This is a genomic window from Lutibacter sp. (assembly GCF_016342705.1).
Classification (GTDB): domain Bacteria; phylum Bacteroidota; class Bacteroidia; order Flavobacteriales; family Flavobacteriaceae; genus Lutibacter.
The window spans coordinates 346029-403699 of the sequence record NZ_JAEINV010000001.1 but is presented as its reverse complement, the minus strand read 5'-3'; the positions used below and the strand labels follow the sequence as shown (position 1 = coordinate 403699).

The window sequence follows — 57671 nt, the reverse complement described above, 5'->3', positions numbered from 1 at the left end:
TGTAAAGAAGAACCATCCGTGAGATTTTCCTCTTCCTGGATGTGATAAATCATAATTAAATCCTGGCATCATAATTTGAAACTTAATATCCATTGTTCCATCTTTTGGATCAACAGAAATAAAAGTTAAAGCTCCTTTAAAATTCCCCTTATACTCTTTAATTGGCATATCTCTTTGTGGATAAGGCACAGAAAAACGAGTACCAGCAACAACATATTCTGTATTTTCAGTTACGAAAGATGAACTGTGGTTACCTGCTGAATTCGGGATTTCAATAATCTCGGTAGTTTCAAAAGTTGTTAAATCAATTTTTGCAATTCGCGGTGTATTATTTCCGTTAATAAATACCCAACGACCATCTAATTCACCTGCTGTTTGCGAAATGTCTGGATGGTGAGAATCATCCCAAGGAATAAATCCGTGAGAAGTGTTTAGCATTGGTTTTGTTTCTTCATTAAATCCATACGCTTTTTCAGCATCTACTGAAAAAACTGGAATTACTTTAAATAAACGACCAGAAGGTAATCCGTAAACAGCTAACTGCCCACTAAATCCACCAGAAACAAATGCATAAAATTCATCGTGTTCACCTGGAGCAACATATACTTTTTCTGCAGCAGAGCCTGATAAAGCTCCTTGCTTACCTTTGTCGCCCCCGTTACCACAACTACTTAGTATTGTAGATACTATTGTTAATGCTAATAAAGATTTAAAAATTGTTTTCATACTATTATTTGTTTGTTTGTTGTTTTCTTTTTTACTTATGAAGGTTTATTCTGCAACCTTTAAAGTTCTGAAGTATTCTAATACGAACCTTGCTTCTTGCTCAGTTAAACTTTGATTTGCCATTGGAGATAAATATTCTGCCAATAATTGTTTTGCAATTGGATTTTCAGCAACCATTACTTCAGGATTTAAAATCATATTCATAATCCATTCAGGAGTACGTCTTTCTGTTACACCTGCTAAAGCAGGCCCAACAAAACGTTTATCTTCTTTATGACATGCTGAACACTTTGCTTTAAACAATTCATGACCTTGATCTGCCATTGCTTGATCAATTTCTCCTAAAGTTATACTTTTAACTGGTCCAATTCCTTTATCTTTCATTGGGTCAACTTCAACTGCTTCTTTAACTTCCTCTTGTGGTTGCGCAGATTTATCATCCTTTTTTCCATCACTTCCACAGCTTGCAACTAATGCCACCATACCAGCTAATACAAATACTTTTAATTTCATGTTACTCTTATTATTTAATTTTTGATTTATTTAATTATTCTGTCGGAAGTAATAAATTATCAATTACATGTATCCAACCATTACTTACTTGAACAGTTTTTAATATTTTTGTTCCACCTACATAAATACCATCTTCTTTCTCTTCAACTACTAAATAATTGCCAGAAGCCATATACAATTTTCTTCCTTTTTTTGCTTCTTTAGATAATTGAGTGTCAGGATAATTTGCTGGTGCAACGTGATTTTTTAAAATCATTGCTAATTTCGATTTATTTTCAGGCTTTAATAAATCTTCCACTGTTCCTGCTGGTAATTTATCAAATGCAGCATTTACTGGTGCAAAAACTGTTAATGGCCCTGTATTAACTAGCGCATCTTCTACACCTGCTGCTTTAACTGCAACAACCAATGTTTTAAAATCATCTAAAGATTGTGCAACTTGTAATACGTTTGCTGCTGAAACTGTATCTTTTACAGCCGATTGTCCAAGTCCTGTTTTAACAACTTCTGTTGCTGTAGTTTCACTTGTTTGTTTTTTTTCTCCCCCATTGCAAGAAACAATGAAAAGTGCTGATACTGCTAAAAGCGCAAAGGTTAAATTGATTTTTTTCATAAAATATATTATTAACGTTAATGATAATTCAACAAATGTAAGATTCTAAAATCACAACAAATATGATAAAAATCATAATTTAAAGAATAAAAGATGTTTTTATCTTTTTATTGGTAATTCAAGTAACATAACTACACTGAAAATACTGTAAATTTGCCCAACTAAATTAACTATCTACATTAAATTGTAAGCTTTAAATGAAAAGTCGACAAATTATTGAGTTAAAAATAATAAAAAAATATGAATAACGCACTAATAGAGAGCAGTTTATTAAAAGGATTAACCTACAAACAATATAGAGATACAATTAAAAATTTACTACAACAGGGTTTATCAACTGGTGAGGAACAATCGGAAGCTTTGTTAGATTATAGCTTGTTAAACGATAAACGTATGGATAGGCTAGATAAAACTTTAAAGATTTCTGAAGAAACTTTAAATTCATTAAAACAACTTCATAAAAAATTTACTTTTTTGGTTATTGCTGAAGGTTGGTGTGGTGATGCCGCTCAAATTGTACCTATTTTAAATTTAATTGCTGAGAATTCAGATCTAATTGATTTAAAAATTGTGCTACGTGATGAAAATGAAGAATTAATGAATCAATTTTTAACAAATGGAAGCAAATCAATTCCAAAAACAATAATTATTGATGAAAATAATAACGTTATTAACACTTGGGGGCCAAGACCATTAATTGCTACTAAAATGGTACAAGATTATAAAGCAAAAAATGGTGTAATTGATGCCGAGTTTAAAAAGGATTTACAAATTTGGTACAATAAGGATAAAGGAAACAGCACTCAGAACGATCTATTGAAACTATTAAAGGCTTCATAAGGTTAACCTACTGTTATTTTCAATATCTTTACCCAAAATTATAATTAATGATCGTAGGTTTTAGTACTATTCCAGAGGAATCAAAAATTTGGGTTTTCCCTTCTAATAGAAAATTTTATCCACAAGAAACTGAAGAGATAACTACCAAATTAGAAACTTTTTTATCAAGTTGGAAATCCGATAGAAATGAAATTGAATGCTCTTATTTAATTAAGCACGATAGATTTATTCTTGTTACCGCAAATGACACAGAAAACTCTGTTAGCCTTGAAGCGCACGATGCTTTAACCTCATTTATTATAGAGCTAGAGAAAAAATTTGAAATTGTATTATTAGATAAAATAAATGTTTGTTATAAGCAAGGAGAATTTGTGCAATACAAAGATATTATTGAGTTTAAAAAAATGATAAAATCCAAAGGTGTTTCTGAAAAAACTATTGTTTTTAATAATATGATAACTATTAAGGAGGAGTTACGTTATAACTGGGAAATTAATATTATGGAGAGCTGGCTAGGAAGATTGGTAAAAAAGTAGTTTAGCTTAAATGTTTTTCAATATACTCTAAAGGTTCTAACCCATTTTCAACGTTAAATTCACCTATTTTGGTTCTTCTTAATTTTGATAAATAAGCACCAGAATTTAACGCTTTGCCATAATCAAAAGCTAATGAACGAATATATGTTCCTTTGCTACAAACAACTCTGAATTCAACTTTTGGCAATTCAATTTTAGTGAGCTCAAATTCTGAAATAGTGATTTTTCTAGAAGGAATTTCGATGGATTTTCCTTCGCGAGCCATATCATATAATCTAACTCCATCTCTTTTTAATGCTGAAAACATAGGTGGTTTTTGATCTATTTCACCAATAAACTGCTGAACTGTTTTATGAACTATAGCATCCGTAATATGCTCCGTTTTAAAGGTTTCATTTACTTCGGTTTCCATATCATAACTTGGCGTAGTTGCTCCTAAAGTTATTTCACCTGTATATTCTTTAATTTGCCCTTGATATTCATCAATTTTTTTTGTGAAATTTCCAGTGCAAATAATTAACAAACCGCTTGCTAAAGGATCTAAAGTACCAGCATGTCCAACTTTTATTTTCTTTAAATTGAACTTTTGACGAATATGCCAACGTACTTTATTAACTACCTGAAAGGAAGTCCATTCCAAAGGTTTATCTATTAATAAAACTAGTCCATTTTTAAAATCTTCAACAGTTAACATTAAATAATAGATAATGGATAAATAAAATAATGAATAAATAATAAAGTAACTCCTAAAACAATTCTATAATATCCAAATACCTTAAAACCTTTTTTACTTAAGTAATCAATAAAGGATTTAATAGCTATTAAAGCCACAATAAAGGCTATAATATTTCCGATAATTAAATAGTTAATTTGCGCATCATTTAACACTAAACCTGCACCAAAATAATCGTGTAATTTTTTACCTGTAGCACCAAACATAGTTGGCACTGCTAAAAAAAATGAAAACTCAGCAGCCGTTTTTCTATTTAATTTTTGAGACATTCCTCCAACTATTGTCGCTCCACTTCTTGAAGTTCCAGGAATCATGGCCAAACATTGAAAAAAGCCAATTTTAAGAGCCGTCACATAACTTATATTTGAATGTGCCGTTGGATTTTTAATATCAATTTCTTCGTTAGATTTAAACCAATCATCAACTTTTAGCAATAAAATTCCTCCCAAAATTAATGAAGTTGCAACTACTAATGGACTCTCTAATAACTTATCAATTACATCATTCAACAATAAACCCAAAACTACAGCAGGAATAAATGCAACCAATAACTTAATATAAAAATCTAAACTTTGAAAAAAGCGTTTCCAATACAACACTAAAACCGCTAAAATAGCACCTAACTGAATAACAATAGTAAATAGTTTGGTAAAATCATCGTTTGCAATTTTCATAAAAGAGGATGCAATAATTAAATGTCCTGTTGAAGAAACAGGTAAATATTCTGTAAACCCTTCAATAATAGCTAAAATAATTGCTTCAATATAATTCATGCTTACTTTTTAGACTTCGCCATAATGGCATAAATTTCAATTGCTAAACCAATTAAAACTAGTGTTGGTGCTAAACGGATTCTTCTAAAATTATATATTTCTTCATTAAAAACATTGGGGTCATCACTTCCGCCTCCTGCCATTAAAATAAAACCTACTGCTATAACTACTATACCAATTAGCATTATTATATAATTCCTTTTTCCAAACAAAAACTCGTTTTGGTTATTTTGATTCTTTTCTTTCATTTTTAATAATATAATTCATCGGTTCTTAAATTTAAAAACCTTTGAGTTGCAAAAAATGTACTAATCCAAGTTATTAAAATTCCAAGTGCAATAATTGCTGAAAATAAAATTCCTAAAATTTCATAATCAGATAAAAGTTCAATTTCAGGAACCATTTTATTCACATACATAATAAAAACTAACAGCCCGGTTATAGAAACTAAGGCTCCAAGAACTCCTAGTTTTATACTTTGAATAATAAATGGCACTCTAATAAATCCTTTAGTTGCACCCACCATTTGCATAGTTTTTATAGTAAAACGCTTAGAATAAACTGATAATCTGATAGAACTATTAATTAAAACTACCGCAATAAGTGTAAATAAACCACTAAATAATAGCATCCAAAAACTTAAACGCGTTATGTTTTTAGTTAAAAGTTCAATTAAAGGTTTATCATAAGAAACTTCAGCAACAATACTTCTAATTTTTAGCTGATTTTCTATTTCCATCATTTTTTCTGGAGTCACAAAATCAGATTTTAATGAAACATCTATGGCGTCTTTCAACGGATTCTCTCCCAAAAAGTCTAAAAAGTTTTCACCTATTTCTTCACTATATTTTTTTGCAGCAACGGATTTTGAAATAAAAGTAACAGATTTTGTGTACTCCGCCTTTTTTAATTCAGCTTGTAAAATTTTGATATCATCATTATTAGCATCGTCTTTTAAAAAAACCGTGATAGCCACTTTTTCTTTAAAATGTTTTGTTATACTATTGGTTTTTAAAACAATAAGTCCCAAAATTCCTACCAAAAAAAGCACCAAAGCAATGCTTATGATAACCGAAAAGTATGAAGATCTTAATCGTCTTTTTTGATATTTTTCAAATGATTTATCCAAAAGTAATATGTATTAAATAGGCTGCAATATACAAATTTGTTGTTAGTTGTAGCAAGTGAAACAAACGATTAATTTAAGAACGAAGAAATTTGTTTTCTATTTTAATTTTCGGTTAATATTTATTTTTTTAATACTGAATGTAAACCGTAAACAATAACAAATAGTATGGGTAAAATAACTATTGTGTAAGTATAATTCCAAAAATAAGTAGCTGCTTTCACTCCTCCTCTAAATACTGATTTACTTGAAAAATTAAAAGCCCAATTATCTGCTAAATAGTAACCCACAATACCCCATAAAAATGCTAGTATTATTAGTATTTTTAAAACTGTTTGATAGTTTTTTGAAAATCTAGTTTTCGGATTATTAATATGCTTACAAGCAAAATAAATTGAAAAAGGAAATGTTATAATGCCAATCCATGAAATTAATGTTCCAAAAGGCATTCCTATAGCATTTATTAAAGGTCTACTAAGAATTTCTGCTCCAGAAAACACTAAATATACTGTTAATAAAAATATACTTAATATTATAAAAAATACTGTTTTTCGTGGCATTTTTAAATGGTGTATGTTCAAAAAAAAAAATTAAAGTATAATATCCACATTCATTAGATACTCAAATTTAAGAAATATAAGACTTTAAAAAAACGTTACTCATAAAAACTTTTAAAACTCGCAGTAATTAGTTATGAATAAAAATAAAATAGAAATTATGTATATTTAACTATTATCTTTGCATTATGGAAACAAACAGACAAAAAAAAATAGCAGGTGTTTTACAAAAAGATTTAGCAGAAGTTCTACAACACGCCGCTCAAGATGGAATGAAGGGCGTAATTATATCTGTTACCAAAGTAAATGTTACTTCTGATTTATCTCAAGCTAAAGTATATTTAAGCGTTTTTCCACAATTAAAACGTGAAATTATTTTAAAAGGAGTTCAGGAAAACACTTCAACTATTAGATATGAAATGGCTCGAAGAACACGAGATCAACTTAGAAGAATGCCTGAATTAGCTTTTTATATTGATGATAGTTTAGATTATATTGAGAATATTGACAATGCTTTGCGTGGCAAAAACGAAAATCCAATTACAAATCCTGATATTTTAGACAAACGTCAAAAACGATAAATTGAATTTTCCTTTTTACATAGCCAAAAGATATTTATTTTCTAAAAGCAGCAACAATACTATAAATATTATCACATTTATTGCTGCAATTGGTGTTGTTATTGGAACACTCGCTTTATTTATTGTTCTTTCTGGTTTTTCTGGACTTAGAGAATTTAGCATTGGGTTTTTAAACACTTCTGATCCGGATATTAAAATAACTTCTGAAAAAGGAAAATCTTTTCTTTTTGATAAAACATTTCAATCAAAAATTGAACAACAAAAAGGAATTGCATCATTTTCAAAAGTAATTGAAGAACGTGCTTTTTTTGAATTTCACCAAAAAACACATATTGCCTATATTAAAGGAGTTGATGTTAATTACACCAATGTAAATAGTATTGATACTACTGTTTATATTGGAAGTTGGTTAAATACTGAAGTTCCCTATGGATCAGTAGTTGGAAACGGAATTTCAGCTATTTTATCTGTTGGTGTTTTTGATTATTTAGAACCACTAAAAATATATGTTCCAAAGCCAGGTTCTGGCTATATTACAAATCCAAATAACGCTTTTACAGAAATTCACACACAACCAATTGGCATATTCGCCTTAACCGATGAAATTGATAAAAAATACACATTTACATCTCTAGAAGTTGCACAAGAACTACTGAATTATAAACCTGAACAAATTTCAGCAATAGAATTAAAAGTCACCAATATTAAAGAGCGCGCAAAAATAATTGATGATTTAAATATAACTTTAGGAACTGAATTTAAAATTGAAACCAGAGAACAGCTAAATGCTGTTTTTTATAAAATGCTAAATACAGAGAATTTAGCTTCCTATTTAATATTTACGCTTATTTTAATAATAGCATTATTTAATGTAATTGGCGCTATTATTATGATGATATTAGATAAAAGAGACAATCTAAAAACCTTATATAATATTGGCGCAACCATAAAAGATATAAAACGTGTTTTTATTTTACAAGGCTTTTTACTATCTGTAGTTGGACTTTTTATAGGCCTAACCATAGGAATACTGCTCGTATTACTTCAAAAAAAGTATAGCTTATTTATGATTACACCTAATCTAGCCTATCCTGTTGAGTTTAATTATGCCAATGTTTTTACCGTAATGGCAACCATTTTGATTTTAGGCTTTTTAGCATCAATAATTGCTAGTAGTCGTATTTCTAAAAAGCTGGTTGAATAATAGTTAGTTGATTTCTGCTTAAAATAAAATTTTTCTATTAAATTTACTAGACTGTTATTCAAAACAATAATAGTCGTTCACTTCACCCCAAACTTTAAATATTTATTTAAGTATAAGAAATAACTATTGTTAATTTTTATTGATAATAATAATTTATACTTACTTTATTGTAACTTAAAAAATAAAAATCATGAGTAGTTCAAAAGATGGTAAATGTCCTATTGACCATGGCCAATTTCCTAAAAAAGAAGAAACAAATGAAGCAGTAAAATGTCCTGTAATGCACGGAGGAAACACATCATCAGACAAATCCGTAATGGATTGGTGGCCTAAAGCACTAAATTTAGATATTTTACACCAGCACGATACAAAAACAAATCCTTTAAAACCCAATTTTAATTATCGCGAAGAATTAAAAAAATTAGATGTTGAGGCTTTAAAAAAAGATGTGAATAATTTAATGACTGATAGCCAGGAGTGGTGGCCAGCAGATTGGGGCCATTATGGTGGATTAATGATTCGTATGGCTTGGCATTCAGCAGGCACCTATAGAACTGCTGATGGACGTGGCGGAGGAGGAACAGGAAACCAACGATTTGCTCCTCTTAACTCTTGGCCAGACAATGTGAATTTAGATAAAGCAAGACGCTTACTTTGGCCAATTAAGAAAAAATATGGAAATAAAATAAGTTGGGCCGATTTAATTATTTTGGCAGGAACCATTGCTTATGAAAATATGGGATTAAAAACATTTGGTTTTGCTTTTGGACGTGAAGACATCTGGCATCCTGAACAAGATATTTATTGGGGTGCAGAAAAAGAATGGTTAGCTCCTAGCGATAGTCGTTATGAAAATTTAGAAAATCCAGCGACCATGGAAAACCCTTTAGCCGCTGTACAAATGGGATTAATTTATGTAAATCCTGAAGGAGTAAATGGAATACCTGACCCATTAAAAACTGCACAACAAGTTCGTGAAACATTTAAAAGAATGGCCATGAACGATGAAGAAACCGTTGCCTTAACAGCTGGTGGACATACCGTTGGAAAAACTCACGGAAATGGAGATGCAAGTTTATTAGGGCCTGACCCTGAAAGTGCTGGTGTTGAAGAACAAGGCTTAGGTTGGAAAAACCCAAACAAAACGGGTAAAGGTCGTTATACGGTTACAAGCGGTTTAGAGGGCGCCTGGACTACCAACCCAACAAAATGGGATAACGGTTTCTTTGAAATGCTTATTAACCACGATTGGGAATTGCAAAAAAGTCCTGCAGGAGCTTGGCAATGGGAACCTAAATCTATAAGAGTAGAAGATAAACCTGTAGATGTTGAAGACTTTTCTATTCGTCATAATCCTATGATGACGGATGCAGATATGGCTATGAAAATGGATCCCATTTATAAAGAAATTTCATTGAAATTCATGCATGATTTTGATGCTTTTTCCGATGCATTTGCACGCGCTTGGTTTAAATTAACTCACAGAGATATGGGACCAAAATCTTGCTATTTTGGACCTGATGTTCCTAAAGAAGATTTAATTTGGCAAGATCCAATTTCTAAAGGAAAAACAGCCTACGATATTGCTGCTATTAAAGAAAAAATTGCAACTTCTGGATTGAGTATTTCTGAAATGGTTTCAACAGCTTGGGACAGCGCTAGAACATTTAGAGGTTCCGACAAACGAGGTGGCGCAAATGGCGCAAGAATTAGATTAAGTCCTCAAAAAGATTGGGAGGGAAACGAACCAAAAAAATTAGCAAAAGTACTTTCAGTTTTAGAGCCAATTGCTGCTAAATTTGGAATAAGCATTGCAGATACCATTGTATTAACAGGAAATGTTGGTGTTGAAAAAGCAGCGAAAAATGCAGGAATAGCTATTTCAGTTCCATTTGCTCCTGGCCGAGGAGATGCAACTGCTGAAATGACAGATATTGAATCGTTTGAACCATTAGAACCAGTAGCAGATGGTTTTAGAAACTGGTTGAAAAAAGATTATATAGTAAGTCCGGAAGAATTATTGCTAGATAGAACTCAATTAATGGGATTAACCGCACCTGAAATGACAGTTTTATTAGGTGGTATGCGTGTTATGGGAACAAATTTTGGAGATACAAAACACGGTGTATTTACAGATGCTGTTGGAGCTTTATCTAACGACTTTTTTGTAAACCTAACCGATATGAGTTACGCTTGGGAGCCTTCAGAAAATGGATTGTATAATATTCGCTCTAAAAAAACAGGACAAGTAAAATTTACTGCTACACGAGTTGATTTAGTGTTTGGTTCAAACTCTATTTTACGATCTTATGCTGAATTTTACGCACAAGATGATAATAAAGAACGATTTGTAAATGATTTTGTGAGTGCTTGGGTAAAAGTGATGAATGCAGATAGGTTCGATTTAAAATAAATTAAATATCTAACCATAAAAAAGCAGTTTGAAAATTTCAAACTGCTTTTTTATTTAATTACTTGAACAATCAATTAGGCTTTTTAAAAACATATAATTTATTCTGAGAATCACTCACAATATAAATTTGTTTTTGAACAACTACAATACCTTCGGCCTTTTTAACTGGAATTTTATAACTTTTAAGTAGCTCTCCCTTTTTTGTAGTTTTAAATATTTTTTGTGATTCATCACTCAATAACCATAGATTCTCTTTAGCAGTGTCTTCACAAATACCCGATAAATCTTTGGCAAAATCTATATTTATTTCTGAAAGTATTTTTCCTTTTTTTGAAATATTTAAGAGCTGTTTTGGTGATTTTTCATTTACTGCATAAAAACTATCATTGTCCAAACTAAAACAAAGTCCTTCTAAACCACTATTATTGTGCTTTTGGTTTCCTTTTACCTTATTTTTTTTAATGATTTCACCATTACTATTAATTTGAAACAAAGCCCTTTTAGACTCACTCACAACAAAGAAATCTCCATTATCATTAACAGTAATACCTTCTAAATCTTTAGTTTTAATTTTAATTTCATCAACAATTTTCCCTTTCAAATCAACTTTATAAACCACGCCATTAAAATCACTTACAATAAACAAATAATTGTTGAAATACGTAATTCCTGAAGGTTCTTTTATATTTAACTTATAAGAATTAACTATTTTTAATTCAGCACTTGAATTTCCATTAAAAATACAAGACGAAAAAAATGAAATAAATACAATTAAAATTACTCGTATATAATTCATTAAGCGAATTTCTGTAACACTTCATCAAAAGCATCATAAACGCCTTGCGCTGTATCTGACTTCACCATTTTTAAACGATATTCTTTAAAATCTGGAATTCCTTTAAAGTAATTGGTATAATGACGACGCGTTTCCATAACTCCAACAATCTCAACACCTTTCCAATCAATTTCCATCTGCAAATGCCTACGAGCCATTTCAACACGCTCAGCAATAGAAATTTCGGGTAAATGTTCACCTGTTTCAAAAAAATGCTTTACTTGTTTAAAAAACCAAGGATTTCCAATACTTGCACGGCCAATCATAGCGCCATCCAAACCAAATTTATCTCTCATTTCTAGGGCTTTTTCAGGAGAATTTACATCTCCGTTTCCAAAAACAGGAATATGCATTCTAGAATTATTTTTCACCTCTGCAATTGGCGCCCAAGTAGCATTGCCTTTATACATTTGTTTACGCGTTCTACCATGAATAGAAATTGCAGCACAACCAACATCTTGTAAGCGTTCAGCAACCTCCACAATTTTAATAGACGCTTCATCCCAACCCAAACGTGTTTTGACAGTGATAGGTAATTTGGTGTGTTTTACCATAGCTTCGGTTAAACTCACCATTAAATCTATGTCCTTTAGAATTCCAGCACCAGCTCCTTTGCTAACCACTTTTTTAACCGGACAACCAAAATTAATATCAATAATATCAGGATTCGATTGTTCAACAATTTCAACTGTTCTAAGCATCGATTCTAAATTTGCTCCAAATATTTGGATTCCAACTGGACGTTCTTTTTCATAAATATCCAGTTTTTTTCTACTTTTTGCAGCATCACGAATCAATCCTTCTGAAGAAATAAATTCCGTATACACCACATCTGCACCTTGTTCTTTGCACAACGCTCTAAAAGGTGGATCACTCACATCCTCCATTGGTGCTAACAACAATGGGAAATCACATAATTCTATATTGCCTATTTTAATCAAAATCAAAAAATTAAGTGCGCAAAAATACATAATTTAAATTATTTATGAATTCTTAATTAAATTGTATTTTTGAAACTCTAAAAATATCAATATGAAATTAAATATTACAGCATTACTTGTTTTAGGGTTATTTATTGGATGTAAATCTGCGCATAACTCTAGTAGTTACGATGGAAAATCTGGCGCTACTAAAATTGTAAACACCATACATTATCCTCAAGAAAAACATTTAAAAAATATAAAACAACTTACTTTTGGTGGCGATAATGCTGAAGCCTACTGGAGTTTTGATAATAAAAAATTGGTGTTTCAGGCTAGTAATATTTGGGGTTTAGGCTGTGATCAAATTTTCACAATGGACATTTCTGACGATTTAAGTAAAGGCACTAAACCACAAATGGTAAGCACTGGTTTAGGAAGAACTACTTGCAGTTATTTTTTATCTGATAATAAAACAATTATTTATTCATCAACACATTTGGCTGATAAAAATTGTCCTCCAGTTCCAAAAAAAGAGGATTATGGAAATAAATATATTTGGCCAGTTTATGAAGGTTTTGACATTTTTACAGCAGATATAAATGGTAATCAATTAAAACAATTAACTTTTGAAAAAGGATATGATGCTGAGCCAACTGTTTCTCCAAAAGGTGATAAAATTGTATTTACATCCACCAGAACTGGAGATTTAGAACTTTTCACTATGAATTTAGATGGAAGCAATGTTCAGCAAATAACCGATGAACTAGGTTACGATGGTGGTGCATTCTTTTCTCCAGATGGAACTAAATTAATTTTCCGTTCATCGCGTCCAAAAACCGAAGCGGAAATTAAAGAATATAAAGTTTTATTAGCTGTTGGCTTGGTTCAACCTACTAATATGGAATTATATATTTGCAATGTTGACGGTAGTGAATTAACAAAAATCACCAATTTAGGAAGCGCTAACTGGGCACCATTTTTTCATCCTTCAGGTAAAAAAGTAATCTTTTCATCCAATCATAAAACTAAACATAGCTTTAATTTATTTATGATAAACGTTGATGGAACCGGTTTAGAACAAATTACTTTTGATACAGTTTTTGATGCTTTCCCAATGTTTTCTCCAGATGGTAAAAAAATAGTTTTCTCTTCAAACAGAAATAATAACGGAACACACGACACCAATTTGTTTATTGCAGATTGGGTAGAATAATTATAAAATGAATAAAAAATACAACTGGGCAATTTTAGGTTGCGGAAAAATTGCAAAAAAATTCGCGTTAGAATTAAAAGAGTTACCCAAGGCTAATTTATACGCAGCAGCTTCTAGAAATAGAGAAAATGCGAATAATTTCGCTTCAGAATTTGGGTTTGAAAAGTCTTTTGACTCTTATGAAGAGATGGTAAAAGATCCATTTGTAGATGTTGTTTATATTGCAACACCTCACAGTCATCATTTAGAGCACACTTTATTATGTTTAAACCATAAAAAAGCAGTATTATGTGAAAAAGCATTTGCCATAAACTTAAAAGAAGTTTTACAAATGATACAAGCTTCAAAAGAAAATAACACGTTTTTAATGGAGGCTTTTTGGGTACGTTTTCGTCCAAAATTTAAAAAAGTATTAGAACTAATTAAAAATGAAGATTTAGGAAAATTAAAAATGGTTAAATCCGATTTTAATTTTTTAGGAGAATTCAACCCAGAAAGCAGATTATATAATTTAGATTTAGGAGCTGGATCGCTATTAGACATAGGTATTTATCCTGTTTTCACTTCATTAATGTTATTAGGAAAACCAACACAGATTAAAGCAATTCCACAATTTAGCCCAACAGGATCTGAAGAAAGTATTACTGTTTTTTTAAGTTATGAAAACGGGGCTTCTGCTATTTTAAACTCAAGTTTTAAAAGTGACTATAAAAATGATGTAGAATTAAGTTTTGAAAAAGGACATATTGCATATGATCGCTTTTCAAACGAACCAATATTATTACAAACAACAACTAAAAATCAACAGATATCTTTTGATGCAGGACCAAATTTAGGATATCAATTTGAAGCCATTCACGTGATGGATTGTTTAGATAAAAACTTAATTGAAAGCCCTATTTTACCATTATCAACTAGTATAGATTTAATGAGTATTTTAGATGCAATTAGAAAAGAAGCAGGTATAGTTTTTCCTAACCACGACTAAAACAAAATTTTAGCTGTTAAAGGCAAAACTATTTCATTATATTTGCGCCAAATAAGAAGACAGGATTACGAAGTATGAAAAACATTAGAAATTTTTGCATTATAGCGCACATTGACCATGGTAAAAGCACCTTGGCTGATAGATTGTTAAGCCTTACCGGAACAACAACTGCTCGTGAAGAACAAGCCCAATTATTAGATACTATGGACTTGGAGCGTGAACGTGGAATTACCATAAAAAGTCATGCCATTCAAATGGACTACACTTATGAAGGTGAAAAATATGTTTTAAATTTAATTGACACTCCTGGTCACGTAGATTTTTCATATGAAGTATCTAGATCTATTGCTGCCTGCGAAGGCGCTTTATTAATTGTTGATGCCGCACAAAGTATTCAGGCACAAACTATTTCTAATTTATACTTAGCTTTAGAACATGATTTAGAGATCATTCCAGTACTAAATAAAGTAGATTTACCAGGCGCAAATCCAGAAGAAGTTACCGATGATATTGTAGATTTATTAGGCTGCAAACCAGAAGATGTAATTCATGCAAGTGGAAAAACAGGTTTTGGCGTTGATGCAATTTTAAAAGCTATTATTGAAAAAGTACCAGCTCCAAAAGGTGATGTAAATGCACCTTTGCAAGCTTTAATTTTTGATTCAGTTTACAACTCTTATAGAGGTGTTGAAACTTATTTTAGAGTAATGAATGGAGAAATAAAAAAAGGGCAACGAATCAAATTTATGGCTACTGCTAAAGAATATTCAGCCGATGAAGTTGGTACATTAAAATTAACACAAATACCTAAACAAAGTATTAAAGCAGGTGATGTTGGTTATTTAATTACAGGAGTAAAAACTGCAAGTGAAATTAAAGTTGGTGATACTATTACAGATTTTATGAACCCAACTGATAAAAGGATTGAAGGTTTTGAAGATGTAAAACCAATGGTTTTTGCAGGAATTTACCCTGTTGACACCGAAGATTATGAAGAGCTACGTTCTTCAATGGAAAAGCTGCAATTAAACGATGCCTCTTTAGTGTTTATTCCTGAAAGCTCCGCCGCACTTGGTTTTGGATTTAGATGTGGTTTCTTAGGAATGTTGCATTTAGAAATTATTCAAGAAAGATTAGAGCGCGAATTTGATATGACAGTTATTACAACAGTACCAAACGTTTCATATCATGCTTTTACAAACAAACATCCTGATACAATACTTTTAGTTAATAACCCTTCAGATTTACCTGAACCATCAAAATTAAATCGTGTTGAAGAGCCTTATATAAAAGCTACAATAATAACAAAATCAGATTTTGTTGGACCAGTAATGAGTTTATGTATTGAAAAAAGAGGTCAAATTGTTAACCAAACATATTTAACACCGGAACGTGTTGAATTAACTTTTGATATGCCTTTAGCTGAAATTGTTTTTGATTTTTATGATCGTTTAAAAACAGTTTCAAAAGGGTATGCTTCTTTTGATTATCATCCTGTTGGAATGAAAGCTTCAAAATTAGTGAAGGTTGATATTTTATTGAACGCAACTTCGGTTGATGCGCTTTCATCATTAATTCATGCAGATAATGCTTACAATATTGGTAAAAAAATGTGTGAAAAATTACGCCAGTTAATTCCTCGTCAGCAATTTGATATTCCAATTCAAGCAGCAATTGGTGCTAAAATAATTTCGCGTGAAACAGTAAAAGCATTAAGAAAAGATGTTACAGCAAAATGTTATGGAGGTGATATTTCTCGTAAACGTAAGTTATTAGAGAAACAAAAGAAAGGTAAAAAACGTATGCGTCAGGTTGGAAATGTAGAAATTCCACAAGAAGCATTTATGGCTGTATTAAAACTAAATGATTAACCTTTTTTTAATTGTATTAAATAAAAAACCCTGAAAATTTTCAGGGTTTTTTATTTAATACAAAGATTACTCTCCGTGTAACCAAGCTTTTTTAGCTAATAACTGATCTTCAGTTTCTACGTGATCTTCATCAGGAACACAACAATCAACTGGACAAACAGAAGCACATTGTGGTTCATCATGGAAACCTTTACATTCAGTACATTTATCAGTTACAATAAAGTAAAACTCATCAGATTTCGCTTCATTCATAGCATCAGCATCAGCTGTACCACCATTTGGCAAAGTAATTGTTCCACTTAAAGCAGTTTCGTCAGCATACGCCCACTCACTATCTGGTTCATAGATTGCATTGTTTGGACACTCAGAAATACAAGCATCACAATTTATACATTCGTCGGTTATTTTAATAGCCATGTTTACTAATTTTTAATATTTATTAATTTCACAAAATTATACAATTTTAGCTAAAGCTATGTGACAAAAGTCATTTACTGTGTTAAAAAGTAAAATTATATTTGACAGTATGCTATAAGCATTAAATTATTTTCAATAAATTTAAATAAAATTTTCTAATTATCATAAATTATGATTTCAGATAAAGTAAAATTACAACCAGAAGTTGTTGAAGCAGTCGTAATTCGATTTGTTGGTGACTCTGGTGATGGAATGCAGCTTACAGGAACTCAGTTCTCTGACACATCTGCCATGTTTGGAAATGACATTGCAACTTTCCCAAATTACCCTTCAGAAATTAGAGCTCCTCAAGGAAGTTTATATGGTGTTTCTGGCTTTCAGGTTCATATTGGAAGTGTTGAAGTGAGTACACCTGGAGATAATTTAGATTTATTGGTTGCCATGAATCCTGCTGGTTTAAAAACAAATTTACACGCATTAAAGCCTGGCCATACTATTATTGTTGACTCTGATGCCTTTTCAAAGAAAAATTTGGAAAAAGCACAGTATGAAACCAATCCACTGGAAGATAACAGTCTTGAAAATTATAGAGTTATTCAGGTGGATATGACCTCTTTAACTAAAGAAGCTTTAAAAGGTGTTGAAGGTTTAGATAATAAATCTATCACCCGTAGTAAAAATATGTTTGCTTTAGGAATGGTTTATTGGATGTACGGACGTTCAAGAGATTACACTATTGACTTCTTTAAGAAAAAATTTAAGTCGAAGCCTCATTTAATTGAAGCAAATACGAAAGTATTAAATGCTGGATATTTCTTTGCTGAAACTTTAGAATTAATTCCGAATGCGTACACAATTTCTCCTGCTAAAATGAGACCCGGTACCTATAGAATTATTATGGGTAATACAGCTACAGCATGGGGATTTTTAGCGGCTGCAGAAAAATCTGGATTAGAACTATTTTTAGGTTCGTATCCTATAACACCTGCAACCGACATTTTACACGAATTAGTAAAACACAAACATTTTGGCGTAAAAGCTTTTCAAGCGGAAGATGAAATTGCAGGTATTGCATCAGCAATAGGTGCATCGTTTGCGGGAGATTTAGCAATTACAACAACGTCAGGACCTGGTTTAGCATTAAAAGGTGAAGCTTTAGGTTTAGCTATGATTATGGAGTTACCTTTAGTTGTTGTAAATGTTCAACGTGGTGGTCCATCAACAGGTTTACCAACAAAAACGGAGCAATCAGATTTATTACAAGCTATGTATGGTAGAAATGGGGAAAGCCCTGTAATTGTTATTGCTGCAAGTACACCTGCCAACTGTTTTCAATACGCATACGAAGCAGCAAAATTAACCTTAGAACATATGACCCCTGTCATTTTATTAACAGACGGTTATATAGCTAATGGATCAGCTCCATGGAAAATTACAAGCTTGAATGATTTACCTGATATTAAAAATAGAATTTCTAAAAATGCTTCTGAAAATTGTCATCCATATGATAGAGATGAAGCAACTTTAGCACGTAATTGGGCAATCCCAGGAACCCCAGGTTTAGAGCATAGAATTGGTGGACTGGAAAAAGATAGAATTACCGGTAATGTTTCTCAAGCTCCTGAAAATCATGAAATCATGACAAAGGTAAGAGCTGAAAAAATTAAACGTGTTCAAAACTATATTCCTGAAATTAAACCTGAATTTGCTGAAGAAGGTGACTTATTAGTTATTGGTTGGGGAGGAACTTACGGGTCTTTACACTCTGCTGTAAAGCAAATAAATGAAGAAGGCCATAAAAATATTGGTTTAGCTCATTTTAACTATATAAACCCTCTTCCAAAAAATACAGAAGAATTATTAAAAAAATTCAAAAAAATTATTGTTTGTGAATTAAACAACGGTCAGTTTGCTAAAATTCTGAAAATTAATTTTAATGGATTTGAGTTTTTACAATTTAATAAAATACAAGGATTACCATTTGGAAATAATGAACTGATTGAAGAATTTAAAAAATTAGTAGAATAATTATGGAAGCAATTACAGAACAAAAATATACTTTTAAAGATTTTACTAGTGATCAGGAAGTAAGATGGTGCCCAGGATGCGATGACTATGTGATTTTACGCTCAATGCAAAAAGCATTACCAGAGATGGGTGTTAAAAGAGAAGATGTTGTATTTATTTCGGGTATTGGATGCTCATCACGCTTTCCATATTATATGAATACTTATGGAATGCATACTATCCATGGTAGAGCACCAGGAATTGCATCGGGAGTTAAATTAGCAAATCCAAATTTAAGTGTTTGGGTAATGACTGGTGATGGCGATTCTATGGCTATTGGTGGAAATCATTTCATACATGTATTACGAAGAAATATAGATTTAAACATTGTACTTTTCAATAATGAAATTTATGGTTTAACAAAAGGACAGTTTTCTCCTACTTCATTGGTGGGTCAAAAAACTAAATCATCGCCTTATGGAAATACGCAACCTCCTTTTATTCCTGGAGAATTAGCACTGGGTGCTGGAGCGCGTTTCTTTGGACGAATTGGTGGTAATGTTCCAAAAGAAATTACACAAATGATGATTGATGCTCACAAATTTAAAGGAACATCTCTTATTGAAGTTTTACAAAACTGTGTTATTTTTAATGATGGATGTTTTAGCAATATTACAGACAAAGATGTTAAAGAAGATAAACAAATTTTCTTAGAACACGGCAAACCAATGATTTTTGGAAAAAACAGAGACAAAGGACTGGTTTTAAATAAATTAAAATTGGAAGTTGTTACTATTGGTGAAAATGGCATTACTCAAGAAGATCTATTAGTACATGATGCCAAAGAAAAAGACCCAACATTGCATCAAATGTTAGTGAGATTAGAATATCCAGTAGCTACAGGAATTATAAGAAGTTTTGATGATGTTACTTTTGAAGAACGTGAAGATGCATTAACCAAACAAGTAAAAGCAAATTCAAAATTCAAAAAAACCGACGATTTATTCTTCTCCGGTGAGACATATACAGTTAAGTAACAAATGTAACAAAGATACCTGATTTAAGTCAGGTATCTTTTTTTGCAATACATTTACATTTGTCAGTAATTTTTAAATAAAAAAAGTATAGGTTGATTATCTTAATTAATCTACTACTTTTGTAGACTAATAAAAAAGCGTATTAAAATGGGTTCAGAAGCTATTATTGTATTTCTACTCGCTGGAATTGTTTTAGTTGCAGGTGCAAATTTTTTATCAAATTTAATCTCGCATAAATCAGACAATCCTCAAAAACGAGAACCTTATGAAAGTGGTATGACCACTATTGGACCAACTTGGGTACAATTTAAAGTAGGTTATTATTTATTTGCCATCTTATTTCTAATTTTTGATGTAGAAGTTGCATTCTTAATTCCTTGGGCAGTTGTTTTTAAGGATGTGGGTACTGTTGCTTTCATTGAAATTATTATATTTTTAGTGATTTTAGGATTAGGATTATTATACGCTTGGAAAAAAGGAGCATTAAAATGGGAGTAGAAAAAAAACGATATACTAGTCAAATGGAACCAAACGAATCTGTTCCGCAGGTTCCAGCAGACTTTCCTGGGAAAGTAATTCCCGCAGGTAACGGAGCTAACGTAATTGTTACTTCATTAGATCAAATAATTAACTGGGGACGATCAAATTCTTTATGGTCACTTTATTTTGGAACTAGCTGTTGCGCTATTGAAATGATGCAAACAGGAGCAGCTCGTCACGATTATTCCAGATTTGGATTTGAGGTTGCAAGGCCTTCCCCAAGACAAGCCGATTTAATTATTATTGCAGGAACCATTGTTAATAAAATGGCACCCGTTCTACGTCGTTTATACGATCAAATGGCGGAACCAAAATATGTAATTGCAATGGGAGCTTGCGCTATTTCTGGCGGTCCGTTTTTCTACAATTCTTATTCTGTAGTTAAAGGTGCAGATCACGTAATTCCTGTTGATGTTTATGTTCCTGGTTGTCCTCCGCGTCCTGAAGCTTTGCTAGAAGGCATGTTAATGCTTCAAGATAAAATTAGAACAGAAAACATGAAACATAAAGTGAATCCTGTTGATGGGTTTGATGAAGGACTTTAAAAGAATAATTTATGACCAACGAAGCATTACAAAACTTAATTAGCAGCTGGATTCCAGAACTGGAATTTACTGAAGAAGGTTCTCAATTCTTAAATATTTCTGTAAAACCTGAACAATTACACCAATTATTATCACAATTAAAAAGCAATGCCGAAACTAGTTTAGACTATTTATTTTGCTTAACTGGTATGGATTATGAAAAATCATTGGGTGTAATTTATCATTTAGAATCTACTACACACAGACATATTGTGGTTGTAAAAGTTCAAACTGAAGATAGAGAAAATCCAACTTTTGATTCTGTTTGTGATATTTGGAGAACTGCAGAATTTCACGAACGCGAAGTATTCGATTTCTTTGGAATAAAATTTAATAACCATCCAAATTTAAAACGCTTGTTTTTAACTGATGAATGGGAAGGATTTCCATTAAGAAAAGATTATGTAGATGAAATTAATATGGTTATTAAGTAATTATGGATACAACTATAAAAAATAGCAACTTAAAATCGGAAGAATATTTCATTAATATGGGACCTCAGCACCCTGCAACTCACGGTGTTTTGCGTTTATTATTAACCATTGATGGTGAAATTATTAAAAAAGTAGAGCCAGATTTAGGCTACATTCACCGTTCTATCGAAAAAATGTGTGAGCGAGACAGCTATCAGCAAATTGTTCATTTAACAGATAGAATGGATTATTTGTCTTCACACATAAATAATGAAGCAGTTTGCTTAACTGTTGAAAATGCATTGCAATTAGAAATTCCAGATCGTGTTAAAGTTATACGAACTATTATTGGTGAACTTACACGTATTGCTTCACACACACTTTGGTGGGGAGTTATGGGAATGGATGTTGGCGCATTAACTACTTATTTTTACGGTTTTAGAGATCGTGAAATGATTAATGATATTTTTGAAGAAACTTGTGGTGCCCGTTTAACAATGAACTACAACATTCCTGGTGGTTTAATGTTTGACATTCACCCAAATTTTGTAAAAAGAACAAAAGAGTTTATTGCTCATTTTAAAACAAAATTACCAGAATACGATACATTACTTACTGGAAACGTAATTTTTCAAAAACGTATGAAAGGTGTTGGAATGTTAACCAAAGAAGATGCTATTTCATTTGGAGCTTCTGGCCCAGTTGGTCGCGGATCTGGATATTCTTGTGATGTTAGAAAACACCATCCTTACAGTGCCTTAGATAAGGTAACTTTTAATGAAGTATTAAAAACTGAAGGAGATAGCTTTGCACGTTACCAAGTAAGAATTGAAGAAATGTGGGAATCAATGTCTATTATAGAACAGTTGATTGACAACATTCCTGAAGGTGATGTTCAAGTAGCAACAAATGCCGTTATAAAATTACCAAAAGGTGAGTTTTATCAAAAAGTAGAAACTGCACGTGGTGAATTAGGAGTGTATATAAATAGTACAGGAACTAAAAATCCATACAGATTAAAATTCCGATCTCCTGGATTTTCAAATTTATCATTGCTAAATCATATTGCAGTTGGTGGTAAAATTGGAGATTTAGTAGCATCTATGGCAACATTAGATCTTGTAATTCCAGATATTGACAGATAAAATTAATACAATGAATATATCATTAAATATAACAAAAACCATTACCGAATTGCTATCAGGCTTTATGTCTGAAGGAGCTGCAAATATTGGAGCAATGGTTACCATCGCATTAATTTATTTAGCCATTTTTGCGGTTGCAGGTTTGTATCTTGTTTTATTAGAGCGTAAAATAGCTGCTTGGTTTCAATTACGTTTAGGGCCAAACAGAGTTGGACCTTGGGGTTTATTGCAAACAATGGCAGATGCTTTAAAATTGGTTTCAAAAGAATTAACAGGTACTGTAAAAGCTGATAAATTTTTATTCAATTTAGCACCATATTTTGTAATTGTATCGTCATTAATGGCGCTATCGGTTTTTCCTTTCACACAAGAATTTCAAGCCTTTGATATTAATATTGGAATTTTCTTTTTAATTGCAATTTCATCCATTGGTGTAATTGGAATTTTATTAGGTGGTTGGGCAAGTAATAACAAATTTGCTTTAATTGGCGCAATGCGTAGTGGAGTTCAAACTATAAGTTACGAGCTTTCAGTTGGTTTATCATTATTAACAATGGTTTTACTAACGGGTACTTTGCAATTATCAGAAATTGTTGAAGTTCAAAAAAACGGCTGGTTAATTATTCAAGGTCATATTCCTGCAGTAATTGCATTTATGATTTATATGATTGCCGGAACTGCCGAAACAAACAGAGCCCCTTTTGATATGGTGGAAGCTGAAAGTGAATTAGGAGCTGGTTTTCATACTGAATATTCAGGAATGAAATTTGCTTATTTCTTTTTAGCGGAATTCATCAACATGTTTATTATTGCAGCCATTGCAACTACCGTATTTTTTGGAGGGTGGTTATCACCATTTGGTATCACAGAATCTATTCCTTGGTTAGGTGTTTTTTGGTTTATTGGAAAAACTTTTATGCTGGTATTTTTAATGATGTGGTTCCGTTGGACATTCCCTCGTTTGAGAATTGATCAACTATTGACATTGGAATGGAAATATTTATTACCGCTAAACTTATTAAACATCATTTTAATGGCAGTAATTGTTTGGCTTAACCTAACAATTCAATTTTAAGAATTATGAGTTATTTTGGAGACATATATAAAGGGATAAAAACGCTACTTACCGGTATGAGTGTTACCGGAAAGTACTTTTTAACCTCAAGAAAAGGAGCCATCACGCAACAATATCCAGACAACCGAAAAACATTAAAAATGTTTGAACGTTTTCGTGGTGAAGTGGTAATGCCTCACGATGAAAATAATGAACACCGTTGTACTGGTTGTCAAAAATGTGAATTAGCTTGTCCAAATGGTTCTATTGAAATTATTTGGGACAGACAAATTGACCCAGAAAGTGGTAAAAAGAAAAAAATGATAGATCAGCATATTTATCATTTAGGAATGTGCACTATGTGTGGGTTATGTATAGAAGCCTGCCCTACAGATGCCATTGTTTGGGCCCAAAATTTTGAAAACTCTGTTTACGATAGATCGTATTTGACCAAAGTTTTAAATCAACCAAACTCTAAATTAAAAGCTGGAGTAGAAGAATAAGCATATGGAACAAATTATATTTTACATTTTAGCATTGATTATGATTGTGTTTGCAATCGCATCAGTAACTAGCAAAAAAATGCTTCGGTCAGTAATCTACCTATTATTCACTTTATGTGGAATTGCAGGTATTTATTTTTTAATAGATTATAATTTTCTTGCAGCTATTCAACTTACAGTGTATGCAGGGGGTATTATAGTACTAATCATCTTTTCAGTAGTATTGGTTCATCATATTGAAATGGAACTAGAATTAGCAAAAAGATCAAAACAAATTTTAACTGGTTTAGCCTGTTTAGTTGGCTTAGGTGTTTTTTTAACCACTATTTATGGTCATCAATTTAATGTTGTTGAAAATTCAGTAACTACAACTACAGAGGATATTGGTTATGGATTATTAAGCTACGAAACTGGCGGATTTATTTTGCCATTTGAAGTAATTAGTGTGCTTTTATTAGCTTCTATGATTGGTGCAATTGTAATTGCAAAAGGGAAAAAACTAACCGACAAAAATGATACAACATTATGATAGCCGGAATTAGCATATACGAAATTTTAACCGTTACCTCTATCCTATTTTTTATTGGCGTTTACGGTTTTATTACCAGAAAAAACTTGATTTCAATTTTAATGTCTATCGAATTAATTTTGAATGCATCTGTTATAAACTTTGTTGTTATCAATAAATATTTATATCCAGATATGTTACAAGGCGTGTTCTTTTCAATTTTTATTATAGCTGTGGCTGCTGCTGAAACTGCGCTGGCTGTTTCTATAATAATTAATTTATATAGACAAATTGCTTCTGTAGAAGTTAAGGATACTGAAATTTTGAAATATTAATAGTTAAGAAATTATGGATTTTACTTACGTAATATTAATACCTCTTATTCCCTTAGCAGCATTTTTACTGCTTGGAATTTTTAATCAAAAAATAAAACCAGCTATTTCTGGATATATTGGTGTTGCAGGATTATCTGCTTCGGCTGGATTATCTTTTTATACAGCTTATCAATACTTTTTTGTAGTTGGAAAAGTTGATGGTGTTTATCAAACATTTGTTGAAAAAACAACGTGGATGAACTTTACAGATACCTTAGCAATAGATATGGGTATTTTAATTGATCCTATTTCAGTAATGATGTTAATTGTTGTTTCAATCATATCATTAATGGTTCATATTTATAGTAGAGGCTATATGAAAGGTGATGATGGTTATACGCGCTTTTTTGCCTTTTTAGGATTATTCTCCTTTTCTATGTTTGGTTTGGTATTGGCAACAAACTTATTCCAAATTTATATTTTTTGGGAATTAGTAGGAGTTTCATCTTATTTATTAATTGGATATTATTACACAAAAACCTCAGCAGTTGCTGCAGCAAAAAAAGCATTTATTGTAACTCGTTTTGCTGATTTAGGGTTCTTAATTGGAATTTTAATTATTGGTTATTATTCTGGAACATACGATTTTCAAACATTAAATAATCCTGAAGGAAATGCTATTTTAAGTTGGGCATCCACTTCATTTATGGGATTATCTATTACCACTTGGGCATTAATTTTAATTTTTATGGGTGGCGCTGGAAAATCAGCTATGTTTCCACTACATATTTGGTTGCCTGACGCTATGGAAGGCCCAACTCCTGTTTCTGCATTAATTCACGCAGCAACAATGGTAGTTGCTGGTGTATATTTAGTAGCCAGATTATTTCCAATGTATTATTTTGTTGAAAATGGTTTTGCCTTAAATGTTGTTGCTTATGTTGGTGCTTTTTCTTCCTTATTCGCCGCAATCATCGCAATTACTCAAACTGATATAAAACGAGTATTGGCATTTTCAACAATGTCACAATTAGGTTACATGATGTTAGCCTTAGGTGTTTCTGGATATGATGGACACGAAGGTGTTGGTTATATGGCTTCTATGTTCCACTTATTTACACACGCCATGTTTAAAGCCTTATTATTCTTAGGTGCTGGTTCTGTAATTCACGCTGTACATAGTAACTATTTAAAAGATATGGGTGGTTTACGTAAGTATATGCCTATTACACATATTACATTTTTAATTGCTGCTCTAGCAATTTCTGGAGTATTTCCTTTATCAGGATTTTGGAGTAAGGACGAAATTTTAGTAGCTGCTTTTGAACACAACAAGCTAATTTATTTTGTGGGTGTTTTTGTAGCTGGCTTAACTGCTTTTTATATGTTCAGATTGTATTTTGGAATTTTCTGGGGAAAAGACACACAATACAAACATGCACCACATGAGTCACATATTTCAATGACATTTCCTTTAATGGTTTTAGCATTTATAAGTCTTATTGGTGGTTTTATTCCTTTTAGTGAATTAATAACAGCTGATAGAGTTGGCTTTGAAGCGCACTTAAATATTCCTTTAGCAATTGTTGCAACTGTTGTTGGTTTAACTGGAATTGGATTAGCGTACGTTTTCTATAAAAAAGAAAATGATTTAGCAGACAGATTTGCAAATGCCTTTGGAATGTTTTACAAATGGGCAAACAACAAATTTTATTTCGATGAAATTTACATGTTTGTTACAAAGAAAATAATATACAAAAGAATCGCTTGGCCAATAGCTATTTTCGATAAAAAATATGTTGATGGAACAATGGAAGGAATTGGTAATAAAACGGTTGTAATTTCTGAAAAAATTAAAGGAATGCAGTCAGGTAAATTGCAAGATTACGCTTTTGGCTTTATTGCTGGAGTGGTAGTTTTAGCATTGGTTTTTATTTATTTATGGACAAACTAACAAATTAATATGGATATTTTATCACTCTTTGTCGTTGTACCTGTTTTAACAATCTTAGTTTTAGGATTTTCAAAAGGTTTAAAACAAGCGCGATTAGTTTCAATGGTTGGAAGTATTATTCAACTTGGAATGGCAATCAATTTACTTTTTGCTTATTTTAAAGAAAGAGCCATTAATAAGGATATTATGGTTTTTACCAAAGATTATATTTGGTTTGAACAATTTAATATACATTACGCTATTGGTGTTGATGGAATTTCAGTTGCTTTATTACTGTTAACCGCAATTGTTGTGTTAGCTGGTGTATTTATTTCTTGGAAAACAGATGATTTACCTAAAGAATTTTTTATTTCCTTATTAGTACTTTCAACTGGAGTATATGGATTCTTTATTTCAATTGACTTGTTTACAATGTTCGTTTTTTATGAAATAGCGGTAATTCCAATGTATTTATTAATAGGAATTTGGGGCTCAGGCCCAAAAGAGTATTCAGCAATGAAATTAACTTTAATGTTAATGGGGGCTTCTGCAGTTTTATTAGTTGGAGTTTTAGGAATCTACTTCAATTCTAATGCAGATGGTGGCGCTTTAACGTTCAATATTTTAGAAATCGCACAAGTAAATATTCCTTTTGAAGCTCAAAAATTATTTTTCCCTTTAACTTTTATTGGCTTTGCAGTATTAGGAGCTTTATTCCCATTTCATACTTGGTCACCAGATGGTCACGCATCTGCACCAACAGCAGTATCTATGTTACACGCTGGAGTTTTAATGAAGTTAGGTGGTTATGGTGTTTTTAGAGTTGCAATGTTCTTGTTACCTGCAGGAGCTATTGAATGGAGTTGGTTCTTCATCATTTTATCTGCAACCGGAGTAATTTATGGAGCGTTTGGCGCTTTAAAACAAACCGATTTAAAATATATTAACGCATATTCTTCAGTAAGCCATTTAGGAATGGTATTGTTTGCATTATTAATGTTAAATAAAACTGCTTGGAACGGTGCTTTAATGCAATCGCTTTCTCACGGATTTATGACAGCATTATTCTTTGCATTAATTGGAATGATTTACGGAAGAACTCACACAAGAGACATCACTAAATTAGGTGGCTTATTAAAAGTTATTCCTTTTATTTCTGCAATTTATGTTATTGCTGGTTTAGCATCATTAGGCTTACCAGGATTTAGTGGATTTGTAGCTGAAATGAACATATTTGTTGGTGCTTTTCAAAATGAAGGAATGTTTTATCGCGTTGCAACTATTATTTCAGTTTCGGCAATTGTTGTTACAGCCGTTTATATTTTAAGAGTGGTTGGAATTATGTTAATGGGACCTATAAAAAATAGTGAATATTTACAACTAGAAGATGCAACTTGGTACGAGAAAACGGGGATATTATTATTGCTTATTCCAATTATAGGAATGGGTGTTGCACCACTTTGGTTGAGTGATATGCTGTTAGAAAGTATTCAACCATTTATTCAAGGAGTATTATAAACTAGTTAAAAGTACAAAGTTAAAAGTTTGAATTTGAAACTTTTATAGATAATTATAAAATATATAGAAAAATGAATTTAAGTAGTTTTTTATTAATGAGACACGAAATTTTACTGTTAGCAATTACATTGTTGTTATTGGTTGGTGAAATTTTTATAAGTAAATCCAAAAAAAGCAGCTTGGTGCATTTGGCTATCTTTTTATTTGGTTTTCATACCGCAGTCGGATTTTTTCATATTGATGAATGCAGTATTTTTGGAGGTTCATTTCAAACTAATAATTTGATTCACTTTTTTAAGAATGTATTAAATATTGGAGTGTTTATTTTATTATTGCAATCCGCTGATTGGATTCAAGAAAAAATAGTTGGAGAAAACAGAGGAACAGAATTCTTTATTTTATTATTCTCCTCCTTATTAGGAATGTATTTTATGATTTCTGCTGGTGACTTTTTAATGTTCTACATCGGTTTAGAGTTATCAACTTTACCAGTTGCAGCTTTAGCGGCTTATGAGACTACTAAAAGAAAATCTAGTGAAGCAGGTATTAAATTAATTCTTTCTGCAGCATTGGCTTCAGGAGTTTCATTATTTGGTATTTCGTTATTATACGCAACTTCTGGTTCTATCTTTTTTCACGATATTATTGAAGTAATTGTTTCAAACAACTTAACAATTTTAGGATTTATTTTATTCTTTGCTGGTTTATCATTTAAAATATCTTTAGTACCATTTCACTTTTGGACTGCCGATGTGTATGAAGGTGCGCCAATTAGTGTTGCATCCTATTTATCAGTAATTTCAAAAGGTGCTGCTGTATTTATTTTAATGATATTAATGTTTACCATTTTTAAACCACTAATGCATGTTTGGGAAAATATGGTATATGTAGTAGCATTAGCAACTATGTTTATTGGTAACCTATTTGCGCTTCGCCAACAAAATATGAAACGCTTTTTAGCATTTTCATCTATTGCACAAGCCGGTTTTATATTATTAGGTTTAATAACTGGAACGCAATTAGGAATAGCAACTATTGTTTATTTTGTAATGATTTATATCTTCTCGAACTTAGCTGCTTTTGGCGTTGTTCAAGCGATTTCATTAAAAACGGGTAAAGAAAATATGGATGATTATAACGGCTTGTACAGAACAAATCCAAAGTTAAGTTTGGTAATGATGCTAGCTCTATTTTCATTAGCAGGAATACCACCAGTTGCAGGATTTTTTGGTAAGTTTTTCTTATTTACTGCTGCCGCAAGTAAAGGCTATTATTTATTAGTATTTTTAGCAGTTGTAAACGTAACCATTTCTTTATATTATTATTTATTAGTTATTAGAGCTATGTTTATTAGAAGAAGTGAAAATCCAATTCCATTTTTTGAGAATAAATTATATATGAAATTAGGATTACTAATTACAGTAATTGGTATTTTAGTGTTAGGATTATATAGTCCGTTATACGACTATATTTATGAATTAAGTAGTGTTATTAATTAAGAAATTATGGGTTTAGACGGAAAACATTCATTTGGTAGTATTGGTGAAACAAGAGTAACTTTTGTTGAAAAAAATACAGATGAAAATAGAAAAGACTTTTTAAAAAAACTATTAGAGCACAATGGTTTTGAAGTAATTATAGAAGAAGAGAAACGCAAAACAGAAGAAGATCCTCAATTATACACTGTTGCTGTGACCGATATGGTTTTTAATCCAACTATTTGGGTTTTTGAACGTAAATTAAAAACGTTTGACGGGCATAAAGTGAATCAAGATTATTGGAATCAGGTTTCTGAAGATACCAATCCGCATTATTGGAAATACACTAATTAGTTCTCAATATTTCTAAACGTTAAGTTAATTCTTGGGGATTTCACTTTGGTTGTTTTAGGCACACTATGCAACCATTTTTCTTGCGTTTCACCTTTCATCAGTAATAAACTTCCTGGTTGTAAAAGGATATCAACTTTTTGTTTTGATTGCACATGTTTGAAAGAAAATTTTCGAGCTACACCTAAACTTAAAGAGGCAATTATTGGGTTTTTACCTAATTCCTTTTCATTATCCTGATGCCAACCCATTCCTTCATTTCCATTATGATATAAATTCAATAAGCAGGAGTTAAATGTTTTTCCTGTTTTTAATTCCACTAAATTTTTTATTGAAAGTAATTCTGGAGTCCAAGCAATTGCCTTTTTTATTGAACTAGAATAAGAATATTGACACTCTAAATCTCCAAACCAAGCGACTTTACGTGCTGTTATAATTTGCTTACCAAACATTACAAACTCATCGTGTTCCCAAAAACCAGCATTTAAAAAAATATTGAAATAATAAGAACAATTCTCACTATTTAATACCAAACCATAATCTAATACTTCACCATCAAATGGCAATATATTTTGAAAAGAATTTACACTAAATAAATCCATACTATTAAATAGCTCCCAAAATCTTATCCATTACCCAACTTGTATGCAATGCAGATTTACCCATTGAAGGATGTTCTTTTCCTTTTAAAAGAAAATTTCTCATAGCTTCTACATGAAAATATTGTACATTTTCAGGATGCTCAATCATTGCACTTTCATTTTTTAACGCACTTTCCAACACAATTGGAGCATTCTCAAAAACTGAAAATACAATAGAACCTTTACTTCCATAAATTTTTACAATATCTTCATTTAAATTACAACCAAAATTCCAGCTTCCGGCACCAGTAATTCCATTTTCATGTACCCAACAAGCCGTAATCGCATCTTTAGCAGAATATAAACCTTGTTGATTTAAACTAATGCCTTTCGCTTCAGTAATATTTCCCAAAAAATAGGTGAATAAATCAATTCCGTGACTGGCTAAATCATCAAAATAACCACCTGGAGCCACTTTAATATCTGTTCGCCAATTGTATTCTTTTGATAAATCCTGCTCACTTGTAGTTTTACTTAAATGCCAGTTAATATGCCTAATTTCACCAATAGTTCCTTCATCAATCCATTTTTTAATTTGATTAAATCTAGGTTGTGTTCGTCTATAATACGCAACAAATAGCGGAGTATTTGTTTTATTAAAAGCATTAAAAATTTCTATACTATCAGCATAACTTGGTGCCAAAGGTTTTTCAATACAACATGGTTTTCCAACAGCAGCAACCTTTAACCCATACAATTTATGAGTGTCTGGCGGTGTAGCTATATAAACAGCATCAATATCAGTATCATTTATTAAATCATCAGCGTTTGTGTAGTATTTTTTTACTTGATGACGTGTAGCATAATCTTTTGCTTTTGCTTTATCACGGCGCATAACAGCAGCTAAAGAAAAACCTTCAATTTTATAATATGGCGGACCGCTTTTAATTTCGGTAACATCACCACAACCAATTATTCCCCAACGTATTAACTTATATGTTTTACTTGTATTATACATATTTTCAGTTATTTTAACTAAAATTAAAAGTTAAAAATACGAAGTTTTGAAATTATGACACTACAATAAAAAAAATTAGCATAAATTTTAGACAAATAAAAAATCTTCTTCAACAATAAAATCATATAAAATATGATCAATTATTTGTTGGGTTTCGTTAGGAAAATCTAATTCAATTTTTTGATTGCTTTCAATCCACATTTTAATTTTAGGAATATTTTTCTTTTTTAAAGAGTTTAAAACAGGTACATTCAGCTCTTCTAATGCACGAGCATTAAAATGCTGTTCATATTGATTTTTCATTGGAATTACTATTAATTTTTTCTGTAAATAAATAGCTTCTGCTGGAGTTTCAAAACCGGCTCCACACAAAATACCTTTACAGGAAGCCAAACTTTTTTCAAATTTATCACTATCTATTGGTCTTACATATACATTTTTAACTTGGTAATATTTTTTGGCATTTTTTGAAAAAACCTTCCACTTTATATCTTTAATTTCAGAAAGCACTTCAATAATTTTTTTATCAGAATATGATGGTAAATACACTGTGTAGTGGTCTTTTTCAATTCTTTTTAATGTTCTTATAGCATTTCTTATAATTGGAGTATATATGTTATCATTGTATTTTTTAAAATGGAAACCATAGTTTATACTGCATTTTGCATATTTTTTTAAAATAAATTTTCCAATTAAATCTGTATGAGTTGGTTTTGGAACATTAGGAGTATACAATGCGCTTTGATGACTTAATGAAATACTTTTTACTCCTTTTAAATTGCAAGCCATTGCTGTAATTGGTTCAAAATCATTAATTACTAAATCATAATTTTCAACAGGACAATTTTTTACTTCTTTTAAAACACTTAAAATTGAATTTCTTTTTATGGTTTTTATAAAATCTATTCCTCCTTTTTTCCCAAAATAAAAACTTAATCCTTTATAAACATATTTAATTGGATGCGAAATAGAAACTTCAGCCTGAGTACCGCTCACTAAAACATCTACCTGAGCTCTATTTAGTAAAGCTGGTATAATTTCTTTAGCTCTGCTTAAATGACCGTTTCCAGTACCTTGTACTGCGTATAATATTTTCATTATATTTTAAAATTAAAGTCGGCTAATAATTGCCCAAATATTTCTTCTGTAGATTGATCTATTATATCAATACTCGTTTCAGTTTCTATTGCATTTTTTTCTAAATCATCATCATTATAACAATATAAATTCCATTGTTTGTTATAATATTCTAAAGCCGTTAAATTCTCAATCCAATCACCAGAATTTAAGTACATAACTTTACCCTTATTATTTTCAATTTCTTTAATAATTGGTTGATGTATATGACCACAAATCACAAAATCAAACTTATTTTCAATGGCTATATTGGTGGCAGTTTCTTCAAAATTATTGATAAATTTTACAGCTGATTTTACACTATCTTTTATTTTTTTTGACAATGAAATTTTTCCTTTTCCAAAAAAGTTACTGATAAAATTTACACCTCTATTAATTAATATTAGGCTATCATAGCCTATGGCTCCTAACTTTGCTAACCATTTTGAATGTTGCATGGTAACATCAAAAACATCACCGTGAAAAAACCAGGCTTTTTTTCCATCCAACTCTAAAACAACTTTATTTTTAATAGAAAACGAACCTAATTTAAAGTCCACAAATTTTCGAAGCATTTCATCATGATTACCAGGAATGTAATACACTTCCTTTTCTTCGGAAATTAATTTAAAAATATACTTAATAACTTTCATGTGAGATTTTGGCCAATAGCGTTTACTAAATTGCCAGATATCAATAATATCTCCATTAAGAATAAGCGTTTGTGGATTAATACTTTTTAAATAGCTTAATAACTCTTTTGCGTGGCAACCGTAGGTACCTAAATGTATATCAGATATAACAACAATGTCTATATTTCTTTTCGCGCTTTGGGAATTCACCTACTTAAATTTCATTCAAAAAATGAATATTTTACATAAGCACAATTACAGAAACATCTGTTATTTAAAAGTTTAGAGAATATTATATGTAGGTTAAAATTTATACTAATTTTTTACCAACATACATTAGTTTATTGCCTTTTTCAATAGTATCATCATTTAATAATGAAGATATGATATGAATTACACCTTTATTATCTTTTACAAATACAGGAATGGCATGAGTTTCAAAATTAATATCTTTCAATAGTTTTTTGTATTCTTCTTTGGAATTAATTTCAATTTCATTAATAAAAGGATAATCTCTAACAACCTCACTTAAATTAATATAATCATTACTATGCGTAAAAAGGTTGGTGTCTGGCTTATGTTCACCTGCTAACATTTCTTCTGTTGAAATTAATCTGAAAGCACCACACTCTCCATAGATATCAGAAAAACGCTCTAAAACAAACCTATTTACAGATGCGCTTGCAGTTAAGGCTAATAAATAACCCACATCATTTAATTCAATATTATCAATTAAATCATCAGAGTACACATTTCCTTCAATACCTTCCAAGCCCAAAGCTCTTGCTTTTTCAATACTTTTTGGGTTGCTATCAATTAACACTACACGTCTACCGTTTTCTTTTAAATAAGTTCCTATTAAACGTGAAAAACTTGACGCTCCTGCAATTAAAATACCATCGGATGATTTTAAAAATACACCTGATAATTTTGCAAACAATCTGGCTGTTGTTGCATTTAAAACTACTGTTCCTAGAACTATCATAAACACCAGTGGTGTAATGTATTCTGCACCTGGCTCTCCTTGCATTGTTAATTTAAGTCCGAATAAGGAAGCTATACCAGCCGCCACAATTCCACGTGGACCCACCCAGCTTATAAATATTTTTTCATTAAACTTTAAACCAGAATTAATGGTACTTAAAAATACACCCAGTGGTCTTAAAATTAATATAACAACTCCAAAAAGTATTAAAGATTCCCAGTTATACAATAAATATAAATCACTAATATTAATGTTTGCAGAAAGTAAAATAAATAAAATTGAAATTAATAACACACTTATAGATTCTTTAAAATAAAGTATGTCTTTTAATTCTTTTGATTTTTTATTCCCTAAAACCATCCCCATAATTACTACTGATAATAATCCAGATTCGTGGGCAAAAAAATCGGATAAAACAAAAACAAAAAGTACGCTAGCTAATGTTGCAACATTTAATAAATAATGTGGAATTAAATTATTTTTAATTCCATAAAAAAGTCCATAGGCAAATGTGAAACCAATTGAAATTCCAATAATAACTATTTTACCAAATTCTACTAAAGCTTCTTTAGTATATTCATAACCAGTACCAACACTTATAAACTCAAAAACCAATACTGCCACTAAGGCTCCAATTGGATCAATAAGTATACTTTCCCATTTTAATACAGTTGAAATATCCTTTTTCAAAGGTATATTTCTTAAAATTGGCGCAATAACCGTTGGCCCTGTTACTATAATTAATGCGGAAAATAGAAATGAAATATCCCAACTTAAATAAAAAATATAATGTGCTGCTATACCTGCTCCAAAAAAAGTGATAACAGAGCCGAGTGTAATTAACTTTAAAATTACGGGGCCTACATTTAGTATTTCTTCTTTTTTTAGAGTTAAACCTCCTTCAAAAAGAATAATTCCAATGGCTAGTGATACAAAGTTAAATAAGCGCTCACCAGGGAATAATCCTTCTGTTCCATTCCAAACTGGCTCTAACCATTTTGTACCGTCTACCGAAATTAGTGTTGATATTGGTCCAACAAGCAACCCAATTAAAATTAAAGGTAAAATTGCAGGTATTTTAAACCTCCAAGCAAACCACTGAGCCACAATACCTAATATAATAATTCCTGCTAATTCTAACATAAATAGTATTAAAAATAAAATCGAATATAACTAAAAATTACCAATTACTAAACGGGTTCTTAGATAAAACCGAATTAAAATATTTTATTTCACCTGTAACTTCCTTCCCCAACCAAATGGGTTTTTCAAAAATAAAGTTTTCATCAGGTAATTCTATTTCCGCAATTACCAAACCATCATTTTTATCCATAAATTCATCAACCTCAAAAAACAAATTATTAGTTGTTGGAACAATATGCCTAATTTTTGTTATAATAGAAGGTTCACAAATGGCTAATAAATTTTCAGCATCTGGTAAAGAGATTTCTTTTTCCCATTCAAAACGAGTGGTACCTGAATTATTTGAAATACCTTTTACTGTAATAAATCCTTTTGTATCTCTTACTCTAACGCGAACAGTTCTTTCAGGATCGGAAGACAAAAATCCTTGTGAAATTTTATAGCTTGATGTGGTAAATTTTTTATAATCCCCTTTTACCAAAAATTTTCGTTCAATTTCAACACTCATACAAAATTATTTAAATTTCAACTCCCATGATACGCCTAATGAATAAATCCAAAAGAAATTTCCTGGATCAAAACTTATTTCTTGATGAGATATTCCTAACTGCGTTCCCCAAGCATTTTGTTTGCTTTTTGAGGTGAAATAATAGCCAAAATTTATTTTTTGAGATTCTAATTTAATGATTTGGTCTTCATTTCCTTCATAATTAAATCGATACAATTCTGGTGAAAATCCAATTCCGGCAGCAATGCTAAAATAATTATCTGCATCACTATTATATTTTCTATAATTTAAAGTCCCTGAAGTACTTGCTCCAGAATCTCCAGGTGTAACATATGGCCTAAAGGACCAATAACTATTCCCTGTATACCAACCTACATATCCTGTATAAATATTTGTAGTGGAACTATATTTTAATGATCTCATACCTAGCGAAACCTCAAAACTGTGTGGTAATGATTGGTGTAATTCTGCTCCAAAACGAACATCTGGATACAAGTAAGAATTTGAAAAACCGAGGTTTAAATACGCATACAATCCTTTGGCAATTTTTGGGTATAAATCCACTTCAAACTGAGCTCCGTTATCACTAAATCTTCTACTGAAATTTCCTTTTGCAATAATACTTCCATATTTTGTTAACCGTTTATATTTTAACGTATAAAATTGCATTGGATCAAAAACCTCTGAGTACAAATCGATAGAAGAACTTACGCCAATGGCATTGAACCGAAGCGATTGATTTAAGCTTTCTTTGTACTCCATAGCCTCTTTATTATTGGGGTTTTTACTTAAAATTACTTGCACTGTTTTTAGCGCATCTTCGGGGTTTTGCGAATTTTCTTCCGCTTTTGCTTTAACCAATAAAATCTCTTCGCTACTAGGAAAGTATTGCAATCCTTTGTTTGCCATTTCTAAAGCGCTAAAAGATGCTTCAGACCATAAATCATTATTGATAGCCGCCACCCAAGTTGTTTCATTTTTCGGATCTTTTTCTAGCACATATAAAAATTCCTTTTTGGCCAATTTATAATTTCCATCCCAAGAATAGGTGCTTGCTAAGAATGAACGAATATCATGGTAATTCGGATATTTTTTAAGCAACATTATGAGTGAATCTTGTGCTTGTTTTCTATTGCCGTCAAAAGCTAATTTTCTAGCCGTTTCAAAAGTAACATCTGGATCTCCATTAAATTCTTTTTGTTGGGCAAAAATAGAAACACTAATTAATAAACATAATGCCAAAAATAATTGTTGTTTTGATTTCATTTTATTTTAGGGTTTGCTTAAATTCTTTGTATTCAACATTCTCTGGATAGATCTTTAACAAACTATCCATTAATATATTTGATTCCTTTTTATAATCTAACCTTTGGTAAGCTTTTGCTAATTTAAAGCTCAAATCGCCATTTACAATTTTATTTTTAAATGCTTTTTGAGCAATTTCAATAGATTTTTCATCTTGATCTGACCACCAATAAACATCCATTAACGCCAAGTAACAATCATAATAATAAGGTACTCGTTTAATAACATTCAACAACTCTAACTCAGATTCTTTATATTTTCCTTCCCAAGCTAACGTCCTTCCTTTTAAAGTACGGGCATCGGCGTGGTTAGGGTATTCATTTAAAATATAATTGCAGAGTAATTGCGCCTTTTTAAAATCTTTATTAAAAGCCGATTCTCTAGCCAATAAAAATATTTTATCAAATGTTAAACCTTTGGTTGATACTTCTATAATTTTTAATTCTTCCTGAGTGAAATCTATTCCTGGATTTATATAAATATTATTTTCTTCAGGATAAATTTTATTTTTTAAGGTACTATACGCATTTAACTTTTTAAATGCTTTTAATGAATCTGAAATAGTATTTAACAAGTCATGTTCAACAACTTTAACTGTTCCAAAGTTTTCGTTTATTTTAAATAAATTACCATCCGAATACAAATAATTTTCATAAATATAATCGTTAATACTTCCTTTATACCGCATTAATGGTATTTTATGAATATTTCTAAATTGTTGCGCCGTATCTAAGCCTTTACTAATCCAAGGAACATTTTCTAATTTTATAAAATTATAGGAATTCATTAAAAGCGACAAAACACTCGGAGTTACATCAAAATGCGACGAGATAGATTTAAATTTTTTAGGTTGTTTTACCAAAGGACTATAGATATAAAACGGCACATGAAAACGACATAATTTATCTTTTTGCACAATAGGAATTAACCTATGATCTCCAGTAATTATAAAAATGGTATTTTCAAAATCTGGTCGTTTTTTATATTCTGTTATAAATCCTTTTATAGAAGCATCTGTATACAATAAACTTGCAAAAATCTCTGAATACGATTTAATTTCGGCGCTTAAATCCGCATTTATATTTTTGGTTGAAATAATACTATCAACTTTTGAAATATAGCTGTTTTTATTGGGAAAATTAAAAGGTTCGTGATTAGAGATAGTCATAATTATATCTAACCTTGGATCAGCTTTTGAATCTAATACAGATATTGTTTTTCTAAAAATTTCTTCATCTGGATAACCCCAAGAAAAACCACCTTCGTTTGCTTCGGTTTTGGTGAAATTTTCGCCAAATTTATCTTCATCAATTACTTCATCAATACCATTGAATTCTAAAAAATTAATTTTTCTATCAAAACTAGATTTATCACCAGAATAAAAAGAAGTTGTATAACCATTTGCTTTTAAAACACTAATTAATGATAAATGTGAAGGTAATTTTTGTTGTTCTAAAAAACCTTGTTCCGCAAATGGTAAGGAACCTAAGATGGAAGGTAGAACACCAAAAGTTCTTCCGGTAGTACTTACAAAGTTTTCCCAATATAAAGATTCATCAATTAATGAATCTAAAAAAGGAGTAAATCCTCCATACGTATTATCCCCAACAAACTCTGCTCCTAATCCTTCAACAATAATAAAAACTATAGTTGGTTTTTCTTCCTTTAAATTTAAAAGTGGCCCTAAAACATTTTCAGATTTTGATGTTGGTGATAAAAATGGAAAATCAGTTCTACTATCTAAATCCATTGCATTTAGCTCTCTTTTTTCTTGTTGAAATTTTAAAATATCAAATACTAAATAATTTAGTTTATTTTGATATTCTGTTTCTGAAGTTTGTGAAAAAACCAATTTTCCTGCTCCAAACAATACAATGGTAATTGTATAAATTGCTATTAAAGACTTCTCAGGAAAAAACTTTTTAAAAGCAACAATAAACCCAAAAAAGATTCCACCAAAAATTAAATATGGCACAAAATAACCAATAGAAAATTCTACGGAAGATGAAACTGTAGTCGTAATATCACTATAAGAATAGCCTAATAAATCGGCTCCTAAATTAATTAAGGTTGTTAAACTATAATTAACAAGCGCAAATTGGCCAATTATAATAATTACAAATAATATTTGAATTAAAATAACGGCTGCTTTTTTATGAAAATAGGCCACTAAAAAATACAAAGGAAAAAGAAATACACTTATAAATAATCCTGTCCAAAAATCATTCAATAATTTAAAGAACAATGATGAACCAATAGAAATACCAACATTCTTTGAAGTTAACTGAAACACTTCAAAAAAACTGATAAGCCAAAACGTAGCTATAAATGCTAAAATTAAATAGCCGTATTTATAAATTTCTTTAAGTTGGAATTTTAATTTCATACTAATAATTGTTTTTTAAGATTTTGACATACCTTTTCGTACCATTTCTCCCCATTTTTTCTTTTTATTAAAATAGTAATCGTAATTTCCTTTAATGGCTGCATATAAAATTACAGGATGTAAAATAAATGGTTCTAACAGCGTTACCAAAATTAATTTAAATCCGGTTCCTTTCTTTTTATATTGATGAAAAGTGAACTCTTCAGAAAAAATGGCAACAATTGTAAATACAACTGAAAATAAATAAGCTAATAAAAAAAATGCAAATGCAAAATCCCATCTCACGCTTTTTAAAGCTACTAAAATTAAAAAATAAATCATTCCAATAACTTCAATTATTGGTGCTAACCTTTCGTAAAAAAACCAATAAGGAAAACTTAACATTCCTAATAAATTATATTTTGGATTGAAACCAATTTTTCTGTGTTTTCGTAATGTTTCAATGGTACCTCGCGTCCATCTATTTCTTTGTGAAATTAAAATTTTATAATTGTCTGGAGCTTCTGTCCAACATAACGGATCTGGAATATAAGCCACTTTATATTTTACTTTTTTCTCTTCCATATGCCTTCTCATTCGCACAATTATTTCCATGTCTTCTCCAACAGTATTGGTGTCATAACCACCAACTTCAATGGCAGATTTTTTTTCGAACATTCCAAAGGCTCCTGAAATTACTAATAAACCGTTTAATCTACTCCAAGCCATTCTACCTAATAAAAATGATCTTAAATATTCTAAAATCTGGGCAATTTCAATCCATTTATTTGGCAAATTAACATCTAACAATTTCCCTTCTTTAATTGTACAGGCATTTGCAATTCTAATAACTCCACCGGAAGCAATTACCTTTACATCTGTAACTTCTAAAAATGGTTTTATCATTTTTTGCAGTGAATCTTCTAACAGCAAACAATCAACATCAATACACGCACAATATTGACTGCTAGAAATATTTAAACCAAAATTTAAAGCATCGGCTTTTCCTCCATTCTCCTTATCTACTACAATTAATTTTTCAAATGCTGGATTGTTAGATTTAAATACACCTGCTCTTAATGGCTTTGTAGGTATTTGTTCATTAATTAAATAATTAACCTTTACTAAATCGTACGCGTTAATAAGTAGGTCTAAACTATTGTCTTTACTTCCGTCGTTTACAATAATTACATCATAATTAACATAATGGCTTGACAATAAAGATCTTACATTTTCTATTATATTTAAACTTTCATTATAGGCTGGAGCAATTATTGATATTGAAGGTGAAACTGTAGAAGATAATATTTCGTTATAATTAACAAAACTATTTTTTTTCATGTATTCATTAGATTCAACAGCAGAAATAATAGCCAAAACTATATAAGATACAATTACTGAAAATGCATAGATAAAAAATAATGAATGTATTATAAAAAGTATTATTCTAACAGTACTACTATCCATAATTAAATTATTTCTAAAAACTTAAAAATCTGCTCGTTATTTATTCCTGACGCATTCACCTTTAGTAAGTTAATTGCTTCAATATTCAACTTTTTTAATAATTTAAAAGCCAAAAATCTAATTTTAAAATTAGGATTGGAAGTGTTTTCAATAATAAACGCCTCGTCTTCTTCATCAACTATATCTTCAAAAATCTTAAAAAATGCAACTTTTTCTTCTTCACTTCTATTTCCGAAATTTATTTTTAAAATTTGTTTAACTTCCTTTACTTGGAAATACCCTAAAATTTCAATAACACAAACTCTTATTTGTTTATTTTTATGATTTAATAAGTTTAGTAAAATTTCAATTACCTGAAACTGATTGTAAATTTTGGCTAATTTTAATGCAAATAATACCACTGAATCATTTTCAGATTTTAACCAAGGTGATATATCTGTAATTTCTTGATCATCAAATTTTTGCAATATTTCTAGCAATTGAATTTGATTCCATTCTGAAATTGGTGATTTTAAATTATCTAAAAATTCTAACCCATTAAAATGAAATAAACTTACATAATAAAGTTGAACTTGATTTCTAACTTCTTGTTTATCATGATTTTTATATTTACTAATTTCATTATAAACATTTACAACCTCAAACTGAGTAAGTTCCTTAATTCCGAGTGCAATTTTATCCCATTTTTTACTTTCTAAATTATTTAATGAGTATTTAATAAGTCCGGTTTTTAAATATAAAGTATTTATTGCAGTAGCCATTTCACCAGAAATATCATTTTTTAATTTTGATAAAACTGAGATAAAAATAGTTCGTTTAAACTTGTCTTGTATACAAGTTTTCATTTTATCAATAATTTCTTGCTGTTCACTTGTTATTTTAGAAATACCGTCTCCAGAATACAAATAGTTTATTAAACTAGCTTCGTACTCTGTAAACAAGTTTTTTGAAATAACCTCCTCAGCTCTTAAATAGTTTCTTAAATAATAAAGATAAAAAAGAAAAAATAGTATGCTAACAAACAACCCTAAAACACCAATCCAAACAATTTGCAGTAATATTGGAAGTTGATTAAAATATGTTAAAATATTTTGGATGTTTGTCATATAGTTTATATAAATATTTTAAGTTAATAAACGCCTCACTCTAATTACCAATTCATTTGGACTAAATGGTTTTCCCATAAAATCATTTGCACCTAAGTTAAATGCTTTTAAAACCATTTCTTCTTGCCCTGCAGCTGAAAAAACAATAATTGGCATCTGTAATTTTAATTTATTTCTAACGTGGCTAATAACTTCTAATCCACTAATAAAAGGCATCATAATATCCGATAAAATAATATCGGGTTTATGTTCTTCAATTAATTCAATAGCTTTTTTACCATCCTCCGCAATTAAAAGCTGATAACCTTCCTTTTCTAATCTAAACTTTAATAATAGTGCTAAAGTTGAATTATCTTCTGCTAAAACAATTTTTTTTAAGTTACTCATTTTCTAACATTTTTAATTCTTCAACTAATTCTTCTTTAACTTTTTCAATAATTTCTTTACAATTATTCAAAACCACCTCAACCCCATCTAAATTCTCTTTCTTTTCTAAATTTCTCATTAAAGAATGTATCATTGTTTCCATTTTTGAAATCCCAAACATGCTTATATTTGGTTTTATTTTATGGGTTGCTCTATGCAAGGCTTCCCAGTTTTTTGTTTTTATTTCTTTAGTAACAACTTTCACATATTCATCTAAATCTTTTAAAAATAATTGAATAAGCAATACTAAAATTGACGTTTCATTTAACGATTCTTGCTTTAAAAATTCAAGATCTGTATATTTTTCTTGTATTGCATTTTTGGTTGAAATTTCACCTTCGCTTTTTTTAGCTTCAAATTTTTCTGAACTAATTGATTTTCCGTATTTTTTTAGCAATAAAAGTAATTCCTCTTTTTTAAAAGGTTTAAAAATATAATCGTTCATTCCGGCTTCTAAAGCCATATCAATATCATTTTTAGAAGTATAAGCAGTCATTGCAATAATAGGTATTCTGCTAACTTGTTTAGAAAGATCGTTTTTTATAATTTTTGTAGCTTCATACCCATCCATTACCGGCATTTGAATATCCATTAAAATAATGTCGTACATATTTTTCTGAACTTTTTTAACTCCTTCAATACCGTTATTGGCAATATCTACGGTGCAATTCCATCTTTCTAATCTTGTTTTTGCTAATAATTGATTTGTTTTATTATCTTCAACTAACAAAATTTTTAACTCTAATGTTGAATTTTCTGCTTCATCCAATTCAACAAAATGTTTTTCAATTTTAGTTACATCTTTTTTAAATGGAATGGTCATTTTAAAATTACTACCTACTCCAAATTTACTTTGCACTTTTATTTCTCCTTCTAACAGCGCTACCAATTTTTTAACAATGGCTAATCCCAAACCTGTTCCTCCATATATTCTTGAAGTATCACTTTTTGCTTGGGTAAAAACACCAAATACTGTGCTAATTTTATTAGAAACTATACCAATACCTGTGTCTTTTATTTCAAAATAAATATCCGCTAAATTGTTTTCATCTTTTACTAATTTAACTAAAACTCCAACAGATCCTTCATCGGTAAATTTAATGGCATTACCAATAAGGTTTAATAAAATTTGTCCAATTCTTGTTGGATCTCCCAAAACATATTCTGGTGTATTTGGGTCAATATCAAGATTTAAAGTTATTTTTTTCTCTTTAGCTTTTAACTTCATTAGTTTTACAACTTCATATAAACTTTTATGAAGATTAAACGGAATTTCTTCTATCTCAACTTTGTTAGAATCTAATTTTGCTAAATCCAATACGTTATTTATAAGAGACAATAGAATTTCACCAGAGTTTCTCATGGTTTCTAAATGCTCCTTTTGCTCTGTGGTTAATTGCGTTTCTAATAATAAATCCGTAAATCCAATAACTGCATTTAAAGGAGTTCTAATTTCATGACTCATGTTTGCTAAAAACTCATCCTTAACTTTTAAAGATTTCTCTGCAGTATCTTTAGCTTGTTTTAATTCCATTTCTGTTTTAACCCTACTAGTAATATCGGTTCCAACAGAAATATAAGTGTCATTTAATCCTTTAGACAATTGCCACTCTATCCATTTATAATCGCCATTCTTTGTCTTAATTTGTCTTTTTGAAATATCGGTAAAATCTTTAATATGAAAATAAATTAAATTATGAATAGCTTCTTTTACTTTTTTAGCTTCATATTGGTTTTCATAGGTTAACTTCCACCATTTATCACCCATAATTTCCTCATCTCTGTACCCTAACATTCTTTCTACAGAAGGTGAGCAAAAAATAACATTATCATTTTTATCACTCACTAAAATCATAGCATCAACGCTATTTATAATATCATTAGAATGAAATGAGGCTATTTCTTGAGACTTTCTATTTGTAATATCTACACCTACAGTTGTAAAAGTATTCGCATCAGAAACTGTATCTCTCCATTCAATCCATTTAAAATTACCATCACTACATTTTACTTTACTTTCATAGGGCTTCGCTGAAATTTTTAATTTTCCTTTAGAAATTTCTTCAATCTTTAATTTATTTAAAGCAATTTCATCGTTAGAAAAACTAATTTTTTCCCACCATTCTTTTTTTAATTTGTCGTTAATTTTATAACCTAGCAACACTTCACAATATGGTGAAAGGTATATTATTTCACCTTTATTATTTACTGAAATAACAACTGCATTTATTTCATTCATAAATTGAATTGGATTTTCTCCCATCTTCTATTTTTATTTTTTTAATCAATACTATATTCAAATTAAATTTAAAAAAACACAATAATTTTAAATTTTTTTAGTGGCAAATCACTTCATATAAATATACCTATTTTATTCAATAAAATAAAAAAACCACCTTAAAAGTGGATTTTTTATATGTGTTAAATATTTATGAGCTAGTTGCTTGATATTGTTAATTTAACATTCCGAAAACTAATAAAACCGACCCAATTCCAACAGTAATTCCAATGATTTTAAATGAATTTGAAGATTTTTTATTTTGCTTTTGAATATTCAAAATGTCATTTTCAATTAAAACCGTTTTAATTTCATTATTTTCAATAGTTTTTATACCGTAAATTATTGAATCTATTTTCTCTATTTTTTCAAAAATAACTTCATCTCCATTTTTCATATTTACTTTAAAATAACCATTATCTGTATTTTGTAAAGCTTCATTAACCGTTGTTGGGTTTTTATACAACTTACAACTAAAACAAACAGCAAAAATTAAAACTAAACTTATTAATTTTAAAAAATATTTTTTTTTACTCACTTTAAAACCATTTTTAAATTTAATTACAAGGTACATTTTAAATTTAAATGATCTATAAAAAATTTAATTTTTAACTGAAATAATTATGAAAATTTTATATTTTTTAAATTCCCTTTTTATATATATTTGCATCGTAAAATGCGCTTTTAAAGCATTATTAAATAGCAATGAAAACAGCTGTTAAATTTGTGTATATTATTAAAAACACATTTTTTAGAATAACAACTCAAGTCATCCGACGGAGTTAACTCCATTTATTTAAAGCTACCTATAATCATCATTTTTACTATAAGAATTTGTTGAAACGTTCTGTGGTATTTGCAATTTACCTTTATTAATAAATTTTATTAAAAATTGCGACAACAATAAAATTTTAGAATTTAAAACTTACAAAACATGAAAACACTTTTAACTTTTTTTACAATTATTTCTTTAGCCTTTGGCAAAAACGATCAGGAAGTATTTACAATGAAAGCCGTATTTGACGGATTTGAAGACGATACTTATTTTTTTACAGATAGTGAAGATGAAACATATTATATTCAAGAAGTTTCTGCTGAAGTAACTAAAATATACGATCTTAAAGATATAAAATACAATGGTAAAACTTTTAATGTAACCTACGAAACCCAAAAAAGACTTGATGAAAGCAATGAACCTTATGAAGTTTTTGTAGTTACAAAATTAACATTGGTTGAATAATCAAAAAAGAGGAGTTTAAAAACTCCTCTTTTTTTGTTACCTTTAATTAAGTTGCTTAAAAGAAATTTTTAAAATGCCTACAAAAAAAATAAAAAATAAAGAATTAAATTTAAAAAACGAACAACTAACCAAACGAAATTTCTTATTTATTTCCCGCTGGGGAGAAATACTTGATATTGCTTGTGCAATTCAGAACGAAGGAAATTTTGTTAAACTATTTATTGAAGATAAACCTTCAAAAGAAATTGGCTACGGTTTTGTTCCTAAAGTATCCAATTGGAAAAAACATATTGATTGGGCAGACATTATTATTTTTGATTATACAGGTTTTGGAAAAGAATGTGAAGAACTGAGAGCTGCTGGAAAAATTGTTTTTGGAGGATCAGAATATACAGATAGGCTTGAATTAGATCGTAATTTTGGACAAGAAGAATTAAAAAAACACAAAGTAAAAATATTACAATCCAAAGAGTTTTTTAATTTTCAAGACGCAATTGCCTTTGTAAAAAAAAATCCTGATGCTTATGTTGTAAAACCTTGTGGAGAAACTCAAGAACTAAAACAATTACTATTTGTAGGTAATGATGATGAAGGTCTTGATGTTATTCGCGTATTAAATGCTTATGAAAAATCCTGGGGAAATGATTTTGGAAATTTTCAATTGCAAAGAAAAGTAAAAGGTGTAGAAATTTCAGTTTCAGCATTTTTTAATGGGAATGAATTTATAACACCCATTAATGTCACTTTTGAGCATAAAAAATTATTTCCAAAAGAATTAGGTGTTTCTACAGGAGAAATGGGAAGCAGTATGTTTTGGGTAAAAGATTCTCCCATTTTTGATGCTACTTTAAAAAAGTTTGAAAACACCCTAATTAAGAAAAATTTTATTGGTCATATAGATATTAATTGCATTGTAAATGTCAATGGTATTTATCCTTTAGAATTTACATCAAGGTTTGGTTTTCCTCAAATATTTATTCAACGTGCAGGTATAATTGAGCCAATAGGAAATATGCTTTATAAAGTTGCAGGCGGACAAAAATTTACTATAAATGTTAAGAAAGGATTTCAAATAGGAGCATTTATTGTGGTTCCTCCATTTCCTTTTGATGACAAAAAAAGTTTTGAATTATTTTCAAAAGATTCTATTGTTATTTTTAAAAAAGAAATTAAGGAAGGAATTCACCCAATGCATCTAAAAAAAATAAATGATGAGTGGTTAATTACTGGAAACACAGGGATTGCAGTAATGGTTTCTGGAACTGGATTAACTATGAAAGATGCTCAAAAAATGATGAATAATAGAATTGGAAATATTATTGTAAACAACAGCTATTATAGAACCGATATTGGCGACAGATGGTTTGATGATTCCGACAAGCTTTGGTCTTGGGGATTGTTATAATTTAATTTTATTGAAATGGAAATACAATTTGAAAAACTTAAAGGAAACCCAAATCAATTTTTTGATATTTTACCAAATGATTGGAAAATTAGCATTGTTCCTAATTGGATTTTCTATAAAAAAACAGCTACAATTTATGTAATTAAAGAAAATAACGAAATTATTTGCGGAGGTATTGTTTTTACAGAAAAACTAAAAGAAATGACTCCTTTTGAAATTTCGCATGCGTATTTATTCGCTGATGGGTTTAATTATTTAGGATATATTTGGGTTGCCGAACATAAAAGAAATCTGCAATTAGCCACTACTTGGTTATCTTATTTAAAAGCACTAAATCCAAATCAAAAATACTGGTTAACTATTGAAGAAGAACAGCTTAACTATTTTTATAAAAAAAACGGATTCAAACTTTTTTCAGAAAGTCATAATGATTTTGATAACACTATTAAGGAATGGATTTTTACTTACACTCCTAATATTTCATAAAAAAAATAGAATACAAATGCTAAGTATTCTATTTTTAGTTTAAATCCTTTTCAATAAAATTATTAAACTTCAATACCTTTCATCATCTTATTCCAATACAAATAAGGAAGCATATATTTTTTTAGTAACCATAATCTCCAATGCTCTTTTGAAGAATCTGAAATCATTAAAGGAAACTGTTTTAACTTTGGATCTGGTTCAAAATTTTGATTATAATCAAACTCCGCCAATACCATTTTACCATAACCTGTAACTAACGGACAAGAAGTATATCCTTTATATTCTTTTGTTGAAAGTGCATTTGATTCAATTAACTTTAAAATATTTTCAACCACAACCGGAGCTTGTTTTCTAATGGCTGCACCTGTTTTTGAAGTTGGTAAATTAGAAACATCTCCTAAACTAAAAATATTTCCGTATTTAACATGTTGCATTGTTCCTTTATTTACATCAACCCAACCAGCTTCAGAAACTAAAGGAGAATTTTTAATAAAATCAGGCGCACATTGTGGCGGTGCCAAATGCATCATATCAAAATGAATTCCATATTGTTCTCCTCTTCTACTTACCTTAACATCTTTATAGTTGTATTGAATATCTTTATCTAATGTAGTAATATCTCCATCTGCAATAGTTACGCAACCACCCGCTGTTAAATCCTTATCTATTTCATACCAAGCAATTTTTTTATCACCATCTACTTTTACAAGTCTATGAAAAAATCGAACATTAATATCTTTTTTATCTACAACATTCATTAAAGTATCCGCAATTATTTTTACACCAAAAATAGATCCGCTTGGTAAAGCAAAAACAATATCTGTTTTATCTCTTAGTCCCTCTTTTCTAAAATGCTCATCTGCCAAATACATTATTTTTTGAGGTGCACCTCCACATTTAATTGGTGTTGCAGGTTGGGTAAAAAGTGCTGTTCCTCCTTTAAATTTTTGTAAAATTTCCCAAGTATGCTTTGGATTTGTATAATTACTACAAACAACTCCTTTATCCATTGCCTCTTTAAGCCCTTCAATCATTTCAGGAGCAATCTTCAATCCTGGCGCAACTACTAAATAATCATAAGTAAATTCTTCACCTTTTTTAGTGAAAACTTTATTGTTTTCTGGTTCAAATTTCTCGGCAAATTGTTGAATCCAATCAACTCCTTCTGGTATTAATGAAGCCATTGGCCTCGCGGTCTTCTCAAAATCGTATGTATTTGCTCCAACCAATGTCCAAGCTGGCTGATAATAATGCGTTTGAGCTGGTTCAATTAAACCAATTTGAATGGATTTATTTTTTCTTTTTAGCATGGATGAAACCATAATTCCAGCTGTTCCACCACCAATTACCAACACTTGATAATGTTTAGACATAATAGACTATTTTAAATTAACTTTCAACTAAGAAAATTAAATAAAAAAAAGCACTTTAATGTGATTATAATCACATTAAAGTGCTTTTTTTTTAAAATCTATGGTTACTTATTCTTTTATTTCACAAGTATTTACTCCAAAAAGTGTATAAAGAGGACAAAATCCAGTGATTGGAGTGACTAGCATTATCCCAGCAATTACATATAATACATATTGAATCCAACTAGTTTCAAACACTGTTGAATACGCAAAATAACCTATTGCAATAGCCAAAACCATTCTCACTATCTTATCTGTACTACCTACGTTTTTTTTCATAACTAGTTTTTTAAGATTCTGAAGTCATTCTTCCAGTTGCGCAACTAACAAAAGATTTTGCTTTGTGAATTATTGTATTAGCATCTCCAACTTCTGGGTAACCCATAGTTGAAAGTTTATTTTTCACTTCAGTTAAAACCGAATTATCTTTGGTGTCTATAGTTACTTTTGAAGCTTCTAAGTCTACAGAAACATCAGTAACTCCATCAATTGCTAACAATCCTTTTTTAATAGAATTGGCACAACCGCCACATTTTAAGTTTAATATTTCTAACGTTGTCATACTATTATTTTTAGAGTACAAAATTACAAAATTAATTTTTATGAATGCCCTCTAACAACTATCATCATTACTTTTAAATTTAATTTAAAAAAATTGTAAATCTGATATGGAAAGAAAACTCTCATAAACCGAACCAATTTTGTTGGTTCAGTTCCAAAGGAAATATTACTATATGGTACTGTTTTATCTGTTGTTGTTTTCATCTGTTTCGTTTTAAATTATTCTGGAATTAACCACCAAAAAGGTTTTGCTTTTGCTTTATATAAAAACATATAATGCATAAATAATTTCATCCAATGTCCTGCTGTACCCACCACTCCAACGGTATCATCAATATTCCTTCCCCATTTTGGATATTTTTCCCAATCTTGAACAATTGGATTTACAGTCATTACAGCTGCTTGACCCTTTCTTAAACCATATCCGGCAGAAACTATACAGGCAGCACCCATCTTAGCCATAGAAGCCCTATGTGGATGTTCAATTTTACCCACTTTTATAGAATGAATAATATTTTGCGCTACAATTTTACCTATTACACCTGATGGCATTCCTGTTCTTGGAGGTGTTGGAAATATTTTCGTCCCATTCGGACTTTCCATTGGTTTAGACATTGCATGCGGTGGTGCAAAAGCAATTCCAGCCGCATAAACATTTGCGTATTTTACACTTTGATATGTTTCTGGCCAATCTTCTGCTTTCCATTCTTCATATGCTTTAGGCGTATAATCTGCATCAACTTTCATCATTCCATTAGCAACAAAAATTTCAGCACTAATATCTTCATTCTTTTTATTAAAAGCTTTCATACCAGCACCAGTAAACCCAGGAATTAACATGGCAAAATCAAAATTTACAGTTTTATGCTCTCCTCTTAAATTTTCATAATACACCACTCCTTTTTCAACTTTTTGTACACCAGCTTGCTTAATCCATTGTACGCCATATTCTTTTAAAATAGATTCAGCAAAAATTTTGGTTGGTGTTATATATCCATTTCTTTTAATATAAGCACCTCCCATACCAAAATCACCCAACTCATATTCATTGGTTATCCACCATAAATCGGCTAAATGTTGAAGTTTACGCTTTTTAATTTCAAAAGCTATATTTAAAATATACTCAAAAGCAGCACCTTGGCAAGTAGCCATAGCGTGTCCAGTTCCAATTAAAAACGTTTGTCTTTCACCATTTTCCATTTTCTTTAAAGACTCTTGCAGTTTGGTCCAGGCGTGTGCAGCGTGATCATATGTACAAACAGATTCTGTATGTTTTTTTGGGCCTAATCCTTCTGTTGCTTCAAAATTTAATTTTGGTCCTGTGGCATTTATTAAATAATCGTAAGTAACTTTTTCTTCAATATCTTTTTTATCTTCAGAAACATATTTAATAGTTACAAATCCTTTTGAATTATCTACATCTCCTTCTGGATTTATAGATACAGCTAATGCTTGTTTATAATCTACACCCATTTTTTTATACACAGGCGCCAATGCAAATTTCACCTGATCTGGAGTCATTAATCCAACACCAACCCAAATATTTGAAGGTACCCATTGAAAATTACTATTGGGAGAAACCATCACTACTTCATGTGGGTTTTTAAGGCTTTTACTTAAATAGGAAACTGCCGTGTGGCCAGAAATCCCTGCTCCTAAAACAACTACTTTTGCCATAATTTTAATTTTTAAAAGTAATACTCCAAATCCCTCTTAAATCACCTTCGTTATACCCTATTGCTTTATCATTTGGATATAATGATTTTATAATAGAATCTGTTTTAATATTCACTGTTTCATTTATAGTGCCATGACAAACTAAGCAATTGGCTTTCATAATAATTGGCGCATAAAAATGCTTTTTATTAGTTGCATCAACTTCAACAATAGGTTTTAATGGTTTTCCTTCCAACTTGGTTTTATGAAATTCATCTAAAATTTCTAATTCTCTTTTTGAAGGAGCGTTTTGGTCATTTCTTAAATCATTTGAAGTTCGTTTAATAGTAGCTTCAAATTTTTCTGATAATTGATTTGTTATTCGCATGGCCTTTTGATTACAAAACGGAATAGCTTGCGCTGGACCACCTGCTTTCATTTGTTCAGTAAGTTGCGTGCTTAATTCTAAAAATGCAGCTTCTGCAATTTCTTTCCCTTTTAAAGTATATGCTTCTTTGTCTTTTTCTGAAAAAGAAGTATTACAGGAAACTAACGCAACCACAATTGTTATTAGAAAAAATATTTTTTTTACCATTTTATTTTATTATTTGAAGATTTTCTCTAGACCAACTCATAATTCCTCCTTGTAAATCATAAATTTCTCCATATCCTAATTTTGCAACTTTTGCTGCCGCAGAAGATGTTCTATTACCTGATCTACAATACAAAAAAATAGGTTTTGATTTGTCGTATTTTCCAATTTGCTCAATAAATGAATTATCAAAAAAATTGATATTTATTGCGCCTTCAATATGGCCTTGATTAAATTCTTGTGGTGTTCTAATATCAATAATAACTTGATTTATTGATTTCTCTTTAAACTCAGCAGGCTTTACAACATGGATTGCCGATTTTTCTTGTTCGTTTAATGGTGGTTTAGAATTACAGCCTAAGCTAATAAATAGCATAAATAAAACAACCCCTAATTTTAATTTCATATTTATATATTTTTGATTTTTGACAAATGTACCTAACCACATTTTGGAATGTGGTAACTAAAGTTACGAATAAAAATAAAAAAGGGGAGTTAAAAACTCCCCAAAATATTAAATAAAAAAGAACATTTATAATAATGTTGTTGGACAAACATAATCTGTTAATTTTGCCTCAGTATCTTTAATATCCTTAAAGCCTCCTCTCACATCAAACACATTTTCTACTCCATTTGCTTTAAAAATTGATGCAGCAATTAATGATCGATAACCGCTAGCACAATGCAGTACATAAGTTGTATCTGACTTTATTTCAGCAAAATTTGAATGAATATAATCTAAAGGAAAATTTTCTACTCCAACAACATGTTCTGAAAGATATTCAGATTCTTTTCTCACGTCAAGTGCTTTGCCTATTGTTCCTTCTTTCAATTTATTTGCAAATTGAGTGGCTGACATAGATCCAATTTTATCAGCTTCAAATCCGGCGGCTAACCAAGCGTGCATTCCTCCACGCAAAAAGCCAAAGGTATGATCATAACCAACTCTTGAAAAACGTGTTACTACCTCATGTTCCCGTCCACCTTCAGCAATAAAAATAATTTTTTGTTTTATATTAGGAATTAAAGCGCCAACCCAAGGTGCAAAACCTCCATCTGCTCCAATATACCAGGCTCCAGGAACGGTTCCTTCTTCTGTATATTCTTCTTTTGAACGTGTATCAACCACTAAAATATCATCACGTTCACTCATTTCTTTAAATGTTGCGGCATCAAGGGGGGTTGTTCCTCTATGTAAAATTTCGTCTATACTAGTATTAACACCTTTATTCATTCTTACGTTATTACCAAAATACTGTGGTGCTGGTTTTAAACCAGTTGTTACTTCAGTAATGAACTCTTCTTTAGTCATGTCTGCTCTTAAGGCATAGTTTGTTTTCTTCTGATTTCCTAAAGTGTCAAAAGTTTCTGAACTCATATTCTTCCCACAAGCAGAACCCGCACCATGATTAGGATATACAATAATATCATCTGGCAATGTCATTATTTTATTTCGAAGTGAGTCAAATAAATGACCCGCCAAATCTGCCTGAGTTAAATCAGATTTTACAGCTAAATCCGGTCTTCCCACATCACCAATAAATAAGCAATCACCAGTAAATACATATGGCGTTTTTTCATTTTTATCAATCAAAACATAAGAAGAAGACTCCATTGTATGACCAGGAGTATGCAATAGTTTCAATAAAATATTTCCTATTTGAAATAATTCTCCATCTTTACCTTGATGAATATCATAGTTTGGATTTGCGTTTGGACCAAAAACGATGGTGGCTCCAGTTTTTTTGGCTAAATCTACTTGACCAGAAACAAAATCGGCATGAAAGTGAGTTAAAAAAACATATTTAATTTTAGCCCCATCTGCTTTTGCCATTTCTATATATGGTTCGGTTTCTCTAAGAGGATCAATAATTGCAGCTTCTCCATTAGATTCAATGTAGTAAGCCATTTCTGCAAGGCAGCCTGTAAATAATTGTTCAACTTTCATAATTCTCTGATTTATATATTATTAAACTTAGTATGTAGTTTTTCAAATCTACATGAAACGTTCTTTTTTTTTGTAACTGAGGTTACATAAACAACTTTTTTAAGAAAACTTTAATTGTTTGTTTGCTTTATATATTCAAAATATTTTAGTTCTAATTCTTTATTTTTAACCGTATCTTCATATGCATCAACAGCTTCTTGAATACTCATAAAACAATTTTCATACCTTATTTTTTGCATAACCCCGCTTTTTTCTAAAACATCACGTACGGGTCCTTTCATCCCTGTAAGCGCAATTTCAATTTGATTGCTATGGTATTTTGAAATAACATCATTCATCATATAAATACCAGAACTATCAATGGTATTAATACTTTCACCATCAATAATAATTAATTTTAAACCTGTTCCTTTTTCTTCAACATATTCTTCTAATTGATCTTTAAAATATTGAACATTAGCAAAAAATAATTGTGCATCAAAGCGCACAATTAAAACGGCAGGATTAATTTCCAATAAACCTTCAAATCTTTTAATATTTCTATAAAAATGTGTATTTGGAATTCTTCCTAATATTGCAATATGAGGTTTAGTACTTCTATAAATTAACATTCCTAAAGACAAAATTACCCCAATAAATATACCCTCTTTAATACCTATTGTTGCTGTTATTATTAAAGTTATATTTAAAATTACCAACTCTCTTTTAGAGTATTTAAGCAATTGTTTTGGCACCGTAAAATCTAACAATCCAAAAACTGCCACAATAATAATTGCTGCTAAAACAGCTTGTGGTAAATAATAAAAAACGGGCGTTAAAAACAACAATGTTAAGCCAACAATTACACTTGAAATAATTGCTGCCATAGGAGTTTTTGCACCAAGTTGATTATTTACTGCAGATCTAGACAGCCCTCCGGTCGCTGGATACGTTTGAAAAAATGACCCAACAATATTTCCCATTCCAATAGCTATTAACTCTTGGTTTGGGTTTACTTTATAGTTTTTGTGCTTTAATTCTATGGCTTTAGCAACGGATATTGCTTCTAAAAAAGCGATGAAAGATAAGGTTAATGCAATAGGAAATAAATCAATAATTACATCTAGACTAAAACTTGGTATTTTAAAAGCTGGTAATCCTTGCGGAATATCACCAATTATTTTCACGCCAATTTCATTTAAATTTAAATATTTAACAACTATTATTCCTAACACCACTAAAACTAATGCTGCCGGAATTTTTTTTGTCAATTTTTTAAAAAACACCAAAATTAGTATGGATATAATACCAATGGCAAAAGTAATCCAGTTTATTTCATTAATATGATGGTAAACTTCAATTAGTAGTTCATGAATTTTATTTCCTTTTTGTAGATTTACACCTAATAAATTTTTAAGCTGACTTAATGCAATAATTAATGCTGCCGCAGATGTAAATCCACTAATAACAGGACGCGATAAAAAATTAACTAAAAATCCTAGCTTAAATATTCCAAACAATACTTGTAAAACACCCATTATAAATGCCAGTAAAATGGCAAACTCAATAAAATGTTCTGTGCCAACTTCTGCTAATGTTGCAACACCAGAAGCCACAATTAACGAATCCATTGCTACTGGTCCAACAGCTAATTGGCGAGAAGTTCCAAATATTGCATAAATTATTTGAGGAATCATTGCCGTATACAAACCGTAAATTGGTGGTAATCCAGCAATCATTGCATAGGCAATCCCTTGAGGAATTAACATTATTCCAACGGTTAATCCTGCTCCAAAATCATCTTTAAACCAAGCTTTTTGATAATTTGGCAACCATTCTAAAATTGGAATAAACTTTTTAAACTTCATTATTGAAGAGATTTTTTACATTCATTAAATAACTTTATATCGCACTTTTCACAAATGCTTTTATCCAGTTTGGTATAAATTGTAGAAACTGCAGTATTTTTATCTTTAAAAAAGTTCTCCGCACCTATTGAATTCAAAAACCCTCCATTTTGAAGAATATCTTGACTTATAATTTTTAAACCAACAAAATAAATTCCTCCACCTCGTTTTTGCCATTTCAACACTTCTTGCGTTAACCATTCTGCTCCTGCTACATCAATAAAATTAACTCCGTTTGAAATAATTAACAAATATTGTTGCTTATTTTCTTCATATAAATCTGCAAAATAATTTGAAATTCCTTCAACAGCACCAAAATAAATGGAACCGTCTATACGAATCATTTTTAATTGAGGACATTCTTTGGTGGTTTCATCTCTAATAATATTCATGAATTTATCTTCACTATTTTTACCAAAAACAGCAATATTTGGTTTAGATGTTTTTTCTAAATAGAAAAATAAAGAAATTAATATCCCTAAAAGCAATGCAGTTTCTAGCTCTAAAAATAAGGTTCCTAAAAGCGTAATTATTAATACAATAAACTCTCTTTTACTACTTTTAATAATTGTTTTTATATTTTTAAAATCAATTAAATTATAACCCACCAATAATATAATTCCACCCATTGCTGGCTTAGGCAAAAACGATGCATACTTTGCAAAAAACAATACTACCAACATTAAACCAACTGCCGAGACAATTGCAGAAAGAGGCGTTTTAGCACCTGCCTGATAATTTACCCCAGATCTAGTAAAAGAACCTGAACTTGCATATGACGAGAAAAAACTGGAAATAATATTAGACAAACCTTGACCTATAAACTCTCTATTATTATCTAATTTTTGATGTGAATGCAATGCTACTGCTCTTGCAATTGAAACAGCCTCTACCAAACCTAATAAAGCCAAAGTAACTGCTCCAGAAGTTAACAGTCGCATATCTTCAAAATTAAAATTTGGAATTTTAAAAGGAGGTAAATTTGAAGGAACAGTTCCAACAGTTTCAATTCCGTGTAAATTTCCACCCAACAAAATAGCCAAAATACTTCCCAAAACCATGGCTATTAGCATATACAATCTAGAAATATATTTTATCTTTTTAATGATAAAAGCCAAAATTAGAGTTCCTAAAGCAACTCCTAAAACATATAAATTTGTTTCTTGAATATGAACAATTATGTAATTAATGATTTCATAAAATGTGCTGCCTAGTGGTACTTGAATTCCAAACACATGTTTTAATTGTTTAAATGCAATTAAAATTCCTGCTCCAGCAGCAAAACCAATAACAACTGAATTAGAAACA

Annotated in this window: 59 protein-coding genes (2 of these 59 cut by a window edge); 25 read left to right on the top strand and 34 right to left on the bottom strand. The window is 30.2% G+C overall.

Annotation, left to right across the window (positions count from 1 at the left end):
* The 3 genes in view from nosZ to JEY78_RS01560 are tightly spaced (at most 45 nt apart) and all read right to left on the bottom strand, a layout consistent with a single transcriptional unit that may run on beyond the window.
* A protein-coding gene (gene nosZ / locus JEY78_RS01570; protein ID WP_291846217.1) for a Sec-dependent nitrous-oxide reductase crosses the window boundary here: on the bottom strand, positions 1-726 show its start. It extends 1251 nt beyond the left edge of the window; the window shows 726 of its 1977 coding nt (coding positions 1-726); its start codon is at positions 724-726; its stop codon lies off the left edge, out of view.
* Positions 727-771: 45 nt separating this feature from the next.
* Positions 772-1239, bottom strand: a complete 468-nt coding sequence (locus JEY78_RS01565) for a c-type cytochrome (RefSeq protein ID WP_291846216.1) — start codon at positions 1237-1239, stop codon at positions 772-774.
* 34 nt (positions 1240-1273) lie between these two features.
* Entirely contained in the window at positions 1274-1852 is a 579-nt protein-coding gene (locus tag JEY78_RS01560) for a fasciclin domain-containing protein (protein WP_291846215.1), read from the bottom strand.
* Positions 1853-2092: 240 nt separating this feature from the next.
* Here JEY78_RS01560 and JEY78_RS01555 point away from each other — a divergent pair, with 240 nt between their 5' ends.
* Together JEY78_RS01555 and JEY78_RS01550 are read left to right on the top strand one after the other, a co-directional pair.
* Positions 2093-2692, top strand: coding sequence for a thioredoxin family protein (locus tag JEY78_RS01555; protein WP_291846213.1), 600 nt, complete (start codon positions 2093-2095; stop codon positions 2690-2692).
* 47 nt (positions 2693-2739) lie between these two features.
* Positions 2740-3228, top strand: a complete 489-nt coding sequence (locus JEY78_RS01550) for an ABC transporter ATPase (RefSeq protein WP_291846212.1) — start codon at positions 2740-2742, stop codon at positions 3226-3228.
* A gap of 1 nt (position 3229) precedes the next feature.
* On the opposite strand, the gene truB is transcribed toward JEY78_RS01550, so the two are convergent.
* The 5 genes from truB to JEY78_RS01525 all read right to left on the bottom strand — a co-directional run bounded on the left by truB (position 3230) and on the right by JEY78_RS01525 (position 6420).
* Positions 3230-3922, bottom strand: a complete 693-nt coding sequence (gene truB, locus JEY78_RS01545; protein ID WP_291846211.1) for a tRNA pseudouridine(55) synthase TruB — start codon at positions 3920-3922, stop codon at positions 3230-3232.
* A complete protein-coding gene (locus JEY78_RS01540) occupies positions 3922-4734 on the bottom strand; it encodes an undecaprenyl-diphosphate phosphatase (protein ID WP_291846210.1) in 813 nt (270 codons plus the stop codon). The genes truB and JEY78_RS01540 overlap by 1 nt, the downstream gene beginning before the upstream one ends.
* 2 nt (positions 4735-4736) lie before the next feature.
* The gene (locus JEY78_RS01535; RefSeq protein WP_291846209.1) at positions 4737-4982 is read right to left on the bottom strand and encodes a DUF3098 domain-containing protein; all 246 of its coding nucleotides are present in this window, start codon (positions 4980-4982) and stop codon (positions 4737-4739) included.
* Between the two features lie 2 nt (positions 4983-4984).
* Positions 4985-5863: a permease-like cell division protein FtsX gene (locus JEY78_RS01530; RefSeq protein ID WP_291846208.1), complete on the bottom strand. Its 879-nt coding sequence runs from the start codon at positions 5861-5863 to the stop codon at positions 4985-4987.
* Between the two features lie 119 nt (positions 5864-5982).
* Positions 5983-6420: a hypothetical protein gene (locus tag JEY78_RS01525; protein ID WP_291846207.1), complete on the bottom strand. Its 438-nt coding sequence runs from the start codon at positions 6418-6420 to the stop codon at positions 5983-5985.
* A 182-nt stretch (positions 6421-6602) separates the two neighbouring features.
* Here JEY78_RS01525 and rbfA point away from each other — a divergent pair, with 182 nt between their 5' ends.
* The 3 genes from rbfA (at position 6603) to katG (ending at position 10615) form a co-directional block, all read left to right on the top strand.
* Complete coding sequence (gene rbfA / locus JEY78_RS01520) at positions 6603-6998, top strand: 30S ribosome-binding factor RbfA (protein WP_291846397.1); 396 nt, start codon at positions 6603-6605, stop codon at positions 6996-6998.
* Position 6999: 1 nt separating this feature from the next.
* Positions 7000-8202, top strand: a complete 1203-nt coding sequence (locus tag JEY78_RS01515) for an FtsX-like permease family protein (RefSeq protein WP_291846206.1) — start codon at positions 7000-7002, stop codon at positions 8200-8202.
* 190 nt (positions 8203-8392) lie between these two features.
* Positions 8393-10615, top strand: a complete 2223-nt coding sequence (gene katG, locus JEY78_RS01510; protein ID WP_291846205.1) for a catalase/peroxidase HPI — start codon at positions 8393-8395, stop codon at positions 10613-10615.
* Positions 10616-10685: 70 nt separating this feature from the next.
* On the opposite strand, the gene JEY78_RS01505 is transcribed toward katG, so the two are convergent.
* A complete protein-coding gene (locus tag JEY78_RS01505) occupies positions 10686-11411 on the bottom strand; it encodes an SdiA-regulated domain-containing protein (RefSeq protein ID WP_291846203.1) in 726 nt (241 codons plus the stop codon).
* Positions 11411-12391 (bottom strand): tRNA dihydrouridine synthase DusB, encoded by a 981-nt coding sequence (dusB, locus tag JEY78_RS01500; RefSeq protein WP_291846202.1) that lies wholly within the window; start codon positions 12389-12391, stop codon positions 11411-11413. The genes JEY78_RS01505 and dusB overlap by 1 nt, the downstream gene beginning before the upstream one ends.
* Before the next feature lie 91 nt (positions 12392-12482).
* On the opposite strand from dusB, the gene JEY78_RS01495 reads away from it, so the two are divergent.
* The 3 genes from JEY78_RS01495 to lepA all read left to right on the top strand — a co-directional run bounded on the left by JEY78_RS01495 (position 12483) and on the right by lepA (position 16445).
* A complete protein-coding gene (locus JEY78_RS01495) occupies positions 12483-13586 on the top strand; it encodes a hypothetical protein (RefSeq protein ID WP_291846201.1) in 1104 nt (367 codons plus the stop codon).
* Positions 13587-13593: 7 nt separating this feature from the next.
* A complete protein-coding gene (locus JEY78_RS01490) occupies positions 13594-14574 on the top strand; it encodes a Gfo/Idh/MocA family oxidoreductase (protein ID WP_291846200.1) in 981 nt (326 codons plus the stop codon).
* A gap of 74 nt (positions 14575-14648) precedes the next feature.
* Complete coding sequence (gene lepA, locus JEY78_RS01485; RefSeq protein ID WP_291846199.1) at positions 14649-16445, top strand: translation elongation factor 4; 1797 nt, start codon at positions 14649-14651, stop codon at positions 16443-16445.
* Positions 16446-16511: 66 nt separating this feature from the next.
* Here lepA and JEY78_RS01480 read toward each other — a convergent pair whose 3' ends face one another.
* Positions 16512-16862, bottom strand: a complete 351-nt coding sequence (locus JEY78_RS01480) for a 4Fe-4S dicluster domain-containing protein (protein WP_291846198.1) — start codon at positions 16860-16862, stop codon at positions 16512-16514.
* Positions 16863-17033: 171 nt separating this feature from the next.
* Between JEY78_RS01480 and JEY78_RS01475 the strand changes: the two genes are divergently transcribed.
* The 14 genes from JEY78_RS01475 to JEY78_RS01410 all read left to right on the top strand — a co-directional run bounded on the left by JEY78_RS01475 (position 17034) and on the right by JEY78_RS01410 (position 30250).
* Positions 17034-18890 carry a 2-oxoacid:acceptor oxidoreductase subunit alpha gene (locus JEY78_RS01475; protein ID WP_291846197.1) on the top strand — a complete coding sequence of 619 codons (1857 nt, stop codon included), beginning with the start codon at positions 17034-17036 and terminating at the stop codon, positions 18888-18890.
* Between the two features lie 2 nt (positions 18891-18892).
* Entirely contained in the window at positions 18893-19906 is a 1014-nt protein-coding gene (locus tag JEY78_RS01470) for a 2-oxoacid:ferredoxin oxidoreductase subunit beta (RefSeq protein WP_291846195.1), read from the top strand.
* A 147-nt stretch (positions 19907-20053) separates the two neighbouring features.
* Positions 20054-20404, top strand: a complete 351-nt coding sequence (locus JEY78_RS01465) for an NADH-quinone oxidoreductase subunit A (protein WP_291846194.1) — start codon at positions 20054-20056, stop codon at positions 20402-20404.
* Positions 20395-20991: an NADH-quinone oxidoreductase subunit B gene (locus JEY78_RS01460; protein ID WP_291846193.1), complete on the top strand. Its 597-nt coding sequence runs from the start codon at positions 20395-20397 to the stop codon at positions 20989-20991. Before JEY78_RS01465 ends, JEY78_RS01460 begins: the two co-directional genes overlap by 10 nt.
* Before the next feature lie 11 nt (positions 20992-21002).
* Complete coding sequence (locus tag JEY78_RS01455) at positions 21003-21464, top strand: NADH-quinone oxidoreductase subunit C (RefSeq protein WP_291846192.1); 462 nt, start codon at positions 21003-21005, stop codon at positions 21462-21464.
* A gap of 2 nt (positions 21465-21466) precedes the next feature.
* A complete protein-coding gene (locus JEY78_RS01450; RefSeq protein ID WP_291846191.1) occupies positions 21467-22588 on the top strand; it encodes an NADH-quinone oxidoreductase subunit D in 1122 nt (373 codons plus the stop codon).
* A gap of 10 nt (positions 22589-22598) precedes the next feature.
* Positions 22599-23663, top strand: coding sequence for an NADH-quinone oxidoreductase subunit NuoH (nuoH, locus tag JEY78_RS01445; protein ID WP_291846190.1), 1065 nt, complete (start codon positions 22599-22601; stop codon positions 23661-23663).
* 5 nt (positions 23664-23668) lie between these two features.
* Complete coding sequence (locus tag JEY78_RS01440) at positions 23669-24145, top strand: 4Fe-4S binding protein (protein WP_291846189.1); 477 nt, start codon at positions 23669-23671, stop codon at positions 24143-24145.
* Between the two features lie 4 nt (positions 24146-24149).
* On the top strand, positions 24150-24674 hold the full coding sequence (locus JEY78_RS01435; RefSeq protein WP_291846188.1) for an NADH-quinone oxidoreductase subunit J: 525 nt from the start codon (positions 24150-24152) through the stop codon (positions 24672-24674).
* Positions 24671-24988, top strand: coding sequence for an NADH-quinone oxidoreductase subunit NuoK (gene nuoK / locus JEY78_RS01430; RefSeq protein WP_291846186.1), 318 nt, complete (start codon positions 24671-24673; stop codon positions 24986-24988). The genes JEY78_RS01435 and nuoK overlap by 4 nt, the downstream gene beginning before the upstream one ends.
* Before the next feature lie 13 nt (positions 24989-25001).
* A complete protein-coding gene (gene nuoL / locus JEY78_RS01425; protein WP_291846185.1) occupies positions 25002-26921 on the top strand; it encodes an NADH-quinone oxidoreductase subunit L in 1920 nt (639 codons plus the stop codon).
* A gap of 9 nt (positions 26922-26930) precedes the next feature.
* Positions 26931-28418, top strand: a complete 1488-nt coding sequence (locus JEY78_RS01420) for a NuoM family protein (RefSeq protein ID WP_291846184.1) — start codon at positions 26931-26933, stop codon at positions 28416-28418.
* A 71-nt stretch (positions 28419-28489) separates the two neighbouring features.
* The gene (locus JEY78_RS01415; RefSeq protein WP_291846183.1) at positions 28490-29917 is read left to right on the top strand and encodes an NADH-quinone oxidoreductase subunit N; all 1428 of its coding nucleotides are present in this window, start codon (positions 28490-28492) and stop codon (positions 29915-29917) included.
* 6 nt (positions 29918-29923) lie between these two features.
* On the top strand, positions 29924-30250 hold the full coding sequence (locus tag JEY78_RS01410) for a hypothetical protein (protein WP_291846182.1): 327 nt from the start codon (positions 29924-29926) through the stop codon (positions 30248-30250).
* Here the strand turns inward: JEY78_RS01410 and JEY78_RS01405 are convergent.
* The 13 genes from JEY78_RS01405 to JEY78_RS01345 all read right to left on the bottom strand — a co-directional run bounded on the left by JEY78_RS01405 (position 30247) and on the right by JEY78_RS01345 (position 45715).
* On the bottom strand, positions 30247-30849 hold the full coding sequence (locus JEY78_RS01405; RefSeq protein WP_291846181.1) for an alpha-ketoglutarate-dependent dioxygenase AlkB: 603 nt from the start codon (positions 30847-30849) through the stop codon (positions 30247-30249). The two genes, JEY78_RS01410 and JEY78_RS01405, sit on opposite strands and share 4 nt — an antisense overlap.
* Before the next feature lie 4 nt (positions 30850-30853).
* Positions 30854-31846: a Gfo/Idh/MocA family oxidoreductase gene (locus tag JEY78_RS01400; protein ID WP_291846180.1), complete on the bottom strand. Its 993-nt coding sequence runs from the start codon at positions 31844-31846 to the stop codon at positions 30854-30856.
* Positions 31847-31933: 87 nt separating this feature from the next.
* Positions 31934-32944 carry a glycosyltransferase family protein gene (locus tag JEY78_RS01395; RefSeq protein WP_291846178.1) on the bottom strand — a complete coding sequence of 337 codons (1011 nt, stop codon included), beginning with the start codon at positions 32942-32944 and terminating at the stop codon, positions 31934-31936.
* On the bottom strand, positions 32944-33804 hold the full coding sequence (locus JEY78_RS01390; protein ID WP_291846177.1) for a UDP-2,3-diacylglucosamine diphosphatase: 861 nt from the start codon (positions 33802-33804) through the stop codon (positions 32944-32946). The genes JEY78_RS01395 and JEY78_RS01390 overlap by 1 nt, the downstream gene beginning before the upstream one ends.
* A gap of 100 nt (positions 33805-33904) precedes the next feature.
* Entirely contained in the window at positions 33905-35722 is a 1818-nt protein-coding gene (locus JEY78_RS01385; RefSeq protein WP_291846176.1) for a sodium:proton antiporter, read from the bottom strand.
* Positions 35723-35759: 37 nt separating this feature from the next.
* Positions 35760-36230 carry a CYTH domain-containing protein gene (locus JEY78_RS01380; protein WP_291846175.1) on the bottom strand — a complete coding sequence of 157 codons (471 nt, stop codon included), beginning with the start codon at positions 36228-36230 and terminating at the stop codon, positions 35760-35762.
* A 6-nt stretch (positions 36231-36236) separates the two neighbouring features.
* Entirely contained in the window at positions 36237-37496 is a 1260-nt protein-coding gene (locus JEY78_RS01375) for a YaiO family outer membrane beta-barrel protein (protein WP_291846174.1), read from the bottom strand.
* A 1-nt stretch (position 37497) separates the two neighbouring features.
* On the bottom strand, positions 37498-39921 hold the full coding sequence (locus JEY78_RS01370) for a sulfatase-like hydrolase/transferase (RefSeq protein ID WP_291846173.1): 2424 nt from the start codon (positions 39919-39921) through the stop codon (positions 37498-37500).
* Positions 39922-39936: 15 nt separating this feature from the next.
* On the bottom strand, positions 39937-41367 hold the full coding sequence (locus JEY78_RS01365; RefSeq protein ID WP_291846171.1) for a glycosyltransferase: 1431 nt from the start codon (positions 41365-41367) through the stop codon (positions 39937-39939).
* A 2-nt stretch (positions 41368-41369) separates the two neighbouring features.
* Entirely contained in the window at positions 41370-42473 is a 1104-nt protein-coding gene (locus tag JEY78_RS01360) for a hypothetical protein (RefSeq protein ID WP_291846169.1), read from the bottom strand.
* A gap of 18 nt (positions 42474-42491) precedes the next feature.
* On the bottom strand, positions 42492-42860 hold the full coding sequence (locus tag JEY78_RS01355) for a response regulator transcription factor (RefSeq protein WP_291846168.1): 369 nt from the start codon (positions 42858-42860) through the stop codon (positions 42492-42494).
* Positions 42853-45162, bottom strand: coding sequence for a response regulator (locus JEY78_RS01350; RefSeq protein WP_291846166.1), 2310 nt, complete (start codon positions 45160-45162; stop codon positions 42853-42855). Before JEY78_RS01350 ends, JEY78_RS01355 begins: the two co-directional genes overlap by 8 nt.
* Positions 45163-45352: 190 nt before the next feature.
* Entirely contained in the window at positions 45353-45715 is a 363-nt protein-coding gene (locus tag JEY78_RS01345; RefSeq protein ID WP_291846165.1) for a hypothetical protein, read from the bottom strand.
* Positions 45716-46111: 396 nt separating this feature from the next.
* Between JEY78_RS01345 and JEY78_RS01340 the strand changes: the two genes are divergently transcribed.
* The 3 genes from JEY78_RS01340 to JEY78_RS01330 all read left to right on the top strand — a co-directional run bounded on the left by JEY78_RS01340 (position 46112) and on the right by JEY78_RS01330 (position 48308).
* The gene (locus JEY78_RS01340) at positions 46112-46417 is read left to right on the top strand and encodes a hypothetical protein (protein WP_291846164.1); all 306 of its coding nucleotides are present in this window, start codon (positions 46112-46114) and stop codon (positions 46415-46417) included.
* Positions 46418-46490: 73 nt separating this feature from the next.
* Positions 46491-47822 (top strand): phosphoribosylamine--glycine ligase, encoded by a 1332-nt coding sequence (locus tag JEY78_RS01335; RefSeq protein WP_291846163.1) that lies wholly within the window; start codon positions 46491-46493, stop codon positions 47820-47822.
* Positions 47823-47837: 15 nt separating this feature from the next.
* A complete protein-coding gene (locus JEY78_RS01330) occupies positions 47838-48308 on the top strand; it encodes a hypothetical protein (RefSeq protein WP_291846162.1) in 471 nt (156 codons plus the stop codon).
* A gap of 62 nt (positions 48309-48370) precedes the next feature.
* On the opposite strand, the gene JEY78_RS01325 is transcribed toward JEY78_RS01330, so the two are convergent.
* From JEY78_RS01325 to JEY78_RS01280, 10 genes are all read right to left on the bottom strand, one after another.
* On the bottom strand, positions 48371-49681 hold the full coding sequence (locus tag JEY78_RS01325) for an FAD/NAD(P)-binding oxidoreductase (RefSeq protein ID WP_291846161.1): 1311 nt from the start codon (positions 49679-49681) through the stop codon (positions 48371-48373).
* A 108-nt stretch (positions 49682-49789) separates the two neighbouring features.
* Complete coding sequence (locus tag JEY78_RS01320; RefSeq protein ID WP_291846159.1) at positions 49790-49999, bottom strand: DUF2892 domain-containing protein; 210 nt, start codon at positions 49997-49999, stop codon at positions 49790-49792.
* A gap of 10 nt (positions 50000-50009) precedes the next feature.
* Positions 50010-50282, bottom strand: a complete 273-nt coding sequence (locus tag JEY78_RS01315; RefSeq protein ID WP_291846158.1) for a heavy metal-associated domain-containing protein — start codon at positions 50280-50282, stop codon at positions 50010-50012.
* 38 nt (positions 50283-50320) lie between these two features.
* A complete protein-coding gene (locus JEY78_RS01310; protein WP_291846157.1) occupies positions 50321-50485 on the bottom strand; it encodes a hypothetical protein in 165 nt (54 codons plus the stop codon).
* Between the two features lie 15 nt (positions 50486-50500).
* The gene (locus tag JEY78_RS01305) at positions 50501-51958 is read right to left on the bottom strand and encodes an FAD/NAD(P)-binding oxidoreductase (RefSeq protein WP_291846156.1); all 1458 of its coding nucleotides are present in this window, start codon (positions 51956-51958) and stop codon (positions 50501-50503) included.
* 4 nt (positions 51959-51962) lie between these two features.
* A complete protein-coding gene (locus JEY78_RS01300) occupies positions 51963-52532 on the bottom strand; it encodes a DUF3365 domain-containing protein (RefSeq protein ID WP_291846155.1) in 570 nt (189 codons plus the stop codon).
* Between the two features lies 1 nt (position 52533).
* A complete protein-coding gene (locus JEY78_RS01295; RefSeq protein WP_291846154.1) occupies positions 52534-52935 on the bottom strand; it encodes a rhodanese-like domain-containing protein in 402 nt (133 codons plus the stop codon).
* 126 nt (positions 52936-53061) lie between these two features.
* A complete protein-coding gene (locus tag JEY78_RS01290) occupies positions 53062-54477 on the bottom strand; it encodes an MBL fold metallo-hydrolase (RefSeq protein WP_291846152.1) in 1416 nt (471 codons plus the stop codon).
* Positions 54478-54587: 110 nt separating this feature from the next.
* Positions 54588-56324 carry a SulP family inorganic anion transporter gene (locus tag JEY78_RS01285; protein ID WP_291846150.1) on the bottom strand — a complete coding sequence of 579 codons (1737 nt, stop codon included), beginning with the start codon at positions 56322-56324 and terminating at the stop codon, positions 54588-54590.
* On the bottom strand, positions 56324-57671 hold the 3' portion of the coding sequence (locus JEY78_RS01280; RefSeq protein ID WP_291846148.1) for a SulP family inorganic anion transporter. 389 nt of this gene lie beyond the right edge of the window; the window shows 1348 of its 1737 coding nt (coding positions 390-1737); its start codon lies off the right edge, out of view; its stop codon occupies positions 56324-56326. Before JEY78_RS01280 ends, JEY78_RS01285 begins: the two co-directional genes overlap by 1 nt.

Excerpts from the sequence above, each read along its gene's own strand:
- JEY78_RS01450 (WP_291846191.1), top strand. The coding sequence starts at position 21,467 with ATGGATACAACTATAAAAAATAGCAACTTAAAATCGGAAGAATATTTC.
- JEY78_RS01310 (WP_291846157.1), bottom strand. The coding sequence starts at position 50,485 with ATGAAAACAACAACAGATAAAACAGTACCATATAGTAATATTTCCTTT.
- JEY78_RS01525 (WP_291846207.1), bottom strand. The coding sequence starts at position 6,420 with ATGCCACGAAAAACAGTATTTTTTATAATATTAAGTATATTTTTATTA.
- JEY78_RS01435 (WP_291846188.1), top strand. The coding sequence starts at position 24,150 with ATGGAACAAATTATATTTTACATTTTAGCATTGATTATGATTGTGTTT.
- JEY78_RS01365 (WP_291846171.1), bottom strand. The coding sequence starts at position 41,367 with ATGGATAGTAGTACTGTTAGAATAATACTTTTTATAATACATTCATTA.
- JEY78_RS01495 (WP_291846201.1), top strand. The coding sequence starts at position 12,483 with ATGAAATTAAATATTACAGCATTACTTGTTTTAGGGTTATTTATTGGA.
- JEY78_RS01490 (WP_291846200.1), top strand. The coding sequence starts at position 13,594 with ATGAATAAAAAATACAACTGGGCAATTTTAGGTTGCGGAAAAATTGCA.
- JEY78_RS01395 (WP_291846178.1), bottom strand. The coding sequence starts at position 32,944 with ATGAAAATATTATACGCAGTACAAGGTACTGGAAACGGTCATTTAAGC.
- katG (WP_291846205.1), top strand. The coding sequence starts at position 8,393 with ATGAGTAGTTCAAAAGATGGTAAATGTCCTATTGACCATGGCCAATTT.
- JEY78_RS01380 (WP_291846175.1), bottom strand. The coding sequence starts at position 36,230 with ATGAGTGTTGAAATTGAACGAAAATTTTTGGTAAAAGGGGATTATAAA.
- lepA (WP_291846199.1), top strand. The coding sequence starts at position 14,649 with ATGAAAAACATTAGAAATTTTTGCATTATAGCGCACATTGACCATGGT.
- JEY78_RS01335 (WP_291846163.1), top strand. The coding sequence starts at position 46,491 with ATGCCTACAAAAAAAATAAAAAATAAAGAATTAAATTTAAAAAACGAA.
- JEY78_RS01300 (WP_291846155.1), bottom strand. The coding sequence starts at position 52,532 with ATGGTAAAAAAAATATTTTTTCTAATAACAATTGTGGTTGCGTTAGTT.
- JEY78_RS01355 (WP_291846168.1), bottom strand. The coding sequence starts at position 42,860 with ATGAGTAACTTAAAAAAAATTGTTTTAGCAGAAGATAATTCAACTTTA.
- JEY78_RS01315 (WP_291846158.1), bottom strand. The coding sequence starts at position 50,282 with ATGACAACGTTAGAAATATTAAACTTAAAATGTGGCGGTTGTGCCAAT.
- JEY78_RS01375 (WP_291846174.1), bottom strand. The coding sequence starts at position 37,496 with ATGAAATCAAAACAACAATTATTTTTGGCATTATGTTTATTAATTAGT.
- JEY78_RS01405 (WP_291846181.1), bottom strand. The coding sequence starts at position 30,849 with ATGGATTTATTTAGTGTAAATTCTTTTCAAAATATATTGCCATTTGAT.
- JEY78_RS01480 (WP_291846198.1), bottom strand. The coding sequence starts at position 16,862 with ATGGCTATTAAAATAACCGACGAATGTATAAATTGTGATGCTTGTATT.
- nuoL (WP_291846185.1), top strand. The coding sequence starts at position 25,002 with ATGGATTTTACTTACGTAATATTAATACCTCTTATTCCCTTAGCAGCA.
- truB (WP_291846211.1), bottom strand. The coding sequence starts at position 3,922 with ATGTTAACTGTTGAAGATTTTAAAAATGGACTAGTTTTATTAATAGAT.
- JEY78_RS01475 (WP_291846197.1), top strand. The coding sequence starts at position 17,034 with ATGATTTCAGATAAAGTAAAATTACAACCAGAAGTTGTTGAAGCAGTC.
- JEY78_RS01415 (WP_291846183.1), top strand. The coding sequence starts at position 28,490 with ATGAATTTAAGTAGTTTTTTATTAATGAGACACGAAATTTTACTGTTA.
- JEY78_RS01350 (WP_291846166.1), bottom strand. The coding sequence starts at position 45,162 with ATGGGAGAAAATCCAATTCAATTTATGAATGAAATAAATGCAGTTGTT.
- JEY78_RS01460 (WP_291846193.1), top strand. The coding sequence starts at position 20,395 with ATGGGAGTAGAAAAAAAACGATATACTAGTCAAATGGAACCAAACGAA.
- JEY78_RS01410 (WP_291846182.1), top strand. The coding sequence starts at position 29,924 with ATGGGTTTAGACGGAAAACATTCATTTGGTAGTATTGGTGAAACAAGA.
- JEY78_RS01370 (WP_291846173.1), bottom strand. The coding sequence starts at position 39,921 with ATGAAATTAAAATTCCAACTTAAAGAAATTTATAAATACGGCTATTTA.
- JEY78_RS01285 (WP_291846150.1), bottom strand. The coding sequence starts at position 56,324 with ATGAAGTTTAAAAAGTTTATTCCAATTTTAGAATGGTTGCCAAATTAT.
- JEY78_RS01290 (WP_291846152.1), bottom strand. The coding sequence starts at position 54,477 with ATGAAAGTTGAACAATTATTTACAGGCTGCCTTGCAGAAATGGCTTAC.
- JEY78_RS01340 (WP_291846164.1), top strand. The coding sequence starts at position 46,112 with ATGAAAACACTTTTAACTTTTTTTACAATTATTTCTTTAGCCTTTGGC.
- JEY78_RS01385 (WP_291846176.1), bottom strand. The coding sequence starts at position 35,722 with ATGTTAGAATTAGCAGGAATTATTATATTAGGTATTGTGGCTCAGTGG.
- JEY78_RS01295 (WP_291846154.1), bottom strand. The coding sequence starts at position 52,935 with ATGAAATTAAAATTAGGGGTTGTTTTATTTATGCTATTTATTAGCTTA.
- JEY78_RS01455 (WP_291846192.1), top strand. The coding sequence starts at position 21,003 with ATGACCAACGAAGCATTACAAAACTTAATTAGCAGCTGGATTCCAGAA.
- JEY78_RS01360 (WP_291846169.1), bottom strand. The coding sequence starts at position 42,473 with ATGACAAACATCCAAAATATTTTAACATATTTTAATCAACTTCCAATA.
- JEY78_RS01505 (WP_291846203.1), bottom strand. The coding sequence starts at position 11,411 with ATGAATTATATACGAGTAATTTTAATTGTATTTATTTCATTTTTTTCG.
- JEY78_RS01305 (WP_291846156.1), bottom strand. The coding sequence starts at position 51,958 with ATGGCAAAAGTAGTTGTTTTAGGAGCAGGGATTTCTGGCCACACGGCA.
- JEY78_RS01330 (WP_291846162.1), top strand. The coding sequence starts at position 47,838 with ATGGAAATACAATTTGAAAAACTTAAAGGAAACCCAAATCAATTTTTT.
- nuoK (WP_291846186.1), top strand. The coding sequence starts at position 24,671 with ATGATAGCCGGAATTAGCATATACGAAATTTTAACCGTTACCTCTATC.
- JEY78_RS01325 (WP_291846161.1), bottom strand. The coding sequence starts at position 49,681 with ATGTCTAAACATTATCAAGTGTTGGTAATTGGTGGTGGAACAGCTGGA.
- JEY78_RS01550 (WP_291846212.1), top strand. The coding sequence starts at position 2,740 with ATGATCGTAGGTTTTAGTACTATTCCAGAGGAATCAAAAATTTGGGTT.
- JEY78_RS01320 (WP_291846159.1), bottom strand. The coding sequence starts at position 49,999 with ATGAAAAAAAACGTAGGTAGTACAGATAAGATAGTGAGAATGGTTTTG.
- JEY78_RS01565 (WP_291846216.1), bottom strand. The coding sequence starts at position 1,239 with ATGAAATTAAAAGTATTTGTATTAGCTGGTATGGTGGCATTAGTTGCA.
- nuoH (WP_291846190.1), top strand. The coding sequence starts at position 22,599 with ATGAATATATCATTAAATATAACAAAAACCATTACCGAATTGCTATCA.
- JEY78_RS01555 (WP_291846213.1), top strand. The coding sequence starts at position 2,093 with ATGAATAACGCACTAATAGAGAGCAGTTTATTAAAAGGATTAACCTAC.
- JEY78_RS01465 (WP_291846194.1), top strand. The coding sequence starts at position 20,054 with ATGGGTTCAGAAGCTATTATTGTATTTCTACTCGCTGGAATTGTTTTA.
- JEY78_RS01400 (WP_291846180.1), bottom strand. The coding sequence starts at position 31,846 with ATGTATAATACAAGTAAAACATATAAGTTAATACGTTGGGGAATAATT.
- JEY78_RS01540 (WP_291846210.1), bottom strand. The coding sequence starts at position 4,734 with ATGAATTATATTGAAGCAATTATTTTAGCTATTATTGAAGGGTTTACA.
- JEY78_RS01535 (WP_291846209.1), bottom strand. The coding sequence starts at position 4,982 with ATGAAAGAAAAGAATCAAAATAACCAAAACGAGTTTTTGTTTGGAAAA.
- JEY78_RS01470 (WP_291846195.1), top strand. The coding sequence starts at position 18,893 with ATGGAAGCAATTACAGAACAAAAATATACTTTTAAAGATTTTACTAGT.
- JEY78_RS01560 (WP_291846215.1), bottom strand. The coding sequence starts at position 1,852 with ATGAAAAAAATCAATTTAACCTTTGCGCTTTTAGCAGTATCAGCACTT.
- JEY78_RS01440 (WP_291846189.1), top strand. The coding sequence starts at position 23,669 with ATGAGTTATTTTGGAGACATATATAAAGGGATAAAAACGCTACTTACC.
- JEY78_RS01420 (WP_291846184.1), top strand. The coding sequence starts at position 26,931 with ATGGATATTTTATCACTCTTTGTCGTTGTACCTGTTTTAACAATCTTA.